The sequence below is a fragment of the Gemmiger formicilis genome, assembly GCF_024462815.1.
In the GTDB taxonomy this organism is placed as follows: domain Bacteria; phylum Bacillota; class Clostridia; order Oscillospirales; family Ruminococcaceae; genus Gemmiger.
This window is the reverse complement of the sequence record NZ_JANGCG010000012.1, coordinates 1-57,671: the sequence shown is the minus strand read 5'-3', so window position 1 is coordinate 57,671 and position 57,671 is coordinate 1. Positions and strand designations below refer to the sequence as shown.

The following is a 57,671-nucleotide window of genomic DNA, read 5'->3' as shown; positions in this document are numbered from 1 at the left end:
TTCGTAAACCTTCCGGGTTGTTCCGGGTGATGCTGTTCAGCGTTTCTATGTCCTCCCTGCTGAGCCGCACCGAAATCTGCCCGGTGCTGCTTTTGGCCTTGTTGCGGTTTGTGGGAATCATCTCCACCCCAAGGCGGTTCAGGGCGTACCGCCTGCAGTCTGCACTCTCCCCTGCCCTGCGCGCAGCCTCACACTGTTCGTGCAGAATTTCGGAAATCAGCGCGGCCACCTTTTTGTCCGACCATGCCGCGTAACGCTCCAGAACCTCGTACAGCTCCGGCAGCAGGCGAATGACTATTTTTTCCCTTGCCATACTCACATCGTACTCTGGATGTTCTGGCGGATGGTATCGGCCAACGCAATCAGCTCATCCAGATTCTGGATATACGCCTGCCGTTCCTCAACGCTGCGGGCGGTAATAATGCTGAGCCCGCCATCCGCGTTCAGTGCCTTTTCCAGCCGCCGCAGCTTTTTGGTGACAGCCGGAACCTGCTCGCCAATCACAACACTGTCTCGGCCATAGCTGGTTTTTTCTTTCTTCTGGGCGTTGGTCGGCTTTTCGCAGAGCTCCTCCACCAGTTTTTTTGTTGCTGAAAGAATGTCGGTTCTCTGGGTCAGGTCATTGCTGTCCAGCACATCGCGCAGGCCTTCTGCAAGCTGCTTTTTGGCCTTTTCGCGCCGGGACTGCGGCTCAATCGTTTCCGCCAGTGCAAAAGTTTCCGCAGCCGATTTCTGCTCGGCGTTCGTAAGGTTCACATAGCTTTCCGCCGCCGTGCGGGTAATGATGCCATCATCCAGCAACGCCTTCAGCTCCGGCACCAGATTTTTTTCAATGGATAAGCCCTTGTCAATCGTTCTGGGCTTCATCGGGCTCAGCTCTTTCAGCTGTTTTTTGGCTTCCTGTTCCGTCATATTAAAAGGTGGCTTCTGCAGGTTTTCAACAAAACGGACGGTTGCCTTTCTCGCAATTTTTTCGTTGCCGAAGCCGCCGCGCACCATCAGGTTTGCGGTGTCCAGATAGACAACTTTTTCCACCTCGCTCAAGCCCTCGAGTTTGATGCAGTAGGGCCGGTTCCAATCCGGCGCATTCTCATCGGTGGAGTGCTCCTGCACCAGATAGCTCAACGCCTTGTAGCGTCTTTCGCCGGAAAGCAGCTCATATTTGCCCTTGTTTTCACCGCTTTCGCATTTGCAGACCACCAGATTGTGCAGAAGGCCGACCATACGGATGTTATCCGCCAGCTTTTTGACCTCCTCCTCGGTATCCTCGGTGCGGTAGAGCTCATTGTCTGGGTTGGTCACAATCATAGCCAGATCCAGACGCTCCGGCTCCACATCGTTCACTTTCTTTACGATGCTCTGCGCGGTAATGCGATTCTGCGCCTCGTCCATTGCCTCTGTGCGCGCCGCCGATTTCTTCTTCAGCTTGTCCAGTCTGCCCATGACGTTCAGTCCTCCTCGCCGATTTTTGCCAGAATTTCATCACACAGGCTCATATACTCGCTCGCTGCCTTGTAAACTCCGGTTTCTCTTTTCTTCTTGCCGCCCGTTGACTTGCGTTTATCCGATACATTAAAGATGGCCGGGCCCATAATCTCGCCTTCCACAATCGCCTGATTGTTGCTGATGGTGCTCTTGAAGAACTTTGTTTCATCAATGCCAAAATGCTTGTAAAGCTCGTTGTCGCGCATTTTTTCGTCAAGGTTATCCTGCAGCCAATCGTTCATGGCTACACGGCTTTTTACCATGCTAAGCACAACGCCCAGCACGTTGATTTCGGTATCCGCCGTCTTTTCCAGCTCAAAGAAAAGGCGCAGCATTTCGCCCAGACCCTGCAGGCTGTAGTAGGTGCTGTGAATCGGAATCAGCACGGCATCGCTTGCATACAGCGCGTTCTGCACAAGCAGCCCCTGGTTCGGCGGAGTGTCAATCAGAATCACATCGTAGTTGTCGGCAATCTCGCACAGACAGAGCGCCAGCATCTCATACTTGTTGATGGTCCCGTTGGAGGCCGTTGCCGACATTTCAATCAGTCCGGGGACCAGCGGCGTGTTGGCGTTTGCCGGGATAATATCAATGTTTTCATACTGCGTGTGGGAGACATAGTTGGCCGCAACCGCAATATCATGCGCGTGAATCATATCATACACGCCTTTTTTGGCGAAATGGCCGGTGGAAACAGAATATTCCGTGGCCGTGCTTGTCAAATCGCCCTGCTGGTCAGTATCCACCACAAGAACCTTTTTGCCTTGCTTTGCCATACAGGCAGCAAGGTTAATGGTCAGCGTGGTTTTGCCGACGCCGCCTTTCTGCATACAAACCGTAATGCAATATGCCATATGTACCCAGCCTTTCCGTGCCGTGTCACTGTCGTTCATTCATCGTTGCCGTTTTTGTCACGTCTCCGATGTTGTTTTGTTGCTTCTATTATACCTTTCCTTTTGTATACTGTCAATAAAAGCAGCACAATTTTGTCGTTCATTCATCGTTGCCACTTTTTATATAAAACAAGCGGCACAGAAAACAGGAAATTCCGTTTTCTGTGCCGCCCTTACTGGCGTTCATTCATCGTTGCCGTTCCGCTGTGTTTACTCATCGTCAAATACGGACATATCCACCCGCATCGCGCTCTTGCCGTCCAGCTGTTCGGCTTTTCGCTGCCCGGCCATCACGGTAGCGGCCGAGTTGTCAATCAGTTCGTTGTAAACCACCACGCGGTAATACTGAGCCGACTTTTTTTCAGTCGCTTTTTGCAGCATATCCTTGAATTTTTCTTCCATACCCAGCACCCAGAGCTTGAGGTCGCCGTTATTTTTGATAATCCGGTTCAGCGCCTCGAGCGATTCTTCCGCCTGAGCTGCCTTTTTCTGGTTTGTCAGCAGCTTGGATGTGTAGGTAAGAATATCCGCAAGGATGTTTTTTTCATCGGAAACCAACTTTTTTTCATAAGAAAAATATTGGATGCGGCTTTCCAGCTCATGCCGCGCCATCACATAGGACATCGTCAGGATTTCGTCGGGAAGCGGCGTAGATACGTTCTCTCCGGCCGTAAAACCGACATTTTTTCTTTTTGTTTTCCTTGGCTTTTTTGCAACCTCTCCATCCGGGCCCGCGTTGGAATCGTGGAACGCCCGCACTTTTTTCATCTCATCCTTCGATTTGTATTTGATGAAGAAATAGAGGTATTCATATTTGCGCGTGCCCTTGATGCGAACCGGAATGTACTCCACCCACAGGTCGGTCATCTCGTTGATTTCTTTTTTCGCCGGCTTTAAAACGTGTTTATCAAAATCGTAGTAGGTGGGGTATTTCTCATCCAGCGTTTTCTCGCGGCTATATTTTGCCGGTTCATCACTGTTTTTCTTTTTGCCGCGGCCGCGCTCCTCCGGCGTGGGAACAGAAAGCAGGCTGCGCAGCTCATCACATTTAAAGCGCTTATATTTGTAACCCTTCAGCTCACTGCGCATATCGGGGAACTTTTTCAGGATTTCTTCCGTCACCGGCTCAAAAACAAGGCCGTTGTTATAGCCGTAGTTGCGGCTTCCGTTGTCATAGGAAAGGATGATTTCGTACACACGCATACTGTACGTTGACTTCATCATCAGCAGATACTCGATGGAATAGGACGTGTAGTTGCTGGTCAGCTGGGCCACCTGCGGCCACAAATCCCGGTTGAATCGGATGCTGATGGTTTTATCGCGGGTGTCCACCACCGTGCCGCGGTCCAGCCAGGACATACTTTTGTACCGCCCATCCGGCAGAACTACCCAGAAGTCGCGGCGTTCCAGACTTTGCACAGTGTCCTTCAAATAGTTGATGTAGCCTGGGTCCATCGCGTTGACGCCTGTCAGCTTGGAAAACTCCGAGAATGTCAGCGTGTATGTTTTTGACGGATCCTTATCCTTTTTCTGGTCAATTTTGGACAGCAGCATAAACAGGATTTTTTGTTCGGTGCGGGGAAGGGAATACTTGGTCTTTTGAATCAAATCGTTAGATTTCGTAACAAAAGAGCCAAAGGAAAGACTTTTGCTGCTTGCCGGGTCAACTGCCAGCGTATGGTCGAGGACTTCGCCGGTTACAACCTCGACCTCCTTGTTGTCATTGTTTTTTGCTGCGTCGTTTTCTTTCATAAATGGTCACGGCCCGAAGCAGTTTCCACTCGGGTTGTCCTTTCCTCAGCACTTTGCGCACAAATCTGCACACTACCACATATAAGTATAATAAAGGGAAGCTATGGCTTTGTCAACTATTTTTCATTTTTATGTTTTCTTCTTTACTTACTTATTCTCTTATAATTTATATTTTTATTTATATATAGAAGAAACCAACTTTTTTTCTTGCCAAAACCGACTTTCTTTCATTGCAAAGCAAACCTATTTTCATTCCGGAACCGACTTTTTCTCATAACAAAACCGACATTTTTTCAGTTTTCTTGGTGGGAATAAAAGTCTGTTTATAGCTGAAAAAAAGTCGGTTTTACTATGCTGCGGCAGGGCCGGGCAGGGGAGAAGCAAATACCGTTTTCTTTCGCAATAGATGAAAAAAGTCGGCTTATAGTGGCGAGGAAAATGAATTTTAATGAAAGAAAGTCGGTTTGTATGGTGGAAGGAAAAGAAAAGGGGAGTATTGATGGGGTTTGAAGGCAAACTGACAGGATTTTTTAAATAAGCGATAACAGACTTTTTTTCTTTGGCAAAAAGAATAAGAAAAGATATAAATATTATACGATAATACGGGAATATATTACAGACGGAGAAAAAACAATGCTGTAGGAAAACCGACTTTCTTTCAGAACATTACAAAATACATATTGGATATTATAAGAAATAAAATACAAAACGTATGCTGAATATGGGCTGGTTTTGAAAGGATTTCTTATTTTGGAAAGCGAGTTTTGTCGGGAAGGGAAGGACACCAACTTTTTTTCATGAAAAAAAGTTGGTGTGTGAGAAAAGAGGTAGGGGAGAGGGGCAGCACTTAAAATAAATGAGTAATTTACATACCATATACGCTACAAACTGTACAATTTAAATATAAAATACAAATAGGATAACATATATGTTGAAATGGCAACGATGTATCAACGGCAAGTATAACTGTGGGTTGGCTGGCCGCTGATGGGTTAGTCTGTCAGTAGGGGCGGGGCTCTGCTCCGCCCGGGTGCTTACCCGCCAAATGCTGCTTACAGAAAACCCGCGGGCCGGGCGTGCCCGGCCCCTACTGCGTGGCGGCGGGCAGTACGGCACATACCAGGTTGGCGTAGAGAAAAAATCACTACCATGTATCAGAATAGCCCGCCCCACTCCTAAACCGACAAATTTTCATCAAAAAAATAATGCCGCGGCGGGGGCCGGGCATTGGGATCATAATAGCTCCATCATACTGATTTGGTCAACCAGCCAGCTTTCCTGCTTGGCTTGGTGTATCACATCTCCGGGCTGACTGTGGCCAATCAAAAACGGAGACTGCGGGTCATGCTGGCGCATATTCTGCGCGACCAGCTCCTCGCTGTAGTTGGCGTAGCAATAGCGGCAAAGGTGGCCGCAGGTGTTGTAAGCGCCAATGTCTGCAGTGAGATAGCACGCGCACTCCTTGCGGGCAGATTTTTGCGGGGGCAATTTCAGGCGGCGGTTCAGCGCAGTCTCAAAGGTTTCGGCGGTCATACAGCCGCGGCAGTCTGCGCCAAAGCGCGCCAAATCGTTGCCCTCGGCACAGGGGCGGATGGTCATACCGTATTTTTGGCCAATCTCTACAAAGGCGCGGCCCAGCCGCTCACGCTCGGCGCGGGGGACAGGGCGCACCTCCGGGAAATTGCGCTGCACCTTTTCATACAAATCAATAAAGCTGATGACGCAGGTTTTCGTGTGCCCGGCCAGTTTCGCGGCCATATATTCAAATGCGGCAAGGTGGCGCTCGACCGTGTAGACATCGGAAAGAAAAATCGGGTCATACCGCCAGCCGATAGAGTTCACGCCGACCATTTCGGAAAGTGTGATAAAATCCCGCAAAACAGCTTCCACAGGGGGCACGTGCGGTTCAATTTCCGGCCCATAGGGGGTGATGGTGACAAACCAATACTGCCCATAGGGACGCAGCAAATCCATATGTGGCAGCATGGGCCAGGGATTTTTGGTGCAGAAGCCTATCAAATCCACCACATCCGGGTTGATTTCATACCGTGTCACAGCCTGTGGATTGTAGGGGTTGCGCACCAGCACAAACCCGGCCTTGAGCCGGTTGACAAACCATGCGCTGTAAAAAGCCGGAATATCGGTGCGGAAGCCGGTCTGCAAAATCATGGCGTATTCACTCTCCTTGTGCGTCTTGTCTATCTATATTATAAGGTAGACGAACCCGCCGTGCAAGCAGTCACCGAAAGGTGCCTGTACGTCCAAAACCGGCTCTTGCGTTTCTGGGCTGTGTGTGGTATACTACCAACGTAAAACTGAATACGACAGTAGGTGCCTTTTTGTACGCGGCTGCGCGCACAGAAAAGGGTAAAAGGGAAACAGGTGCAAATCCTGTACGATCTCGTCACTGTGATAAGGGAATCTGCCGCCAGTGTGCGTATGCGCCGGTCACTGAGCCTGGCTCGGGAAGGCGGCGGCGGGTGTTGATCTTTCAGCCAGGAAACCTGCCCACTGCCGGGTACGGGGGCGAACGGCTCCAAATCACGAGGAATTGGTTGTACCGCAAAGAACCTGCCAAACTACGGGGCTTTTTTGTGTTGCCATTCTGCACACAAAAAGGCCTCGTTTTTATTGGGGGCTTATTTGCGTGTTCTTATGGCAACACAGCGTGAGCGCCGCGGCCGCTGCTGTCCTCTCCCGCACCCATAAAAAAGGAAAGGAAGCAAAACACAATGAGAAGAATCCACTACAAGAAGCCCGCCGCCGTGCTGGCGGCCCTGGCCCTGACCACCGCCCTGCTGGCCGGCTGCGGTAGCACCGCCGCAACCACCGACAGCGTTGCCGAAAGCACCGCCACCGAGAGCGAGGCTGTCAGCGAGGCAACAGCAGAAGAAGGGGATGCAGACGAAGTGGCCGCGAAGAACTGTGCAGACCTGATTGACGCCATCTATGTGCAGGAGCGCAATGATGATACCGACGCCCAGTGCGAGGCCGCCAAGGCCGCATGGGATGCTCTGACCGATGCCCAGAAGGAGCTGGTCGAGGGCGAAAACGCTGACCCCGATTACTTTGGCCGTGACACCGGCGATGCCGCCGAGGATGACCCCCGCAACGCGGATGACATCGGCGAGAATGAGCTGCTGGTTGTCAGCTTCGGCACCTCTTTCAACGGCAGCCGCGCCGCGGACATCAAAGGCATCGAGGATGCCCTGCAGGCCGCGTACCCCGATTGGAGCGTCCGCCGCGCCTTCACCGCGCAGATTATCATTAACCATGTGCAGGCCCGCGATGGCGAGAAGATTGACAATATGCAGCAGGCGCTTGACCGCGCTGTGGCCAACGGTGTCAAGAATCTGGTTGTCCAGCCTACCCACCTGATGCACGGTGCCGAGTATGACGAGATGTGCGAGGCCATTGACCAGTATAAAGACAAGTTCGAGAGCGTTGCCATTGCCGAGCCCCTGCTGGGCGAGGTTGGCAACGATGCCACCGTTATCAACCAGGACAAGGAGGCCGTAGCCTCCGCCATCACGGCAGAGGCCGTCAAGACCGCCGGTTATGAGGATGCCGCTGCTGCCGCTGCGGACGGCACCGCCTTTGTGTTTATGGGCCACGGCACCTCCCACACTGCCAAGGTCAGCTACAGCCAGATGCAGACCACGATGCAGACCCTCGGCTATGACAATGTGTTCATCGGCACCGTGGAGGGCGAGCCGGAGGACACCGCCTGCGAGGCCGTCATTGAGAAGGTCAAGGAGGCCGGCTACACCAAGGTTGTGCTGCGCCCGCTGATGGTGGTTGCCGGTGACCACGCCAACAACGATATGGCCGGTGCGGACGAGGATTCCTGGCTGAGCCAGTTCAACGCCGCAGGCTGCTTTGATAGCGTGGACACCCAGATTGCCGGTCTGGGCGAGATTGCCGACGTTCAGCAGCTGTACGTTGCGCACACCAAGGCCGCTATCGACACCCTGAACGGCTAAGAGCGATACATTCTGCCCGATGGGGAATGTCCCTCTCGGGCAGTTTGTGTTTGTGGAGAAGCCGTGAGCCAGCGGGCGGACAATGCCCGCCGAAACCGCCCGGCTATATCCCATTCCCGGCTTGCCACCTCCCCAAAACGCGCCCTATATATAAAGGAAAGTAGGAACCCCCAATGAAAGCAAAAAACACCAAGCTCATCTCCTTGATTCTGGCGGCGGCGCTGCTGGCAGGGTGCGGTGCTGCGGCATCCACCCCCGCCGAGAGCACCGCAGAAGCCCCCGCCACCGCTGAGTCCGCCCCGGTGGAAACCACCGCCCCCATGGAAACGCCCACCCTGCCAGACGGCGTCTATACGGCGGACTTCAACACCGACAGCAGTATGTTCCACGCCAACGAGGCCTGTGACGGTAAGGGTACGCTGACCGTCGAAAACGGCGTTATGACCTTCCACGTCAGCCTGCAATCCCAGAAAATCGTGAATCTGTACCTCGGTATGGCGGCGGATGCCCCGGCGCATGAGGCCGACTGGCTGCAGCCCACCATCGACACCGTGACCTACAGTGACGGTATGACCGAGGAGGTCTACGGCTTTGACATCCCGGTCGAGGCCGTTGACACGGATTTTCAGCTGGCGCTGCTGGGCACAAAGGGCAGCTGGTATGACCACACGGTCAGCGTCTCGAACGCAGTGCTGTCTGGTGCACAGACCGAAACGCCCGCCGATGGCTGCTATACCTGCGCCGTGACGCTGCAGGGCGGCAGCGGTCGCGCCACCATTGAAAGCCCTGCCGCGCTGACGGTGGCAGACGGCGCCATGACCGCCACCATCGTGTGGAGCAGCCCCAACTATGACTATATGCTGGTGGACGGCGAAAAGTACCTGCCCACCAACACCGAAGGCAACTCCACGTTTGAAATCCCCGTCGCCGCGCTGGACACCGCGCTGGCCGTCACGGCGGACACGGTTGCCATGAGCACCCCGCATGAGATTGACTACACCCTGACCTTTGACAGCGCCACGCTGGCCGCCGCCGAATGAAGCGGCTTTTACTGTGCCTGCCCGCGGTGCTGTTGGCGGGCTGTGCGGCGTCCACACAGGCAAAAACGGACGGACTGACGACAGAAAGAAGCTATCCGCTGGACTATGCGCAGCAGTTCACGGTGGACGAATGTGCAGACGGCTGCACCCTGATTACGATTGCGGAGGACCGCTATCTGGTGGTACCGCAGGGCACGGCTGTGCCGCAGGGACTGGACGCCGACATCACGGTGCTGCAGCAGCCGATTGAAAACATCTACCTTGTCTCCACCTCGGCGATGGACCCTATCCTCAGCATTGACGGGCTGGACGCGGTGGCGCTGTCCGGCACGCAGGCCGAAAGCTGGTATCTGGATGCCGCCAAAGCGGCCATGCAGAACGGTCAGATTGCCTACGCGGGCAAGTACAGCGCGCCTGACTATGAGACCATCCTGACCGCCGACTGCGGCCTTGCGATTGAGAACACGATGATTTACCATACGCCGGAGGTCAAGGAGCAGCTGGAAAAGCTCGGTGTGCCGGTGCTGGTAGAGCGCTCCAGCTATGAAAGCGGCCCGCTGGCGCGGATGGAATGGGTCAAGCTCTACGGTATTTTGTTGGGGAAAACAGACGAAGCAGAGCGCATTTTTTCCGACGCCGAGCAGCGCATTGCCCCGCTGGCGGACAAGGCCCCCACCGGCAAGACGGTGGCGTTTTTCTCCATCACCTCCAACAACCTTGCCACGGTGCGCAAGGGCGGCGACTATGTTGCCAAAATGATTGAGATGGCGGGCGGCAGTTACGTCTTTGCCGACCTGACCGACAGCGGCAACAATCTGGCCACCGTCAATCTCTCGCTGGAGGATTTCTACGCCGGGGCGCAGGACGCCGACGTGCTGATTTACAACAGCACGATTGAGGGCGAAATCACCACGCGGGAGGAGCTGATTGCCAAGTGCCCGCTGCTGGCGGATTTCAAGGCCGTGCAGACCGGCAACATCTGGTGTACATCGCAAAGCCTTTTCCAGCAGAGCATGGAGCTGCCCGACCTGATTCTTGATATGAACCGCGTTTTCACCGAGGGAACCCCCGACAGCAGCGAGCTGAAATTTCTGACCCACATTCAATAAAGGAAGAATCGTATGCACAACCGCAAACGCCTGACAATCGCATATCTGGCCATGGCGGCGGCGCTGCTGGTGCTGCTGGCCCTGAACCTGTTCTGGGGCAGCGTGGCGCTCTCGCCGTCCAGTGTGGCGGCGGCACTGTTGGGCCGCGGGCAGGACGCCCTGACGGCGAACATCCTGTTCCAGCTGCGCCTGCCCCGGGCGGTGATGGCGGTGCTGCTGGGCGCGGCGCTGTCGGTGGCGGGGTATCTTTTACAGACGTTCTTCGCTAACCCCATTGCGGGGCCATTCGTTATGGGCATCTCCAGCGGTGCCAAGCTGGCGGTTGCGCTGACGATGGTGATTTTTCTGAACCGCGGATGGCTGACAACCTCGCTCACGCTGATTCTGGCCGCGTTTGCGGGCGCAATGGCCGCCATGCTGTTTGTGCTGGCTGTGGCGCGCCGCGTGCAACGGATGAGCATTCTTGTCATCTGCGGCGTTATGATTGGGTACATCTGCTCGGCTATCACGGATATTGTGGTGGCCTTCGCGCAGGACTCGAACATTGTCAACCTGCACAACTGGTCGATGGGCAGCTTCTCCGGCATGATGTGGGGCAACGCGGCCACGGCGGCGGTGATTGTGCTGCCCTGCCTTGCGGCGGCGTTTGCGCTCTCCAAGCCGATGGCCGCCTACCAGATGGGCGAAAGCTATGCCGCCAGCGTCGGCGTGCCGGTGCGGGCGTTCTCGGTTGCGCTGGTGCTGCTGTCCAGCCTGCTGGCGGCCTGCGTCACGGCCTTTGCGGGGCCCATCTCGTTTGTCGGCATCGCGGTGCCGCATCTTGTAAAACAGACGCTGGGCAGTGCAAAACCGCTGCACGTCCTGCCTGGCTGTGCGTTGGGCGGCGCGGCGTTCTGCCTGCTGTGCGACCTGATTGCCCGCAGCCTGTTTGCACCCACCGAGCTTTCTATCAGCTCAGTCACGGCGGTGTTCGGCGCGCCGGTGGTCATCTGGCTGTTGGTGCGCCGCCAGCGGGGGGAGGCACAGCGATGAGCTATTGTGAGACACACGCCCTTGCCGTTGGCTATAGCGCGCCGCTTTTGCAGGACATTGCCCTGCAGGCGGAGCGCGGCAAAATTCTGGTGCTCATCGGCCCCAACGGCGCGGGCAAATCCACCGTGCTGAAAACGCTGGCGGGCCAGCTGGCCCCACAGGGCGGCGCGGTGCTGCTGGACGGACAGAGCCTGACCGACTACACCCCCGCGGCCCGCGCCCGCAAGCTGGCGCTAATGCTGCCCCACACCCCGCGCACCGAGCTGACCACCTGCTTTGAGGTGGCCGCAGCCGGGCGCTACCCCTATACCGGGCGGCTGGGCATCCTCACCGCGGCGGATAAGGCCGCCGTGCGCGAGGCGCTGGCACTGGTGCAGGCACAGGAGCTGGCCGACCGCGATTTTACCCGAATCAGTGACGGCCAGCGCCAGCGCGTGCTGCTGGCACGCGCGGTCTGCCAACAACCGGAGCTGCTTCTTCTGGACGAACCAACGTCCTTTCTGGACGTGAAGGGCAAGGCAGAGCTGATGGAAAGCCTGCGAACCTTAGCGCGGGAGCGCAATATTGCCATCATCGTGACGCTGCACGAGCTCGAGCTGGCCCGCAAGCTGGCCGATGCCGTGGTCTGCGTCTCGCCACGTGGCGTTTCCGCCGTGCTGACGCCGCAGGAAGCCTTCGCGGAGGAGAACGTCCGCACGCTGTTCGGCCTTTCGGCCGAGCAATATGCGGCGCTCTTCGGCAAAACCGCGGCAAAACCGAAATTTGAGCATTACATCCGCAGCGGGCAAAAGCTGCTGCGCTGCGGCTACACCACCGGCACCTGTGCGGCGCTGGGTGCGGCGGGTGCGGCGCGGCTGCTGCTGACCGGCCGCGCACCGGAAACGGTCGGCCTGCGCACGCCGAAGGGGCTTGTGGTGGAGGTTGCCCCGCAGTTCTGCCGCCTTACGGCAGCGGGGGCCGAGTGCGCCATCGTCAAGGATGGCGGTGACGATGTGGACGCCACCACCGGCCTGCCGGTCATTGCTGCGGTTGCCCTGCGGCCCGATGCACCGCACACTGTCACGATCGACGGCGGCGTAGGGGTGGGCCGGGTGACCAAGCCCGGCCTTGACCAGCCGGTCGGCGCGGCGGCCATCAACCACGTGCCGCGCCAGATGATTGCCGAGGCTCTGCACCGCGAGGCCGAAGCGGCGGGCTATGACGGCGGCTTTGCGGTGGTAATCTCAGTTGACGGCGGCGAGGAGGCCGCCAAGCGCACCTTCAACCCGCATCTTGGGGTGGAAGGCGGGCTGTCTGTTCTGGGCACCAGCGGCATTGTGGAGCCGATGAGCCAGCAGGCACTGCTCGACTCGCTGCAGCTGGAAATCCATCAGGCCGCCTTGCGCAGCCGCCGCCTGATACTGGCCCCCGGCAACTATGGCCTTGACTATCTGGCGGAAAATCTTAAGGAGCTGCGGGAAATCCCCGTGGTGAAAATTTCAAACTTCATCGGTGATGCGCTGGATATGGCGGCATCCGAGCAGTTTGAGCAGGTGCTGCTGGTCGGCCATGTGGGCAAGCTCGTCAAGCTGGCGGGCGGCATTATGAATACCCATTCCCGACAGGCGGACTGCCGCACCGAGCTGTTCTGCACCCACGCCGCCCTCTGCGGGGCGGATACGGTAACCTGCCGCGCCCTGATGGACGCCGCCACAACAGACGCCTGCCTTGCCGTTCTGGACGGCGCGGGGCTGCGCGGGCCGGTTATGGCCAGCCTGCTGGATGCGATACAGACCCACCTTGACCGCCGCGCAGCAGGGGCGTTCACGGTGGGGGCGGTGGTATTTTCCAACCGGAGCGGCCCGCTGGGCCAGACAAAAAATGCCGATACACTGTTAAAAATGTGGAAGGAAGGCTGACGATGGTACACTTTGTGGGGGCGGGCCCCGGCGCCGAGGAGCTTATCACTCTGCGTGGCGCGGCTCTGCTGCAGGCGGCGGACTGCATCATCTACGCGGGCAGTCTCGTCAACCCGGCACTGCTGGGGCTGGCCGGGGCGGACTGCGCCATCTACAACAGCGCCGAAATGACGCTGGAGCAGGTGATAGCCGTTATGCAAAAGAACGAAGCAGCGCATAAAACAACCGTGCGTCTGCACACGGGTGACCCCTGCCTGTACGGGGCCATCCGGGAGCAGATGGACGCGCTGGACGCCGCGGGCATCCCCTACGACGACACGCCAGGCGTTTCCAGCTTTTGCGGCGCGGCGGCGGCGCTGAACGCCGAGTACACGCTGCCGGGCGTCAGCCAGACCGTTATCATCACCCGGATGGAGGGCCGCACCCCGGTGCCGGAGGGCGAACGGCTGGCCTCGCTGGCTGCGCACGGTGCCACGATGGTGATTTTCCTCTCCATCGGTCTGGTGGATAAGGTGCAGGCGGCGCTGCTGCAGGGGGCCTACACCGCGGCCACGCCCGCCGCCGTGGTCTACAAGGCTACCTGGCCGGAACAGAAAATTGTGCGCTGCACAGTGGGAAATCTGGCCGAAAGCGTCCACGCGGCGGGCATTACCAAAACCGCGCTCATCGTGGTGGGGGACTTTCTGGCCGCGCAGTATGACCGCAGCAAGCTCTATGACCCCGCCTTCACCACCGGGTTCCGCAAGGGGGCGCAGGGATGAGGTGTGCCTACATTGCCTTCACGGCGCGGGGTCTGGCGCTGGCGCAGCGGTTGACCGCAGCCTGCCCCGGCAGCGTGGCCCGATGCGGCGCGGGCGGTGTCACACTGGCAGCGTGGACGCAGGAGCAGTTTGCCGCCGCAGACGCCCTTGTTTTTGTGGGGGCGGTCGGCATCGCAGTGCGGGCCATTGCGCCCTGCTGCCGCAGCAAGGCGGCTGACCCCGCCGTGGTGGTGCTGGACGAGGGCGGACAGTTTGCCATACCACTGCTGTCGGGGCATCTGGGCGGTGCCAACGAGCTGGCGCGGCGGCTGGCGGCGGTCTGCCGCGCTGTGCCGGTCATCACCACGGCAACGGATGGCCGGGGCCTTTTTGCGGTGGACGAGTGGGCCCGCTGCCACCGGTTTGCCGTGGCCGAGCCCGAGCGCATCAAGACCGTCAGCAGCGCGCTGCTGGCCGGGCAGACCGTGCATTATGCGTCAGACTGGGCCATTGCCGGCCCGCCGCCCGCCGGTGTGTGCCCCGCCTGCGATGGCGATGAGGCCGATTTTGCCCTGACGCTGACCCCGGCAGGCCGGGCGCTGCACCTCATCCCGCGCATTGCGGTGCTGGGGGTCGGCTGCAGGCGCGGCATCTCGGAACAAAGGCTTGCGGAGGCGTTCCGCGCGTTCTGCGCCGAGACGCATTTTGCGGCGCAGGGCGTCTGCCGGGTGGCCAGCATCGACCTGAAAAAGAACGAGGCCGGGCTGGCGGCCTTCTGCCTTGCCAACGGCTGGAGGATGGATTTTTATACCGCCGAGCAGCTGCGGGCTGTTTCCGGCAGCTTTACGCCCTCACCCTTTGTGCAGAGCGTTACCGGCGTGGACAATGTCTGTGAGCGTGCGGCGGTGCTGGCCTCGGGCGGGGTGCTGTACCTTCCGAAATGGGCGCGGGACGGCGTGACCTTCGCTGTGGCCGTGCCGTCCTTTGCCCCGGATTGGAGATGGAAAAATGAACCATAACCTTGTCTATGTGGTGGGCCTTGGCCCCGGTGACGCGCAGCTTCTGACCGCGCAGGCCCGCGCCGCGCTGCAAAGCGCCGAGGTGCTGTGCGGCTACACGGTCTATGTGGAGCTGGTGCGGCCGCTTTTCCCGGAAAAGGAGGTCTACGCCACCGGCATGACGCGGGAGATTGACCGCTGCCGCTGGGCGCTGGAAACCGCGCAGCGCGGCAAAACCGTGGCGCTGGTCTGCTCCGGTGATGCGGGGGTCTACGGTATGGCCAGCCCGCTGCTGGAACTGGCCGCGCAGTACCCCGGGGTACAGGTCGAGATTGTGCCCGGCCTGACGGCGGCGCTAAGCGGGGCCGCTGTGCTGGGCGCGCCGCTGGCGCACGATTTTTGTGTGATTTCGCTCTCCGACCGGCTGACGCCGTGGGCCGTCATTGAAAAGCGGCTGGCCTGCGCGGCGGCGGGGGACTTCTGCGTTGCGCTCTACAACCCCTCCTCCAAGGGACGCGCCGACTACCTGAAGAAGGCCGTGCAGATTTTGCTGTCCGGCGGCAAGGCACCGGAAACGGTCTGCGGGCTGGTGCGCAACATCGGCCGGGAGGGCCAGACCGCCCGCCTGCTGACGCTGGCGGAACTGGAAAATACGGCGGTGGATATGTTCACCACGGTTTTTATAGGTAACGATGCAACGAGAAATCTGGGCGGAAAAATGGTGACGCCAAGGGGGTATCACGGCGTATGAGGGCAGTGGTTTTCAGCGGCACAACCGAAGGACGTACCTTCTCCCGTGCACTGGCGGCGCTGGGCGCGGCGGTCACGGTCTGCGTGGCAACCGACCTCGGGGCCGAGGAACAGGGCCGTGCGGACGGCATTACGGTGCGCGCCGGGCGGCTGGATGCCGGTGAGATGGCGGCGGTTCTGCAGGGCGCGGCGCTCTGCGTGGACGCCACCCACCCCTATGCCACCGAGGCCACGCGCAATATCCGTGCGGCGGCCGCGGCGGCGGGGGTGGAATACCACCGCCTGCTGCGCCCTGCCAGCAATCTGCCCGCAGGCAGCGTGGTGCTGCCCGGTGCGGCACAGGCCGCCGCCTATCTGGCCGACAGGCCCGGCAGAATCCTGCTGGCTACCGGTGCCAAGGAGCTGCCCGCTTTTGCCGCGCTGGACCCGCAGCGGCTGTACCCCCGGGTGCTGCCCACGGCGGCGGGCATTGCCGCGTGTGAAACGGCAGGCATCCCGCACCGCAATATCCTTGCGTTACAGGGGCCGTTTACCACGGAACTGAATGTGGCGCTGCTGCGCCAGTTTGCGATTGCCTACCTTGTCACCAAGGACGGCGGCGCGGCGGGCGGCTTTGCCGAGAAGGCAGAAGCCGCCGCACAGTGCGGTGTGCAGCTGGTTGTTTTGCGCCGCCCCGAGGAACAGGGCAAGAGCACCGAAACGATTTTACAACGTTGTAAGGAGCTTTTATGAAACTTACACTTGTGGGTATGGGCAGCGGTGGCAGCGCCGGGCTGACCGCCGCAGGGCAGGCCGCCCTGCAGGGGGCAGAGCTGATTATCGGCGCAAACCGTCTTTTACAGGCTCTGCCGGAGGGCTGCACCCGGAACCGCGCCGCCCTTTACAAAACGGACGAAATTTGCGCACTGCTGCAGCGAACAGATTGCCGCACCGTGGCCGTTGCCTACAGCGGCGATACCGGGTTTTACTCCGGCGCGGCGGCGCTCTGCCGTGCGCTGGATGCAGCGGGCCTGCCCTGCACGGTGGAGCCGGGCATTTCCAGCGTGCAGCTGTTGGCGGCGGCGCTGCACCGCCCATGGCAGGACTGGCAACTGGTCTCCGCACACGGCTGCGCGTGTGACCCGCTGACCGTCTGCACAAGCGGAAAACCGACTTTTTTTCTTACCGGCGGAAAAGAAAATCCTGCCACGCTCTGCGCCCGGCTGGCCGCAGGCGGCTATGGCGCAGTGATGGCAACGGTGGGGGAGAACTTAGCGCTCCCTTCAGAACGCCTTGTGGCGGACACCGTAGCCGCGCTGGCCAAGCAGCAGTTTGCGCCGTTGAGCGTGCTGCTGGTCGAGCCATGCCCGCCCGCCGCCCGCCGCGTGCCGGGCTTGCCGGATGATGCCTTCCTCCGCGGCAAAACGCCGATGACCAAGCAGGAGGTACGCGCCGCGGTGCTGGCCAAGCTGGCCGTGCGCCCCGGAGACATCCTGTGGGACGTGGGCGCGGGAACCGGCAGTGTCAGCGTTGAGCTGGCGCTGGCCGCCCCGGCCGGACAGGTCTATGCCGCCGAGTGCGATGACGAAGCCTGCGGCTTGATACGCGAAAACCGCGCAAAATTTGCTGTGCAAAATCTGCACCTTACACAGGGGCTGGCCCCTGCGGCGCTGGCGGACTGGCCTGCGCCGGATGCCGTGTTCATCGGCGGCAGCAAGGGCAATCTGCCCGCCATTGTGGACGCCGTGCTCACCGCCAACCCCGCGGCGCGGCTCTGCATCAGCGCGATTGCGCTGGAAACCCTGCAGCAGGCTGTCACCGCGCTGACCGCCCACGGGCTGGGGGCGGAGGTCACACAGATTTCCGTCAGCCGCTCCCGGGCGGCGGGCGGGCTGCATCTGCTGCTTGCCAACAACCCGGTATTTCTGATTGTGAGGGAGTAAGGATGCTGCAGCTGGTAGTGACGGCACCGCAGTCCGGAAGCGGAAAAACAACGGCAGTATGTGCTTTGCTGGGCGCAATGGCTGCGCGTGGGCTGACGCCCTGCGCGTTCAAGGCAGGGCCGGACTACATTGACCCGATGTTCCACCGTGCGGTGCTCGGCGTGGAAAGTCACAATCTGGATTTGTTCTTTTCTACCCCGGAGACGGTGCGCAGCCTTTACGCCCGGCACGCGGCAGGGCACGGCGCGGCGGTGGTGGAGGGTGCCATGGGCTACTATGACGGCCTTGGCGGTGTGAGCGACACCGCCAGCGCGTGGCATCTGGCGGACACGCTGAATCTGCCCGCGCTGCTGGTTGTGCGGCCCAAGGGTGCCAGCCTGACGCTGGCGGCAACGCTGCGCGGCCTGCTGAACTTCCGCACGCCGCACCATATCGCAGGGATTTTGCTCAATGACTGCACCGAAAACCTGTACAAAATGCTGCGCCCTATGCTCGAAAGAGAAACCGGCCTGCCGGTGGTGGGGTATCTGCCTTTTTTGCCCGGGGCCGCTATCGAAAGCCGCCATCTGGGCCTGAAAACCGCCGCCGAGATTGCCAATCTGCAGGCAAGGCTCAAACTGCTGGCCGATGCCGCGCAAAGCAGCATCGACTGGCCGCTTCTGCAGCGCCTGTTTGACCGCCCCGCGCCCGCCGCTGCCCCGCCTGCTGCCGTGCCTCCAAGGGTGCGCCTTGCGGTGGCAAGGGATGCCGCGTTCTGCTTCACCTACGCAGAAACGCTCGAGGCTCTGCAGGAAAACGGCGCAGAGCTGTGCTTTTTTAGCCCATTGCAGGATACGGCCCTGCCGCCGGACATTGGTGGGCTGTACCTGCCGGGCGGCTACCCGGAGCTTTACGCCGCCGAGCTTGCCGCCAACGCGCCGATGCGCGCCGCCATAAAGGCCGCGGTCGAAAACGGCCTGCCCACCGCAGCCGAGTGCGGCGGCTTTCTCTACCTCGGCCAGACGCTTGAGGACGCGGACGGCACGCCCCACCTGATGGCGGGCGTCCTGCCGGGGCAGGGGGTAAAAACCGGGCGGCTTGTGCGGTTCGGCTATGCCACGCTGACCGCGCAGGCGGACAGTATGCTGTTTGCAGCGGGGGAGCAGTTCCCCGCGCATGAGTTCCACCACTGGGACTCCACGCAGAATGGCACAGCGCTCACCGCCGCCAAGGCAAACGGTAGGCAGTGGGCCTGCGGCTTTGCAAATGCACATCTCTACGCTGGATTTCCGCATCTCTACTGGGCGGGCACGCCGCTTGCACAGCGGTTTGTGGCCGCCGCCGAACGCTATAAAAGGGAAGAACTATGACCGAACAGGAGCTCAAAAATCTGCTCAAAGCCGTGACCCCCGCTGACGAAGCAGCCCGCGCCGCCGCGCACGCCCACTGGGCGTCGCTGGCAAAGCCGCTGGGCGGGCTGGGCCGGCTGGAAACGATGGTGGAGGACGCCGCCGCCCTGATGGGCAACCCTGCGCCGGACTTCACCCGCCGCGCCGTGCTGGTGCTCTGCGCGGACAACGGCGTGGTGGCGCAGGGCGTCAGCCAGACCGATGCCACCGTGACCCGCGCCGTGCTCGAAAATCTGACGCTGCGCCGCACCAGCGTCTGCCGCATGGCCGCGGCGGCGCACTGCGCGGTTGTCCCGGTGGATATGGGCATTGCGGGTGCCCCGGTGCCCGGTGCGGTGGACTGCCGCGTGGCGCCGGGCACCGCGGATTTTACCCACGGCCCCGCCATGACCCGCGCCGAGGCCCTGCAGGCCATTGCGGCGGGCATTGCGCTGGTGCAGGCGCAAAAGCGCAGCGGCGTGCAGCTGCTGGCCACCGGCGAGATGGGCATTGGCAACACCACAACCTCCAGCGCTGTGGCAAGCGTTCTGCTTCGCCGCCCCCCGGCAGCGCTGACCGGGCGCGGAGCCGGGCTCTCCGATGAGGGTTTGCAGCGCAAAATAGCAGCGATAGAACGCGGAATCGCAGTAAATTCCCCCGATGCGGCGGACCCGCTGGGCGTGCTGGCCGCGCTGGGCGGCTTTGACATAGCCGGGCTGTGCGGCGTCTTTCTGGGCGGCGCGCTTGAAAGCATCCCCATTGTGATGGACGGCTTCATCAGCGGCGTGGCGGCGCTCTGCGCGGTGCGGCTCTGCCCGGCTGCCGCGAAGGCCGTGTTCGCCAGCCACGCCTCCAGTGAGCCCGGTGCGCAGCTTGTGCTGGAGGCTCTTGGCAAAAAAGCACTGATTACCGCTGATTTGCATCTGGGCGAGGGTACCGGCGCGGTGGCCAGCCTGCCGCTGTGGGATATGGCCATGGCCGTCTACAATGGATGCTACTCCTTCACGGAGGGCGGCATTGCGCCGTATACCCCGCAATGCTGACGCTGGTCATCGGCGGGGCGGCCAGCGGCAAAAGCGCCTACGCGGAGTGGCTCTGCCTGCAAAGCCCGCTGCCCAGAACCTACCTTGCCACGATGCAGATCTGGGACGCGGAGTGTGCCGCCCGTGTGGCAAAGCACCGCGCCATGAGGGCTGAAAAGCAGTTTGACACAATCGAGTGCCCGCGGCAGCTTGACCGCGTGCGCCTGCCGCAGCGCGGCACGGTATTGCTCGAAGATTTGGGCAACCTGACCGCCAACGAGCTATACAGTCCCGACGGTGCCGGGGCGCACACGGCGGAGCAGATTCTGGCAGGCATCGAAAAGCTGACGCTGCAATGTGAAAATCTGATACTTGTCTCGAACGAGGTGTTCAGCGGCGGGGCAGACTATCTCGGCGATACCGACCGTTATCTGCGGGTGCTGGCTGCCGTCAACAACGCCGCCGCCGCCCGCGCCGATGCCGTGGTGCGGGTGGTCTGCGGCATCCCGGTCTATTATAAAGGAAGTGAAACACAATGACAGCCCTGCAGACGATTGCGGTGGCGTTTGCCATGTTCTCCGCGGTGCCGGTGCCGCAGTTTGACTGGAACGCAAAAAATATGCGGTATGCCCTCTGTGCCTTTCCGCTGGTTGGGGTGGTGTGCGGGGCGCTATGGTGCCTGTGCGGCGTGCTGCCGCTGCCCGCCGTGGCGCGGGCGGCGGGCTTCTGCCTTGTGCCGGTGTGGGTTACCGGCGGCATCCATTTGGATGGCTACGCCGACACCTGCGATGCACTTTCCAGCTACGGTGATACGGCGAAAAAGCTGGAAATCCTCAAGGACCCCCACTGCGGCGCGTTCGCCGTGATACGGCTGTGCAGCTACTTTGCGGCGTATTTTGCGCTGTGCTGCTGTGTGCAGTTCACGCCGCGCCTTGGCGTGCTGTGGATGCTGGCGCTGGTGGGGGAGCGTGCGCTCTCCGGGCTGGCGGTGGCTGCCTTTCCGCTGGCAAAAAACACCGGCCTTGCCCACACCTTTGCCACGGCGGCGGACCGCACCCGGGTGCGCCGTGTGCTGGCGGTGCTTTGCGCCGTGCTGGCGGCAGCGGTTGCCGCGCTGGGCGGCTGGGCGCTGGTTCTTGTGGCGTGCGCCGTGTTTTTGCGGTATCATCATCTGGCCGTACAGCAGTTCGGCGGCATCACCGGCGATTTGGCCGGGTGGTTTTTGCAAAAATGTGAAATCTGGATGCTGGCGGCGCTGGCCGCCTGCCAATGGTGGGGGATGTTATAAATGCTGTTCATCACAGGGCCGCTTTACAGCGGCAAGCGCACCTTTGCGCAGCGGTTCGGCGGGCGACAGCGCTATGACGTGCAGGCGCTGGCTGTGGCTGCTGCCGACTTGGAAGCGCTGGCCGACGAGCTGGCCGCCTGCGACGTGGTGACCGCCACAGAGGTGGGCGGCGGCGTTGTACCCGCGGACCCGGCCGAGCGCGCAGCGCGGGAGGCGGCGGGCCGCCTTGCCTGCCTGCTGGCGGCGCGGGCGGACTGCGTGGTGCAGATGTTCTGCGGCCTGCCCACCGTGCTGAAAGGAGAATTGCCGGAATGTTGATTTATCTTTTGCGCCACGGCCTGACCGAGTACAACGCCCAGAAGCGCTATCAGGGCCAGCGGGACATCCCGCTTTCGGAGAAAGGGCGAAACCAGCTCTGCCGTGCGGATATCAACCCGCGGGTTGTCTATATATCGACGCTGCAGCGCACAAAACAGACGGCGGAAATTCTATTCCCGGGTGCCAGGCTTGTGCCGGTGGACGGCCTCAAGGAGATGTGCTTCGGCAGCTTTGAGGGCCGCAATTACAAGGAGATGGAGCATGACCCCGACTACCTTGCGTGGGTGGCGGCCAACTGTGAGAGCGCCTGCCCCGATGGTGAGCGCAAGGCGGAATTCTCTGAGCGTATCTGCACAACGTTTGCGGCGCTGGTGGATAAGGCGCTGGCGGACGGCGAGGAAATGCTGGTGATTCTGGCCCACGGCGGCACCCAGATGGCGGCGCTGGAGCGCTACGCCCTGCCGCACAGGGACTATTACGCGTGGTGCGGCCCCAACGCGGGCGGCTTTGTGCTGGACGCCCGCGACTGGCAGAGGGAGCATATTCTGCATCTTGTCAAAACGGTGCAGTACACAAAGGAGAGCCAATGTTGATTTTTTGGGCGGTGCTGGGTGGTTTTTTGCTGGACGCCGTGTTCGGTGACCCGGCGTGGCTGCCCCACCCGGTGGTACTTATGGGCCGTTGTATCACCGCACTGGAAAACCACCTGCGCACAGCTCTGTCCAAAACACCGCAGGGGGAGCTGGTGGGCGGCGGCGTTGTGGTCGCCGTGCTGCCGCTGGGCACGCTGGCGGTGACCGGGTTGGCCTGCCATTTGGCGGCGGCGCTGCACCCGGCGCTGGGGCTGGCACTGCAGATGTTCTGGTGCGCGCAGGCGCTGGCCGCTAAGGGCCTTGTGCAGGAAAGCCGCAACGTGTACAGGGAGCTTGTGAAGGGCGATTTGCCCGCAGCCCGCCGCGCCGTGGCCCGCATTGTGGGGCGTGACACGCAGGCGCTGACCGCCGAGGGCGTGACGAAGGCCGCCGTGGAGACCGTGGCTGAAAACGCAAGCGACGGCGTGATTGCGCCGCTTTTCTATATGCTCATCGGCGGCGCGCCGCTGGCGCTGACCTACAAGGCCATCAACACGATGGACAGTATGCTGGGCTATAAAAACGAGAAATATCTCTATTTTGGGCGTTGTGCCGCCAAATTGGACGATGCCGCCAACTGGCTGCCCAGCCGCCTTGCCGCGCTTTTGTGGGTGGCGGCGGCTGCGCTGACCGGCAACAGCGCCCGCGGGGCGTGGCGTATCTGGCGGCGTGACCGGCACAACCACGCCAGCCCCAACAGCGCCCAGACCGAGAGCGCCTGCGCCGGGGCACTGGGCGTGCAGCTGGCCGGGCCGGCCTGCTATTTTGGCGAATACTACGATAAGCCGACCATCGGTGACCCGCTGCGGCCCATCGAGCCGCAGGATATTCTGCGGGCCAACCGTATGATGTACGCCGAAAGCGTGCTGGCGCTGGTCATCGGGCTGGCGGTGCGGTTGCTGTTGGCAGGGTAAGGAGGCAGAAAAATGAAGCTGGTACATGGCGGTGACTGGGCGGGCTACCGCGCAGAATTTGGCCGGGATGCGTTGGATTTTTCGGCAAATGTCAGCCCACTGGGGCTGCCCGCGGGCGTGGCGGCGGCTATAACAAACGCGCTGCCCACAGCCGACCGCTACCCTGACCCCCTGTGCCGGGAGCTGCGTGCGGCGCTGGCCGGGGCCGAGGGTGTCCCCGCAGACTGGATTCTCTGCGGAAACGGCGCGGCGGATTTGATTTTCCGGCTGGCGCTGGCGGTGCGCCCGCGCCGCGCCCTGCTGCCCGCACCGACCTTTGCCGAGTACGAGGCCGCACTGCAAACTGTGGGCTGTGCGGTGCAGCGTGTTTTCCTGCGGGAGGAAAACGAGTTTGCCGTGACAGAGGAATTTATTGACGCTGTTACGCCGGAAACAGACATTGTGTTTCTCTGCCAGCCAAACAACCCCACCGGGCAGGTGACGCCGCCCGCACTGGTGGAGCGCCTTGTGCGCCGCTGTGCCGAGTGCGGCGCGGTGCTGGTGGTGGACGAGTGCTTCCTCGACTTCCTGCCAGACCGTGATGCATGGACCGCCAAGCAGCTTTTGCGCGATGCGCCGCAGCTTATCATCCTGAAGGCTTTCACCAAGCTCTATGCCATGGCGGGCGTGCGGCTGGGGTATGCGCTCTGCGGTGATGCAACGTTGCTTGAAAAAATGCGCGGTGCGGGCCAGCCGTGGGCCGTGTCCAGCCTTGCGCAGGCCGCGGGGCTGGCGGCCTTGCAGGAGACCGCCTACGCGGGCGCGGTGCGCGCCCTTATCGCAGAGCAGCGCCCCCGCATGGCTGCGGGCCTGCGGGCGTTGGGTCTGCGGGTGATGGATGGGCAGGCTAACTATCTTTTGTTCCGTGCAACGCCGGATTTCGGGGAGAAGCTACGCCGCCGCGGTGCGGTGGTGCGCAGCTGCGCCAACTATCCCGGGCTGGATGCCGCGTGGTACCGCACGGCGGTGCGCACGGCGGAGGAAAACACCCGGCTGCTGCAGATAATGGGGGAGATACTGGCATGAAAAAAGCAAGGTGCATTATGGTGCAGGGCACGATGAGCGGCGCGGGCAAAAGCCTGCTCTGCGCCGCGCTCTGCCGCATTTTTGCGCAGGACGGCTACCGGGCCGCACCCTTCAAAAGCCAGAATATGGCGCTGAACAGCTTTGTCACCCGGGATGGGCTGGAGATGGGCCGCGCACAGGTGGTGCAGGCACAGGCCGCGGGCGTGGAGCCGGATGTGCGGATGAACCCGATCCTGCTCAAGCCCAGCAGCGATGTGGGCAGCCAGGTCATCGTCAACGGTGAGGTGCGCGGCGATATGCCTGCGCGGGAATATTTCCGCCACAAGAAGGCGCTTATCCCGGATATTCTGCGTGCCTACGATAGTCTTGCCGATGAATTTGACATTATCGTCATCGAGGGCGCGGGCAGCCCTGCGGAAATCAACCTCAAGGCTGACGACATTGTGAATATGGGGCTGGCCAAGCTGGTGGATGCCCCGGTGCTGCTGGCGGGGGACATTGACCGCGGCGGTGTGTTTGCCCAGCTGTACGGCACCGTGGCGCTGCTGGAAGCGGACGAGCGTGCGCGCATCTGCGGGCTTATCATCAATAAATTCCGTGGAGACGTGGAAATTCTGCGCCCGGGCCTTGCCATGCTGGAAGAAAAGACCCGCCTGCCGGTGGTGGGCGTGGTGCCGTATCTGCAGGTGGACGTGGAGGACGAGGACTCTCTGGCACCGCGCCTGCAGAACAAAGCCGCCGTAAAGCCGCTGGATGTGGCCATTGTGCGGCTGCCGCACATCTCCAACTTTACGGATTTTATGCCGTTGGAGCAGCACCCGCTGCTGGGTGTGCGGTATGTAGCCGGCACGCGGGAGCTGGGCGCGCCCGATTTGCTCATTCTGCCCGGCACAAAAAATACGGTCCATGATTTGCTCTGGCTGCGCCAGTCGGGGCTGGAAGCTGCGGTGCTTAAATATGCCCGCGGCGGCACACCGGTGCTCGGCGTCTGCGGCGGCTACCAGATGCTGGGCGAGACGCTGGACGATACCCATGGCACTGAGGGTGGCCGCCCGCAGACCCTGCGCGGGTTGGGGCTGCTGCCGACCCGGACGGTTTTTACCGCCGAAAAGCGCCGCACACAGGTCACGGCCACCGCCACGCCGCCCTTTGCCGGGGCCGCGCTGACCGGGTACGAAATCCATACCGGTCGCACCGCCGTGCAGGGCGCACCGTTCTGCCGCTATGCGGACGGCACGCCGGAGGGCTGCGTGCAGGGCAATGTGTTCGGCACGTATCTGCATGGTCTGTTTGACAGCGGCGAGCTGACCGCAAGGCTGGCGGATTACCTGTGTGCGCGGCGGGGTCTTGCGGCAGAGACGGCCGCCCCCCTCACGATGGCTGCCTACCGCGAGCAGCAGTTTGATTTGTTGGCGGACGGCGTGCGCAAGGCGCTGGATATGGACGCCGTCTATGCCGCCATGGGGCTTGCCAACCCCCGAAGGGAAGTGTAAAAAATGACGCCACAGCATCATTTACCGGCCGATATTGAGCGTACCAGCATGGGTATTATCACCGCGGAGCTGGCCGCACGCGGGCTGGAAATCCCGCCGGAGAACGCCGCCGTTGTCAAGCGGGTCATCCACACTACGGCGGACTTTGACTATGCCGAGAATCTGCGCTTCACGCCCGGCGCGGTGGCGGCGGGGCTGGCCGCCGTGCGCGGCGGGACCATCATCACCGACACCAATATGGCGCTGGCTGGCATCACAAAGCCCGGCCTTGCCCGGCTGGGTGGGCAGGCGCTCTGCTTTATGGCCGACCCCACAGTGGCCGCCGCCGCAAAGGCGGATGGCACCACCCGCGCCGTGGCCGCCATGCACAAGGCCGCGCGGGAATACCCCGGTGCGGTGCTGGCGGTGGGCAACGCCCCCACGGCCCTGCTGACGATTGCCGAGGAAATTGAGCAGGGCCTGCGCCCGGCGCTGGTCATCGGCGTGCCGGTCGGCTTTGTGAACGTGGTGGAAAGCAAGGAGCGCCTGTATGCCACCTGTGCACAATACGGCGTGCCCGCCATTGTGGCGATGGGCCGCAAGGGCGGCAGCAACGTGGCCGCCGCCATCTGCAACGCCCTGCTCTACGCCGCCGCCGAGATGCTGGACCCGAAGGCAAGGGGCTGGAGTTGATATACGAAAAAACGCCTGCGAACGGTTTTTTGCCGTTCGCAGGCGCTTTTTATCTTTGTGTATAACAGTTACCGGGCGGGCTCGTCCTCAATGCGCACAAGGAACTGCAGCGTATAGTCCGAATCCAGCTTATAGCGGTACTCCGGCATAACGCCCGGGCCGCAGGCACCGGTGCCGATGCCCTGCTGGAAGGCCTGCACCGTCACATAGGTGCCTGTGCGGACCTCGTCCTCGCGGTGCTTCATCGCCAGCAGCTCGCGGTCGGTGTAGGGCTTGATGCCCAGCTCAAAGGGGCGGCCCACGGCCTCAAAGACCACGCGAATCTTGCCATCGCTGACGGCGGCCACGGTGCAGTCTGTGCGGTTGCCGCTTTCCTGCGGGCGCAGGTTCGGCTCCACCATATCGGCCACGGTGCAGTCCACGGCGCGGATGGGGAACTGGTCTTTCATATCGCAGTAGCTCTCGCCGCAGCGGCCCAGATAGTGCACCGCGTCAAACGCGGCGTCCAGTCGGAAGCACTTGCCGAAGCGCGGCACCTCCCGCCCGCCGGAAACACGGTGCAGCACGCTGGTCACCAGCACGCCGCGTTCAGTGCCCTGATAGGTATCGGTCACGGTATAGCTGCCGCATTTGTTGCGCAGCTTCGTAATAATTTTCCAACCGTTCGCCGTTTTCCCGGAAAAGACGACCTCCTCGGTCTGGTGGGTGTAGGGGGCCATCAGGTTGTGGAACATCGCATCCACATCGTTGTCGGTAGGGGCGCGGTAGAGCAGGGTGCTTTCCTCTGCGCCGGTCACGGCCACCTTGCCGCCGCAGCGGCAGACAAGGCGTCCGTTTTCCACGGTCGCCTCTGCGGGCAGAGCCGTCACAGCGGGCGCGGCAGAAACCTCCTGCGCCAGCACCAGCTGCTCCTCGGACACAACGCGGCTGTCGGTCAGGTCGGTTGCCGTGATGGTGACGGCCTGCAGGCCGTCCACCGCCTTGCCCAGCGGCACGGTGACGGTCTCCTTCGTCAGCGGCGCGGTCTGCGGGGTGAGCACCGTCTCGCTGCCGTCATTCCAGCGGAAGGTCAGCTGATACCGCCCTACCGAGAAGGCGGTGGTGTTGAACACTTCAAACTGCTCACCGCCGATATGGCGCACCCGGATGGGCCGGTAGATGTACCGCATAATCCGTGCGCCGGTGGAGGGGCTGCGGTCGGGGTAGAACAGGCCATCCACGCAGAAGTTGCGGTCGTGCTCCCACTCACCGTGGTCGCCGCCGTAGGTGTAGCTGCCGTCCTTGTGCAGCACGGCGTGGTCCACCATCTCCCAGACGCAGCCGCCCATCAGGCTGTCATAGCTGTAAATTTCCTGCCAGTAGGCCTCGGTGTTGCCGGGGCCCACGCCCATCGCGTGGGCGTACTCGCACATAAAGTAGGGGCGGTCATTCAGCCGGGCCTGCTTGCGGCACTTTTCGCCCACATCGTGCACCATCTTCACACTGGGGTACATCTCGCTGCCCACATCGTAGGCCTGCCGCTTGCAGTGGATGGCGCTCTCGTAGTGGACCGGTAGGGCAGAGTGGAGCTTGAGGTAGTCATACATCGCGTCGGTGTTGTGGTAGCCGCCGGCCTCGTTGCCAAGGCTCCACACAATAACGGACGTATTGCCGTGGATTTTATCGCGCTGATAGAGCCGCTGGATGCGGTCCAGATAGTGGCTTTCCCATTTGGGGTCATTGCTGATGGAGTTGTAGGTCGGCGGAATCTGCATGGCAAATGTGCCGTGGGTTTCCAAATCGTTCTCGTCCACAAGGTAGATGCCCAGCTCGTCCGCCAGCTCCAGCAGCAGCGGGTCGGGGGGATAGTGGGAGGTGCGCACCGTGTCAATGTTGAACTGCTTGCAGACCAGCAAATCGCGCTCAATGTCATCGGGGCTCATCGTGTAGCCGTTGGCGGCGTCGGTATCGTGGTGGTTGACGCCCTTGAGCTTGAGCTTGCGGCCATTCAGCAGGAACACGTCCCCCTTGATTTCAACGGTGCGGAAGCCGATTTTCTCCTTCACGCAGCCGGTGGCGGTTTCAAAGTAGATGTCATACAGGGTCGGGGCCTCGGCGTTCCACTCGGTCACGTCCAGCGCCGTGAACACCGCCTGCGCGGTGCCGTGCTCGGCGTGTGCGGTGGAGGTGCGCGTCAGGCCGTGCCCCTGCAGGGTAAAGGTCACATCGGTATCACCCAGGGTCTGCGCCGTCAGCGTCAGGGTGTAGCCGTCCGCCGTTTTCTCGGTTTTGGCATCCATGTCCCACAAATCGCTCGGCTCCTCGGTGCGCAGCAGCACATCGCGGAAAATGCCGTTGTTGCGGAACATATCCTGGTCCTCCAGATAGGTTCCGTTGCACCAGCGGTGCACCACCACCACAAGCTCGTTCTGCCCGTTGTGCAGCTTGCCGGTCAGGTCAAACTCTGCCGTGTTGTGTGCGCCCTCGGAATAGCCGACAAAGGCACCGTTGACGTACAAATCCATGCAGCTGGCAACGCCCAGAAACGAGATAATGTGCCGCTTGTGGGCATTGTCGATATTCAGAAAACGGCGGTAGACGCCGACAAAGTTGTACTCCTCGCCGGGGGCCTTCCACTGCAGGCGGATGCCGGTATCGCAGCCCAGCCACGAAAAGACGCGGCCCGCCTTGCCGGTGGTGGGAATCACAGGCGGCTTGTAGGGGAACTGGTAGCGGATGTTGACATAGAACGGCCGGTCATAGCCGCGGAACTGCCAGCAGGAGGGCACGTCGATCTGGTCAAAGGCGACCGCATCGGTGTCCAGCTGGGTGGGCAGCTCGGCCGGGCGCGGGTAGAATTTGAAATCCCACTGGCCGTTCAGGCACTGCACCTTGGGGGAGCTGTAGCGCTTCTGCTTGGGGGTCACAGCGTCCGCCGCGGCGCGGTCGGGGTAGGGGATAAAGTAAGAGCGCGGCGGCAGCTTATTCACCGCGAAGGTGGCAAAATTATGATAGTTGGTTGTGTTGAGTTGATAGTGCATCGTCTCATCCCTTTTCTTGTCTGCCGGTATCACACGGCCAATACACCCATTATAGCATAGGTCACTATAGAAAGTATACATTTTTCAGAAATACCCCGCCGGTTGTCCCGCAAGCAGCCGTTCCCCGTTTGCCTGCCATTTCCACAAATATTTACCCCTCAACACGAATTTTTGCGTTTCCGGATTCCGGGTATTCCTATATAATAAAGGTATACACCCCAAAAGGAGAAAAACCGGAATGAAAGCTGTACATTTACAAACCAACCATCTGACAGCGCCCCTCGGCATGGACGCCGGGCCGCTGTTTTTGTCCTGGCAGTGCGCGGACGGCGTGCGCCAGACGGCCTATGAAATTGAGCTGACCGCGGGTGGCCAGCCCCTCTGGCAAAGCGGCAAGACCGCGGGCAGCACCATGCACGCCGAGGCCCCGGCTGTCGCGGGCTCGCGCCTGCGCGGCACGTGGAAGGTGCGCTTGTGGGACGAGAATGACCAGCCCGGCGCATGGAGCGAGGCTGCCTTTGAAACTGGCCTTGCCCCCGCCGACTGGCTGGGCGCGTGGGCTGACCCCGAAACGCAGGAGCCGGACATCCCCGGTGACGATGCCATCAACGCCTTTGCCCGCCCGAACTGGGAGCGCAAGCAGGCCGAGAAGGAGGCCGCGGGCAAGGGCGCGGCAGAGCCGTACAAGCCTCACCGCCCGGCCAGTTTCCTGCGCCGCCGCTTCACCGCGCCCAAGGGGGACGCCCGGCTGTACATCACGGCCAAGGGTCTGTACGTGGCCTACCTCAACGGCCAGCGCGTGGGGGCACAGGTGCTGACCCCCGGCAGCTTTACCGGCAACAAGCATCTGGGTGCACAGACCTACGATGTAACGCCGCTTTTGCAGGCGGGCGAGAACGAGCTGCTGATTGCCCTTGGTGACGGCTGGCACCGCAGCACCAGCGGCGTGGACGGTGACCGCGACCTCTTCGGCGATACGCTGGCCGTGCTGTTTCAGCTCGAGGTCGACGGCAAGGCGGTCTGCGTCTCGGATGACGAGCTGCAGGCCACCCAATGCGGGCCCATCCGCCAGAACGATATGCAGCAGGGAGAGGTCTACGATGCCCGGCTGGAGGGCGCGCTCACCGGCTGGCACGGCGTGCGCACCTACCGTGACGAACTGCCGGTCAGCGGTAGCAACACCGTGCCGGTGCTCGAGCACGAGGCCTTTACCGGCAAGCTGCTGCAAACGCCCAACGGCGAGACGGTGATTGACTTCGGCCAGAACCTTGCGGGCTATGTGGAAATCACCCTCACGGCCCACGCGGGCCAGCGCCTGCTTCTGACCTGCGGCGAGACGCTGGACGAGAACGGCAACTTTACCCAAGAAAACTTCCAGGACCGCGCCCGCCACAAGGAGGGCGGCACGGCCCAGATGCTGGAGCTTGTCTGTAAAGAGGGGAAAAACCACTTTAAGCCCAGCTTCACCATCATGGGCTTCCGCTACGCCAAGGTCGAAACCGACGCCGATTTGTCCGACGCCGTGTTTACCGCCCACGCCGTCTACTCTGACATGGCGGTGACGGGCGCGTTTACCTGCGGAAATGACGCGGTGAATCAGCTTGTCAAGAACAGCATCTGGAGCCAGAAGGGCAACTTCTGCGATATTCCCACCGACTGCCCGACCCGCGAACGCGCAGGCTGGACAGGGGATATGGGCGTGTTTATTGAAACCGGCCTGACCCTGATGGACTGCTACCCCGTGGCGGAAAAATGGCTGGCGGAGTGCCGCCTGAACCAGTACCCGGACGGGCGCATGGCGAACATTGCCCCGCCGAACGCCCGCCCCGGCTATATGACCCCGATGCTCTGCATGTCGGCAGGGTGGGGCGATGCGGCGATTCTGGTGCCGTATGCCCTGTACAAGCGCACGGGTGACCGCAAGATTCTGGCGGACAACTATGAGATGATGCAGCGCTGGTACGGCTTTTTGCTTGGACGTGCGCAGCAGACGACTGCCGAGCAGCAGGGCGGCGATTACGCCAAGTTCACCGTTTTAAACGGCATGGACTACGGCGAATGGTGCGAGCCGGGTATCACTCCCATGCAGGCGATGATGAACCCGCGCAAGAGCGTGGGTACGGCGCATCTGGCCTACTCCGGGCGCTTGCTGGCGGAAGTAGCGGATGCACTGGGCAAGGCGGACGATGCCGCCAACTACCGCGACACCGCTGTTAATGCTGTAAAAGCCTACCGCGCGGCGTTTACCGAGAACGGCGTTATCAAGTCTGACCGCCAGTGCGAGTATGTCCGCGCCATTGCCTTTGCCCTGCTGGGCGAGGACGAAAGCAAAGCTGCCGCCGAAACGCTGAACCAGATGGTCATCGAGAACGGTTATCATCTGAACACGGGCTTTTTGTCCACGCCGTTTTTGTGCGATGTGCTGGCAAAATACGGCTATGCGGACACTGCCTACAAGCTGCTTTTGCAGCCCGACGCCCCCGGCTGGCTGTATGAGGTCGGCAAGGGCGCCACGACCGTTTGGGAAACCTGGACGGGCATTGACGAAAACGGCAAGCCGCACGATTCGTTGAACCATTACAGCTACGGTGCGATTTGCGGCTGGCTGTTCGGCGGTGTGTGCGGCATCCGGTACACGGACGGCGCACTGACGATTGCACCTACGCCCGACAAATCGCTGGGCTGGGCGAAAGCTGCCTACGATTCCCCGGCAGGCCGCATCGTAAGCGGTTGGCAGTATGACGGCGACGCGGTGACCTATGAGTTTGAAATCCCCGCCAACCTGACCGCCGATGTCACCCTGCCCGATGGGCGTAAGTTTACCCTTGCCCCCGGAAAGCACACAGTATAAACAGTATAAGAGGAAAGCGCCTGCCCTGCCGTAAAACTTACGGCAGGGCAGGCGCTGTTTTTGATAAACTGGAAGTTGGTTATTTTATTTTATTCTTTCTTTTTTGCCATCGTTCAAACTCATGTTCAGTCATAATATCAGAAAATGCCTCATATGAATTCAATACTCCGTTCTTTTTTTGTACGAAATAAGTGATTCCTATAGCGACACCAACGATAGCAAAGAGAACAGCAACAATTATCAGCATTGTAAAAAGTCCCTCAGCAACACCACTGACAATACTCTCTACAATACCTCTCGATAAACAAGTGAACAGTAGGTTGATTCCCAAGCAAATCAAAGCTGTTCTGTTTAACTTTTGCCCAGCTAAATCTGTTTGCCATAAAATAGAAAGCACCAGAAAAAAAGAGAGTATAATCCATATAAATATCACAAGCGACAAATTACGTACACCAACAGGAAAGCCGGAAGATCTGATCATGATGTCTAGAGCTGGATTATCTGAAATTTTCATTCCATAATTGATTCCACCAAATATACAAAAATATAAATAACCAACTATATACAAAGTTGAAAATATTATCAATCGTTTCTTATTCTTTACTTTCAAATTTTATTCCTCCCAAAATTCCGATTTTCTGCCCTAAGTATATCACACAAAAAACTGAGTTTCAACGCAGGAAAAGCAAATCCCCTGTCCTTTCGGGCAGGGGATTGCGGTTTAAGTATACTGTTTCAGATATTCGGCGCTGACCTGCAAACTTTTGACGGGGGAGTTATCCACCCAGTTGCGGTGGCTTTCCAGAATCACGGCGTCTACGCCGACAGAAAGCGCCTGTGCCATCAGGCTGTCGAGGTCCATATTGCCGGTACCCAGCTCCATGCTGTCGGTCTTGAGTATCGGCGTTACGGCGGGGCCGGTCAGGCGGGTGCCGCGGTCATTGATGTGCCACAGCTTCATGCGGGTGCCAAGGCGCTGCATCCACGCAAGGGCATTCGCGCCGCCCTCGGTGAACCAGTAGCTGTCAAACTCAAAATTGACGTACTGTGGGTCGGTTTCCTCCAACAAAATGTCGTAGGCACGCTTTTCGGCGTTCACATGGCGCAGCTCGCAGTTGTGGTTGTGGTAAAGCAGCTCCACGCCCTCGGCCTTCAGCGCCGCACCGGCCTTGTTCAGCCGTGCGGCCAGCTCGTGCATGGTGGCCTCGTCACCGTAGTCAAAGCGGTACATTCCGGTAATAACAACATACTTGGTGCCAAAGCTCTTGGCCTCGTCGGCCACGGCCTTGGCATCGCGTTCCAGACTGCCCAAATCGGTGTGCAGGCTGACGACTTGCAGCCCGGCCTCCTTGACCAGCCTGTGCCAGTCAAGGTTGCCGCCCTTGCCGACCGGCATACCGGCCGCTTTGGTCAGCAGCCGCACCATAAAGCCGATGGGATGAATCATAAACCCGCACAGCTCAATGCCGTCGTAGCCTGCGGCTTTCATGGCGGCCAGGGTCTGCCGTGCCTGATTTTCATTTCCCAAAACGGTTCCCAGCATAAACTGCTGGACGGCTTTGATAGCCATACAAACACCTCGTTTACTGTTCCAGATAGGCAAGCAGCTGCTTTTCCAGCTCCGGGCCCCACCAGTCGCGGTAGCCAGACTTGTAGGGATGGATGTTGTCCTTCATGTACAGGGCGCGCTGCTCCTCGCTGATGCTGTTGAAGGCATCGTCGCTCCACAAATCCAGCACACCAACGTCCTCTTTTTCGGCAATTTCATACAGGCGGCTGACCATGGCAGGGTAGGCGTCGCTGTCATAGCGGGCGTTCGTGTAGAACACAACCGGGCAGTGCCACGTCTCCTTGGCGTAGCGGATAATATACTCGATAGCGCCGGTGATGGTGGCGGTATCATCGCCGAAATCCCCCAGCGGCATCCCCTTGGAGGCATCGTTGGTGGAGAGCTGGCAGACCACCAAATCAATCTGCTGGTCGGGGTCCACGTTATTCAGCATACGCTGGATGTAGGAGCTCTTGCCGGTGTCGCACAGCGTGGTGCCGTCCACGGCCTCCTTGATGGCGGTGCAGCCCATCCGTGCGGCAAAATATTCCGGGATGGACTGGTGCAGCGCGGCGGCACCGTTCGTGACCGAGGAGCCGAGGAACAGAACCGTTTTGCCCTGCAGGGGGCTGTTCTCCATCGGCTCAATTTTGGAAAAGTCATAGTCATCGCTGTTGCCGGGCATACCCTTCAAACGAATCTCCCCCAAAGCCTTGAACGGCCCGAAATTGAACTTCCAGCCGATGAAGCACCATTCCGCCAAAAGGAACGCTGCAACGCCAATCAGGACGCGCACCACAATTTTTTTCACGTTCCGTTTTTTCTTTTCTGCTGCCATGGCTTACCCCTCCATCTTGACAACATCGCCCTCGGTGATGCCGTTCTCGTTGAAGCTGTCCACGCAGATATAATAGGTCTGTCCGGCCATCAGGGTCGAGAGGGTCACCTCGTCCGCGTCATAGACCAGCCAGCTATGGTAGAGCTTGTCGGGCGCGGTGCCGTAGCGCACGTTGCAGCCCTGCGCGTTGTCAAGGTGCTGCCAGCTGATTTTGCCGTCCAGCGCGTCCACACGCACGGCAGCGGCCTTGGCGGCGGCGGGGCGTGCGCCCGCACCGTTGCCGAACACCCGCAGCCCGCTGATGCGCAGCGTCTGGCCGTAGGGCAGGGCCCCGCCCATCACGCGGATGTACCGTGCGCGGATGCCGTCCGCATACGCATAGTAGCCGTTCGAGCACTCGCGGGCCACATCCTCGCGCAGCGTCCATGTCTCGCCGTCCAGACTGGTTTCCATCCGGTAGTGGCTGAGCTGGGGCCGCGTCTCGATGCGGCGGGTCTTGCGGTCATCGCCGTAGCTGTCGGCGGGGAAGTCCACCACCAGCTTTTCATCGGCCATATTGACCTGAATTGCGCGCACATCGCTCTCTGCGCCCAAGTCCACGCAGAGCCATTCGCCGGGCTTGTCGCTGCCTGCGCTCCACCAGTCGCGGCAGGTTTCATTTACCGCGTTGGCGGGGGCGCTGCCCTCGGCGGTGGAGGACGCCGTCACGGCCTTGCGGTAGCTCAACAGCATCCAGCACGGCTGCACAGCGGCGGCGTCAAACTTACCGGCGGGAATCTCGTGCGGGTAGTCGGCAAAATTCTGGTTGCAGAACAGCACGCCGTCCGCATCAAACCCGGCAGGGAAAAGCCCCACCCGGCGCTCAAAATCGTGGTTGACCGAAATGCGCATCGTGGCGGCGTGCCAGTAGTTGCCGTACTTGTCGGCAATCGTGCTGCCGTGGCCCGCGCCGGTCATAAAGCCGCCCGGCACGGCGGAGAAGGGATTGGACGTTTGCAGCGTGAAGGGCCCCAGCGGATCCTTGGCGGTGTACACGCCGTCCGCGTAGGTGTTGTACTGGGTGCCGGGGCAGGCGTACTGCAGATAGTACGTACCATCGTGCTTGGTCATAAACGCGCCCTCGATGTAGGGCTTGCCGATGGCGTTGTACATGGCGGTCAGCACCTCGGCGTTCAGGCCGGGCACCTGTGCCATCTGGGGCGGCAGCTCCAATTTGCCGGTGGCCTCGTTGTAGAACTGGTGCACGGATTTGTACAGCACGCTGGCCTCGCGGTCGACAATGCCGTTGTCGCCGGGGCGCTCATAGCCCAGCGCCTCCTCGCAGCCGGAAATCAGCGGCCGCTTCTCGCCAATCGGCTCCATCGTGGCGGGGTCAAGCTCCACGCCCCAGATGGGGGTGGTGTTGGAGCAGCCCCAGTAGAAGTAGACCCGGCCATCGTCATCGCAGAAGATATCGGGGTCCCAGAAATCAAACGAGCAGCTGACCTCGGTAAAGGGCTCGGTCAGCGGGTCGGCGGTGCGCAGAATCGGGCAGTTGCGGCCCTTGCGGCTGGCGCAGAAGTAGAGGTACTCGCCCACCTGGCGCACATCGGGTGCATAGTCATAAATCAGCAGATCCGGGTCGGCATGGAAATCCCAGTGCAGCAGATCGTCAGAGTACCAGAACCCCGCCGACATCGACACAAACAGGTAATATTTGCCCTTGAAGTACACCAGTGTCGGGTCAGCGCCCTCGCGGAAGCCGGCGATGCGCTCGCCCTCCTTCATATGCTGGTAGCGGTAGCCCAGATCCAGCGGGTTGCAGTAGGTTTTCATTGCGGATCCTCCTTCTGGATGCCCTGCAGAACGCGGTTCAGCTGCTTTATGCTCTCGACATCGGCACCGGCCTGCTTGAGCATACTCTCAATCGTCATGCGCTGCATGGCGCGCTGCATCATGGCAACCAGCGCGGGGTTGTCCTTGACGGCGGCGGCCACATCACCGCGGGCAGCAACGTTTTTCTCGTTCATCTTGTTCAGGATCGGCCCGACCGTGGCATCGGCCATCGCGGCGGCCATATTGTCCTTGATGCTCCAGCAGCTCTCGTCAATGTCGCCGTCAAACCAGTTGTTGACGATCTGGCGGTTCGGCATCGAGTAGTCCGGGTTCGGCTCGGCCACGCGGTTGACAAGAATCACGCTGCAATGGCCGTCGGCGCGGGCCTCAAAGGTGTGCTTGCCGGTGATGGGTGCCTTGAAAACAAACACCTTATCGCCCTTTTGCGTTTCCACCAGATGGCCGTCCTTGTAGAGGGACACCTCCGGCAGATTGGAGTAGACCTTGATTTCGGTCACGTCCTCGGCGCGGTCGACATAGCGGCTGCCGCAGATGTGGACAAACGGCTCCTTGCTCCAATAGGCCTTGTAGAGGTAGAAGGCGTCCTTCTTGATTTTGCGGTCAAAGGTCACAAGTCCCTTCTGGTTCTCGCCGTGCTTGCCGCCCTCGTCGCGGCCATCGGCGGCAAAGTCAAACATATTCCACACGTGGGTGGCCCACAGCCACGGGCGGTCGGCAATCATTTTTGCCATATGCTCGTGGTAGACACACTGATAGCTCTCGGTGTAGTCGCCCTTCTCGGGGGTGCTCGACTGGTAGGCCGGGTTGGCGTCCGCGCCGTACTCACTGAAGCCGATGCAGCGGTCGGGGTACTTGGCGTGGTACTCGTCAAAGAAATCATCGTTCTGGTCAAGGTCGCCCAGATACCAGCCGAAATAGAGGTTGTAGCTGTTCACATCAGGAATTTCCAGGATCGGGCTGGTGATTTCCAGCATAAAGACGTTTGCCATCGTGGTAAGGCGGGTCGGGTCCAGCCGGTGGGCCAGCTCGTTCAAGGCGCGGTGGTTCTCCAGCAGCTCCTCATTCACGGCGCTGGCGGCGGTAATCTCGTTGGAGAGCCCCCAGACCGCAATGCAGGGGTGGTTGTAGTTCTGGACGATCAGCTCCTCCATCTGGGTCAGCGTGTTGGCGCGGCCGTTCGTCATATGCATTGTGATGTAGGGGATCTCGGCCCAGATGACCACGCCCTTCTCGTCGCACAGGTCATAGAACGCCTGCGCGTGCTGGTAGTGGGCCAGGCGAATCGTGTTCGCGCCCATCTCCAGAATCAGCGCCATATCTTCTTCCATCATCTCGCGGGTGATGGCATTGCCCGCGCCCTTGCGGTCCTGATGGCGGGAGACGCCGCGCAGGGGATAGGGGCGGCCGTTCAAAATAAAGCCCTTCTGCGGGTCGATCTCAAACTTGCGGCAGCCGAAGCGTGCAGTCTCGCTCTCGCCGTTTTCCAGCTGTGCGGTGACGGTGTAGAGGTAGGGGTCGTCGAGGCCGTCCCACAGGCGGGCGTGCTCCAGCGTGAACACGGCCTTGGCGGTGCCGTTCTCCACCGCGGCGGTGGTCTGCTGGCCGTCCAGCGTGAAGGTCACGCTTTCGGCACCTACCACAGCGGCCTCCACCGTGACCTCACAGCGGCGGGCGGCAAGGTCGGTGACGATGGGCGTCACCTTGACGGGCACAGCGCCGTTTGCGGCAAGGGCAAAGTGGGCGGCGGGCACAATATGCAGCGTTACATCGCGGTAAATGCCGCCGTAGAAGGTGAAATCCGCCTTCTGCGGGTAGACCGTGTCATTGTCGCTGTTGTCCACCGTGACGGTCAGTATATTGTTGCTGGGGCGCAGGGCGTCGGTAATGTCCACGCGGAAGGTGGAGTAGCCGCCCTTGTGCTCGGCCAGCTTCTCTCCGTTCAGGCTGACCACGGCGGTCATGGCCGCGCCGTCAAACTGCAGCACGGCGCGCCCGCCGGCCGGAACCTCCGGCGCGGTGAGGGTCTTGGTGTAGTGGCAGGTGCCGCGGTAGTAATCGTTGCCGCCGTCCTGCCCATCCACGGCGTTCCAGGTGTGGGGCAGGGTGACGGTCTCGTCGTGACCGTCTTTAGAAAAAATCCAATCCTGATTCAGTAAAATGGTCTTGCTCATAAAATGACTCCTTGTGTGGTTTTAACCGCAAAGAGCCGAAAGGGTTTGCAGCCCTTTCGGCTTTTGTGGGGTGGGCTTACTGAAGCTGTTCTTTAAAGAATTCAGACTGGGCAGCAGCCTTCTTCTCGGCAATGCGCTTCTGGACGTTGACCATCTCCTCCTTGGTCAGCGGGCAGCTGCGCATGGCAATCAGCGTAATGATCCAGCCGATGATAGGCAGACCAAACTTGAGAACCATAGCCATCCAGAAGATAGCGGGGGTGCAAGGGTCGGTGGGCTGGGGCATCGTGGCGGTGTAGCCCAGCAGCGCAACAGCACCGGTGGCGATCACGGCGGCAAAAGAGGTGATGAGTTTATCGACCAGGCTGTAGGTGCCGGAGACAACGGCGGGAATGTAGCGGCCGCTGCGGTCCAGCTCAAAGTCGATGGCATCGGCCATGTACGAGGTGTTGGAGGTGGTGATGCACATATTGGAGCCGTTCTGCAGCAGAGACAGAAGGACATAGATAATCATGGCGGGGCTGCCCATGACACCGATCTGTTTGGGGTCAATGACAATGAAGAACACGACCATAACAGCGGTGATGACCATGCTGATGCAGGTGAAATTGACAATGCCCTTTTTGCTGCCGTGCTTGCCGACATACTTGGCACCGAAAGCGGCGAAGAAGATGGACGGCACCATGCTGATGACCGTCAGGATCGTGCCAAGAGCTATATTGCCGATGATAATGCCGCCGAGAATTGTGTTGATGATGGCCTGGCTGCCGACCTGCTGAGCCAGCTTGTCGGATGCGTTGGACGCAATGTAGCACTGCAGCGGCTTGTTGTGCTTGAGGACCTCGACAATATCGGCCATCTTCAGCGGTTCGGTTTTCTTGGTGCCGACAAAGGTTTCTGGCTTATCATAGCTGGAAACGCCGAGGCATACCAGCAGGGTGCCGATGGCGGCCACGATCAGGGTGATATTGCAGGCAGAGGTCAGAAATGCCTGATTATAGGTGCCGCCGCACTTGGGCAGCAGGACGACGTTGAGCACCATGGACATAACCATCGGCACCAGATAGTTGAATGCGGTCGTCCAGACGCCGAGGGTCGGGCGCTGGCGCGGGTCATTCGTCATAATGGCGGGAATCGTCTGCGCCGTCATATTGGTGGTGGTGTAGCCGATGACGTAGACCACGTACAGCAGCGTGAACGTGACCAGCCCCATCCCCTTGGAGGAGAAGCCGGTGAACATTCCGTACAGGGCGAGCGCTTCAATCAGGTAGCCAGCGATCAGCAGCACACGCAGCTTGCCGAACTTGGTGTTGACGCGGTCATACACAAAGGCCAGCAGCGGGTCGGTGATGCCGTCCAGAATACGGGTGCAGGTCAGGATGATGCCAACCGCGGCGGTGGTAATGCCGTAGCCGATGCTGGCCGAATAGCTGGCCATACCGATGAGCGAGTAGACGCTCATACCGACCAGCGCGTTGCAGGCGTAGCAGATGATTTGCCATGTTTTGGCGCGGCGGTATTGCACGCCGTCAACTTCTGAGGCAGTGGGTTTCTTTTTGAACATATTGTTTTCCTCCTGTAAAAATCCGCAGTGGGCTTTCGTACTGACTTTACTATACCAGCTTCCGCAGGATTGTACAGGGTAAAAACCAATAACCGCGTACAAAAATTCGTGGCATTTTACCTCTGTAATGAATTTTTACCCTCTTTTGTGAATTTGTGCGCTTACAAACTGCCCCCGCTGTGCTATGCTGTAAGCACAGAAACCAGAGCCCTGCGCCCGCCGGACGATACCGGCCCGCATGGCTCTTGCAGCAGCAAACCGCGTATTTTATAAGAAGGAGAACCACCATGCAGAAATTTGAAAAAGGCTTTTTTGTCGGTGCGGCCACGGCCGCCCATCAGGTGGAAGGCAACAACCTCCACAGCGATTACTGGGCGCAGGAGCAGCTGCCCCACTCGAGCTTCGCCGAGCCCAGCGGCCTTGCCTGTGACCATTATAATCGGTACGAGGAGGACATTCAACTGCTGGCCGATGCCGGTCTGAACGCCTACCGCTTCTCCATCGAGTGGGCGCGCATCGAGCCGGAGGAGGGAAAGTTTGACCCCACCGAAATCGAGCATTACCGCAAGGTGATCGCCTGCTGTAAGGCGCACGGCGTTGAGCCGGTGGTGACGCTGCTCCACTTCACCAGCCCCAAGTGGCTGATTTGCAAGGGCGGCTGGGAGGCCGAGAGCACGGTTGCCTACTTTAAAAGGTACGTCACCTACGTGATGGAGCAGCTGGGCAGTGCGCTGCACTATGTCTGCACCATCAACGAGGCCAATATGGGCCTGCAGCTGGCCGCTATCTCCAAGCGGTTCCGCCTGATGGCCGAGCAGGCCGCCAAGGCCGCCGCTGCCAGCGGCAAGTCTGCCGAGGGCAGTGTACAGGTGGGTATGAACTTCCAGAAGATGATGGAGAATATGAAGTTTGCCGCCGCCGAGAACGCCGCAGTGTTCGGTGACCCGCAGCCGAAAATCTTCGTCAGCGAGCGCACGCCCGAGGGCGATTTGCTGGTGATGCGCGCCCACAGGGCGGCCAAGGAGGCCATCAAGGCGGTCTGCCCCGATGTGAAGGTCGGCCTGACGCTCTCCCTGCACGATTTGCAGGCCCAGCCGGGCGGCGAGGCATTTGCCGCCGCCGCGTGGGAGGAGGAGTTTACCCACTATCTGCCGTACATTCAGGATGACGATTTCCTCGGTGTGCAGAACTACACCCGCACGCTCTACGGCCCCACCGGCCAGCTGCCCGCGCCCGAGGGTGCCGAGCTGACCCAGATGAACTACGAAGTTTACCCGCAGGCGCTGGAAAACGTGATCCGCAAGGTGGCGCAAGCGTTCCACGGTGATTTGATGGTGACCGAGAACGGCATTGCCACGGCGGACGATACCCGCCGCGTGGCCTTTATCGAGCAGGCGCTGGCAGGCGTGCAGCGCTGCATTGCCGACGGCCTGCCGGTGAAGGGCTACTTCCATTGGAGCCTGATGGACAACTTTGAGTGGCAGAAGGGCTTTGCCATGAACTTTGGCCTGATTGCCGTTGACCGCACCACCATGGCCCGCACCCCCAAACCCAGCCTGGCCGTCCTTGGCAGCGCCGCGCAATAAGAAGGCCTACCCAAACAATGCAGCGCCGTAGGGGCCGGGCATACCCGGCCCGGCCGTTACCGGGTCAACCACCCACCCAACATATTTATTATTTATTATTTATTATCTATTATTTGCGCAAACCGTATGCTATACTATCCCTGACGGAGGTGCACAAATGGAACCCTACGGCATGGATATTCTCAAAAACTCAACGCTCTTTTCCGAGCTCATCCAGTGCGGCGGCAGCGTCTACACCTGGTGCTATAACGCCGACGGTACCCTGCTGAAAAGCAACTGCCCCGATGAGGCGTTCCTCTCGGGCGCGTTCTCGGTGTTCGGCTGCGTGCAGCGGATGGTGGAATACGGCAGGGAACACGCCACGCCCATCACGCTGGGCACGGCGCTGGGTATGATGTGGGCTGCCGCCTTTGAAAAGGACGGTGATACGTTAAAGCACGCGTGGGTCATCGGCCCGGTGTTCTATCAGGATGTCTCGATGCGCGGCATTGAACAGGGGCTGGCCTACTACAGCCAGATGGAAATCAGTGTGGCGTGGACGATGCAGTTTTACGAAATCATCAAGAAGGTGCCGGCGCTGCAGAACACGATCCTCGACCGCTACACCCTGATGCTGCACTACTGCCTGACCGGCGAGCATCTGGCTGTCAGCGACATCAACAGCGAGTGTATGCCCCAGATACCCAACACGGTGCACAGCCCCGGGCATGACCGCCACAAGGTGTATATGGCGGAACAGGGCCTGCTGCAGATGGTGCGCACCGGGGATCTGAACTACCGGCAGGCGCTTTCGGCCAGTATGGGCATCAGCGCGGGCGTGCCGGTGCGCAGTGACGATGCCCTGCGCCAGAGCAAGACCAGCATCATCGTGTTCACCTCGCTGGTCTGCCGCGCCGCCATCGAGGGTGGGCTCTCGCCGGAGGAGGCCTACGCGCTGGGCGACAACTACATCCAGACCGCGGAATCCGCCCACACGCTGGACGAGCTGAACCCGCTTTCCCATATGATGTACGATGATTTCATCCGGCGCGTCCATAAATGCCGCACCAACCCCAAGCTCAGCCAACAGGTGCAGAAGTGCGTGGACTACATCGAGATGCACCTCGATGAGAAGATCCGCGCCGCGGACCTTGCCGCGCTGGTGGGCTACACCGAGTATTACCTGACCCACAAGTTCAAGGAGGAAACCGGCCTGAGCGTGACCGACTACGCCAAGTTTGCCAAAATAGAACGTGCCAAGGTGCTTTTAAAGAGCACCGACCAGAGCATACAGGACATCGCCGCCGCGCTGTCCTTCAGCACGCGCAACTATTTCAGCCGCGTCTTTCAGGACGTCACCGGCCAGACCCCCATGGAATACCGCGAAAGATCCTGACCCAACGGTACAAGCCGCTGGCCCTATAACCGTGAATCCGACGCCCTGCCGGGCAGATAGCCCCGGCAGGACGCTTTTTTATTCGTCAAACCGCCGAAATTCACACGCCCCGTTTGGATAAAACAGAGAATCCACACAAACCCCCTTGCAGATTCCCGGCTTCCGGATTAGAATGGAAACCGGAAAGTAAGATTTGGTTTCCAAGGCATATGCCGTTTCCCATCCGCCACGCCGTCGGGGACGCCGCCCCTACGGTCCCAACCAAAGAGGTGCAAAAAATGGACGAAACACCTTCACAAACCGCCCTGCGTGAACGATTGCGGGCGGTCGGGATGGAGCTCTTCCGGCGCGAGGGACTGCGCTTCACGATGCAGGAAGCGGCACGCGCCATCCACATCAGCAAAAAAACCATCTACGCGGTCTACCCCTCCAAGGAGGCGCTGCTGCTCGATATGGTGGACGATGCCTTTGCGCATATCCACGCCCGCAAACAGGCCATTCTGGACGGCCCCGGCACGCTGACCGACAAGCTCCGCGCCGTCATCATCGCCCTGCCGGAGGAATACACCGCGCTGGATTTGCAGCAGATGGATTTGCTGGATGAAAAATACCCCCGCGTGGCCGCCCGCGTGCGCCAGCATCTGGAAACCGGCTGGGAGCCCACCCTCGCGCTGCTGCAGCAGGCGATGGAACAGAGCGTCATCCGCACCGTCTCGCTGCCGGTGCTGCAGCGGATGATTGCGGCCTCGATTGAGAGCTTCCTCGCCGACCGCACACTGGAGCAGCAGGGCATCCCCTACGCGAGGGCGCTGGACGAAATGATGGGTATACTGCTGGATGGGCTTCTGATTCGATGAACGCCGCCGGCTGACAAAGGGAGAATACATCATGGAACTGACAACCAGGCAAAAGGCCGCTTTTGGCATCGGCGCCGTGGGCAAGGATATGGTCTACGCCCTCTCGGCGTCTTACGTTATGTACTACTATCAGGACGTGCTCGGGCTTTCGGCCACCTTCGTGGGGCTGATTCTGATGATAGCACGTGTTTTTGACGCCTTCAATGACCCCTTTATGGGGGTGATTGTCGCCAAGACGCGCACCCGCTGGGGCCGCTTCCGGCCATGGATTTTCTCCGGCACGGTGCTCAACGCCGTGGTGCTCTACGCGCTGTTTGCCGCGCCGGTGCTTGCGGGCGCGGGGATGATGGTCTATTTCAGCGTCATCTACATCCTGTGGGGCGTCACCTACACGATGATGGACATTCCCTACTGGTCGATGATTCCCGCCGTGACCCGCACCCCCGCCGACCGCGAGAAGCTGTCGGTCATCGGCCGCACCTGCGCGGGCGTCGGCTCGGCGCTGATTGCCATGTTCACGATGCTGCTCGTCGGCGCGTTCGGCGGCGAGAGTGAGCGCGCAGGCTTCCGCTGGGTGGCGCTGCTCGTGGCCGTGATTTTCGTTGTGACCGAGACCCTCTGCTGCGCCAGCGTGCGCGAGACCAGCGGCAGCGAGATGAAAACCGCGACTGTGCGTGAAATGTTCAAGGCACTGTTCTCCAACGACCAGGCGCTTGTGGTGGTGGGCAGCATCGTTCTGATCAACTCGGCGCTCTACCTGACCTCCAACTTCGTGATTTACTTCTTTAAATATGACTTTGGCGGCGTGGGCTGGAAGGCCAGCTACACGCTGTTCTCGACGATTGGCGGCGCGGCGCAGATTCTGGGTATGATGGTGCTCTACCCGCTGCTGCGCAAAAAGCTCAACAATACGCAAGTTTTTACCGCCAGCCTTGTGGCCGCGCTGGGCGGCTATGCCGTGCTGCTGGTGATGTGCCTGACCGGCTTCTCCGGCAGTCTGGCGCTGCTCTGCATCCCCGGCGTGGTGGTGTTTGCCTGCAATGGTATGCTCAGCGTGCTGACCACGCTGTTTTTGTCCAACAGCGTGGATTATGGCCAGCGCAAGACCGGCCGGCGCGAGGAGAGCGTGATTTTCTCGATGCAGACCTTCGTGGTCAAGGCCGCGTCCGGCGTGGCCGTGTTCCTGACCGGCATCGGGCTGGATTTGATTGGTCTGGCGGGCAACACCGACGAGACCGGCCCCATTGCCGCGCAGAGCGCCTCGACCCTGCTGGGCCTGCGGCTGATGATGACCGTGCTGCCGATGGTGGTGCTGGCCGCCGCGCTGGTGCTCTTCCGCCGCAAGTTCACCCTGACCGATGCGCGCGCCGCTGAAATCAGCGCCGAGCTGCACGCCAAGACAGAAAAGGAGAAAACCTACCATGGCTGAGCTGCACTGGCACGCCGCCACAACGGCGGGTAATTATGACGATAAAGCGACGATTCCGGCAGGGCAGGGGGCTTTGCACCTGACTGCAGCGCTGCCAGCCGGTACGCTTGAAAACGCCGCCGCCACCCTGCCGTGGGCGATGGCGGAGGGCGAAAAGCTGTTTATGAACGGCTACCAGACATGGACAGAGTGCCCCGAATTGTCAAAATGGGACAAACAGCGCGGCACCGACCGCATCCCCAAGCTCCTGTTGGACAAGTACGCCTTTGACCGCTACGGCGACTACCATTTTGTGCGCTACAGCAAGCAAAAGGGCTGCAGCCACGGCTTTTCCTACTGCTATTTCCGGCGCGGGGCGCACTACCGCCTTGTGGCCAGCCTTGATGAGACACCCGGCTACACGATTTTCTACTATGACGCCAAGGCCGCGGTGCTGCGCATCGAGCGCGACTGCGCCGGGGTGCGCCACAACGGCGGCGCGTTTGCCGCGTTTGACCTCTTTTTTGCCGAGGGCACCGAGGACGAGGTCTTTGACGCGTGGTTTGCGGCGCTGGGCTGCCGGGCGCGCACCGGCAAGAAGCTGGCGGGCTATTCCAGCTGGTACAACCGCTATCAGAACATTGACGAGGCGGGCATCCGGCAGGATTTGGACGGCTGTAAGTCACTTTTTAAGCCGGGGGATTTGTTCCAGATTGACGATGGCTGGGAGCCGAAGGTCGGCGACTGGCTCGAAACCGACCCCGCCAAGTTCCCGCACGGCCTGCGCGGGCTGGCGGATGCCGCCCACGCGGACGGCTTTCTGGCCGGGCTCTGGCTGGCACCGTTCGTCTGCGAGAAGGAGTCGGCGCTCTACCGCGACCACCCTGACTGGCTGCTGCAGGTCAACGGCGCGCCGTGGTGCTGCGGCGGCGGCTGGAGCAGCTCCTACGCGCTGGACATTGACAACCCCGCGGTGCTGGACTACCTGAAGCGGGTGTTCGACCGCGTGCTGAACGAGTGGGGCTTTGACCTTGTCAAGCTGGACTTTTTGTACGGCGCAGCGCCGTTTGGCAACGAGCGCGAGTCCCGCGCCGCCCGGATGCAGCGGGCGATGGCGCTGCTGCGCGACTGGTGCGGCGACAAGCTGATACTGGGCTGCGGCGTGCCGGTTATGCCCGCGTTCGGCGTGGTGGACTACTGCCGCATCGGCTGCGATGTGGGGCTGGACTGGGACGATGTGTGGTATATGCGGCTCTTCCACCGGGAGCGTATCTCGACCCGGCAGAGCATCGGCAACACGATTTTCCGCCGCCAGCTCAACGGCCGCGCCTACGGCAGCGACCCGGATGTGTTTTTCCTGCGCGCGGAGAACTGCAAGCTGACCGCCGCGCAGAAAACCGCCCTTGCCACGGTGAACGCGCTGTTCAGCGGCATCCTGCTGACCTCCGACGACCCCGGCCGCTACACCCCCGCCATGCGCCAACAGTACGCCGCCGTGCGCGATATAGCCGAGAATGCACAGGATGTACAGGTCAACGCGGATGCCGGGAATGGCGCGGTTGAGATTGGGTATACCCTCAACGGACAGCGGCACAGTATCCGGGTCGGTTGACCCCGCCCCTACGGTTTGCGGGATGGTACAAAAGTTGGACGCAATAAATTCCCCTATTATATATGTATTTTTTTCGTTCAACTTTTTGCACAAAAAAACACATAGAATTTTGGTTAAAAAATTGAACGAAAAAAATTATAATGATAATAGAGAGTTTTTTTCATCCAACTTTTATCTGCTGTGTGGAAGTGCCCGGCAATAACCACCAATCTTTTCGTGTGGCACCGCCGCCTGTTTGCATATGCTTCAACCCCAGCTGCCTTGCCGCATACTGCAACGTGCGCATCTGATACCCCTTCTCCTCGCACAGCTGCCTCACCTCATCGGCGGTGACCCAGCCGCGGGGGTGCAGCAGCGCCAACAAATCCTCGGCAGCGCGGCTGCCGGTGGGCCGCCCGACACTGCGGGCCGTGGCGCGGATGATTTCATTCGCGGTCAAATCACAGGTGTCCAGCAGCTGCACGCCGCTGTCACCCACACGGTAGCGGCGGCTTGCGCCCGGCTCACCCAAAGAGTTCTTGGCGTGGGCAAACACACGCACCTCGGGGTCATCGGGGTCGCGGCCCACAATCACAATACTGCGCGCCGCATTGCGAAAATCACTTGAGCCCAGCAGCCTGTCCAGCGCATCCGCGTTGGTGGCGCTGGGCTTTGCCATATGGCTGACCAGCACCACCGCGCAGTTGTACCGCTGCGCAAACCGGCCCAGCCAGTCCAGCACGGGGCGCACCTCGTTGGCCTTGTTCATCTCCACCCCCGCGCCTAGGTAGCTCTGTATCGGGTCAAAAATCACCAACTTGGGCGGCACCAGCAGCGCCGCCGACTCAATGCGGGCATCGTCCAGCGTCAGGCCGGACGCTCTCTCGTCAAAGCGCTGGATGGCCACCCGCGTCTGGTCGGCGCCCAGCGCCTCCAACCGGGGCTGCAGCACGATGGCGGGGTCGTTCTCCTGCGTGAAGTAGTAGACCGCGCCGGGCTCCTCCGGCATAAAACTGTGGCTGACCCGCGCCGCCCAGTGCAGCGCCAGCCACGTTTTACCCACGCCCGACACGCCGCCCAGCACGGTCAGCATCCCCTTGGGCAGATAGGGCGGGATGAGGTACTCGGCCTTTTTGGGCTTCACGTCCGAGACGAATTGCAGCACGGTCATAGCGGCCTTCTCGCGGCGCTCGTAGGCGTAGACGGCCTCGGCAAAGAGCGCGGGGTCAGATTCATACATACCACCGTTGGTTTTGTGCCAGCTGGCGATTTCCTCGGCAGTTTTGCCGGCGCGCTGGCTGATGCTTTCCACCATGCCGAACCGCTGGCAGACCTCGTCCGGGCCGCAGCCGTCCACGCAGAACAGGTACGCCTTGGGCGTCAGCAGCCAGCCGGGCTCCTGCAGAACCAGCCATTTTTCAAATTTTTCCAGCGAAATCCGGGGCTTTGGGGTTTGGTTTTGTTCGCTCATAGAACCTCCTTGTTGTAATTTGACGTTATATAACCACTTAAGGTTGTATCTAATTGTACACGAAAGCTCTGTGAAATACAATGAAATTTTGCGAAATGTTTGGGAAATTTACTGAAAAAATAATAGATAATAAATAGTTTGGGTGGGTGGCGAACCGGGGGAAGGAGGCGGCGTGAGGTTGCGGCGGGATGGGGTCATCCCGCCCTACAGTCTCCTGGAATAGTGCGGTAGGGGCGGGGATGAAGTCACCTTCAAAAAATTCCAAATTTCGTGCAAAAATTTACACACATTTACGGCGAAATGTGGTTTAATATAGGTATACGAAGCCGTTTCAGTGAAAGGATGCGCATTATGGTTCGTTCGACTCTGCGGGCGGCAGCATTTTCCGCGGTGCTGCTGTCGGTCTCTGTGTTCGCCCCGGCTGCTTTTGCGGACAGCGACGCCGGGTATACCTATACCATCGGCGCGGATGGTACCGCCGTTATCACCGGCTATGACGGCGCTGACACCGCGCTGGTACTGCCCGAAAAGCTGGGCGGCGCGGCGGTGACCAAAATCGGCGAGAGCGCCTTTGCCCAAAACCAGAGCCTGACCGCCGTCACCATCCCGGACGGCGTGACCGAAATCGGCGATTTCGCCTTCAACGACTGCACCGGCCTGACCACGGTCAGCCTGCCGGGCAGCCTTGTCACGGTGGGCGAGGGCGCGTTCTTCAGCTGCGCCCGGCTGGAGACGGTGGAACTGCCGGACAGCGTAAAAAGCCTTGGCGACAGCGCCTTCTACTGCTGCCGCGCGCTCACCTCCATCACCATCCCCGACAGCGTGACCCAAATGGGCATCCACGCCTTCTCGGAGTGTGCGGCGCTGACCAGCGCCACCATCGGCAAGGGGCTGACCACGCTGCCCGCGCAGACCTTTTACGGCTGCACCGAGCTTGCAAGCGTCACCCTGCCCGACACGATGACCGCCATCGGCGACCGCGCCTTTGTGAACTGCGGGATGAAAACCATCGCGCTGCCCAGCAAGCTCACCAGCATCGGCGACTATGCGTTCCTGCACAGCAGCCTGAACAAGGCCGAGCTGCGCTGCGCCGCCATTGGCGAGGGCGCGTTTGCGGAGAGCGGCCTGACGGAGGTCACGCTCGGCGAGGGCGTTACAACGATTGGCAAGCGGGCGTTTGCGGGGCTGACGCTGGACGAGCTGAACATCCCGGCATCGGTCACGAAAATCGGCTTGCCGCTGAATGACGTGAGCACGATGGGCGGCGGCCTTGCGGCCTACACCGTGGCCGCGGGCAACACGGCCTACACCGCCGTGGACGGCGCGCTGTACACGAAGGATGGAACTGCGCTGCTGAGCGTCCCGGCGATGTGGGGCGCACCCGCGGGCGAACCGGAAACGCCTGCAGCGCTTGACGAGGACGGCGGCTCCAGCGCGGACCCGGTGGTGTTTACCGTGCCGGAAGGCGTGACAAAAATTGCCGATAATGCGTTCTTTGAAGCAAGCTATATTACGGAAATTCAGCTGCCGGACAGCGTGAAGGAAATCGGCAGCCGGGCCTTTGCCATGTGCAGCGGCCTGCAAAGCATCAACATTCCGCAGGGCGTGACCGTGCTCAAAGCCGGGACGTTCCGGGGCTGCCGGGCGCTTTCCACTGTGGCCCTGACCGAGGGCCTGCGCACGATTAAGGACGGCGCGTTTGCCTCCTGCAGTGCGCTGGAAACGCTGGCGCTGCCGGACACCGTGACCAGCCTTACCGCTGCGGCCTTTGCCGGGTGCGGGCAGGGCATCACGCTGACGCTGAAGCCCACCAACCCGCACTACACCTGGGCGGACGGCGCGCTGTACGCCGACGATGACAAGACGCTGGTGGCGTATCTGGGCGGGGCGGAGGCCTTCACCGTGCCGAGCGGCGTGACCAAAATCGGCCCGCACGCCATCGTCAACACCGCTACCAAAACGGTGACGCTGCCCGACAGCGTGACCACGCTGGGCAAGCGTGCGGTGGGCTATGGCGATGATATGGGCGAGGAAAAGCACACCGAGGGGTTCTCGCTCCGTGCGGGGGCCGACAACACGGCCGTGCTGGACTACGCGCTGCAGAACGAGGTGGCCTGCTTTACCGGCGAGCCGCAGGCCAGCGCGGCGGCGTTCCGCCTGCAGGCGGGGGAGAGCGCCGATTTTACCGTGGCCAACGCCCCGGCAAAGCTGGTGCAGTATGCGTCCTCTGACAACACGGTGGCAACCGTGAGCGGCAGCGGCACCATCACCGCCGTGGCCAACGGCACCGCCGAGATTTATGCCGTGGTCGGGCAGCGGTATTTTGTTGCCACGGTCACAGTCAGCGGCGGCAGCGCGCCCAAAGCGCCGTACGCCGACTACCGCACCTTTGCCGACAACGCCGCGATTGACACGTGGCTGCCGCTGTATCAGGCGTTCAACAGCGGGTTCTCGCTGGTGGCGGAGGACAACCCCAACATTGTGAACTATTCCGCGCACAATTATGCGTACATACTGGCCTGCCAGAACGAGAACAGCCGCTATAAACAGCGTGCCATCGCGGAATATGGCGTGGGCGGCTATGACCAGTTCAAGACCGTGGGCGAGAACCTGCACTGGGAGGCCGCCCGCTACACCCTGAGCGAGAACGTGGTTGGCTACAGCGGCACAAGCGACATCAGCGGCATTACCGGCGGCGGCAGCACGCTGGCAGATTTGCTGGGCTGTGTCGGCAACGAGGTCACGACCAAGGAATTTACGAGCACCGCGCTGCTGCACAGCTCGGCGGATGAGTTTGCAACCGGCGAGCACCCGATTATACTGGAATTTTATCTGCCGAAGGACTACCCGGGGGCTGCGTACATTGGCGGGATTTCAATCTACCCGAGCGAGACGGAGCTCTTTTTAAATGACGGTGTAACGTATAAAGTGGTGGATGCAGGCGTGCGCAGCTGCGAGCGGAAGGCCACGCCGGAGTGGTACCTGAAGCTGGAGGTGCAGGAAGTACCCGCGCCCACGGCAACCCCGACCCCGGCACCCACGGCCACGCCGACCCCGGCACCCACGGTTGCGCCGACGGCAACCCCTGTGCCGACGGCCACACCGGCCCCGACTGCGACGCCCGCGCCCACGCCGGATGACAGCATATACTACACCTGCAAGCAGTGCGGCTACCACAACTGGACTGCCGTGGCAGACGGCTACCGCTGCGACCACTGCGGGGCGGTCACCACCGTGCAGCTCAGCGGCTACCCGAACGTCAAGGGCTACACCGACACCGCCGCGCTGGCCGCCACGCCCGCGCCTGCGGCTGGCTCTGCGGGCAGCACGGCAAGCCGCCCCACGGCCACCCCGCAGGCCACGCCGACCGCAGCCCCCACCGAAACACCCGCACCGACACCGACCGTGACCCCGGCACCGACCGCGACGCCCGCCGTTGAGCCGACCAAACCGGCCCGCACCGGGCTGCCGGTCTGGGGCATTGTGGCGATAGTTGCCGCCGCCTGCGGCATTGGCGGGCTGGTGGTTGTGAGGGTTGTTCTGCCACGGCGCAGGGAGAACAAGCATTATTATAGGCGGTAAGAGGGTGGCTGGCCGGTGAACGGCAGCCGCCCCCGGGGTATGCCCGGCCCGGGCTGCCCTAATTTCCGGGTATACCACCTGATTTATCTATCATTTGTTTTTTGACAAAATGACAAATTCTTGTTGTTATGGGGCAAAATTTGTGCTATACTGTCGAAAAGGGAGGCCCTGCGCCCTGAACCGCGGACCGACCGCAAAATAAAGAGGAGCGTGAATTCTATGTACGATTATCAGGCAATCATGGGTCTTTTCAGCACCTTCTGGCTGCTGGGCGTCATCTGGGTGGTGCTCAAGGTTGTTGCGGGGTGGCGGATTTTCGCCAAGGCGGGGCAGCCCGGCTGGGCATCCATTGTGCCGTTCTACAACAGCTACATTGAGTTCAAAATTTATTGGGGCAATGGCTGGCTTTTCCTTGTGCCGCTGGTGCTGAGCGTGGCCGCCGCCGGTATCCCGGTTTTTAGCACGCTGTTTACGCTTCTGGCCGCTATCATCGCCATTATCACAAAGTACCGCCAGTCGGTCGCCTTCGGGCAGGGCATCGGCTTCGCCATCGGCCTTGTCCTGCTGGACCCCATCTTCAATATGATTCTGGGCTTTGGCAGCTATGAGTATCTGGGCATCCCGAAGGATGGCTATTCCTATGATGAGCTGGTGGACAAGTACAACAACTACCGTGCCGCCCACCCGAAGCAGGAGATCACCTACGAGCAGCCCGCGCCGAGCAAGGACCACCCCAACGTGAGCTACGAGCAGCCGGATGCCCAGCCGCACGAGGGCCCGATTTACGCGCAGACCACCCAGCCGGAGGAGACCCCGACCACGGACAATAGCGATACTACGCCGCAGGCGTAAGCTGTGCGATAGCCGCAAGGTTCTCTCCCCCAGCCGCTGCGGCGGCAGCCCCCTCGCAGAGGTGGCCAAGGGGTGCGCGGCAGCTATTCTACTTCTGCACGATGGACAACAAAAAAGCTGTGCAGTACCAAAAACGGCGCTGCACAGCTTTTTTATGGAAGACAGGAAGAGAATGGTAAGGGAATTACTCGCCAAAAACCTTGCTATAGTCGGCCTTGAACTTCTCAATGCCGGCATCGGTCAGCGGGTGGTGGACCATCTGCTCGATGACCTTGTAGGGGACGGTGGCGATGTCCGCACCGGCCAGTGCGCAGTCCTGCACGTGGATGGGGTTGCGCACGCTGGCGGCGATAATCTGGGTTTCGATGTCAGGATAATTCAGGAAGATATCGTGGATGTTCTGAACCAGCTCGATGCCGGGCTGGGAGATGTCGTCAAGACGCCCTAAGAAGGGGCTGACGTAGGTGGCACCGGCGCGGGCGGCCAGCAGGGCCTGATTGGCGCTGAAAATCAGCGTGCAGTTGGTGGGGATGCCCTTGGCGGACAGCGCCTTGATGGCTTTGAGGCCCTCAACAGTCATAGGAATCTTGACAACCATATGCTTGGGGTCGAGCGCGTAGATGGCCTCGCCCTCCTTGACCATCGTCTCGGCGTCGGTGGTGGTGGCTTTGACCTCGCCGCTGATGGGGCCGTCCACGATGGTGGCGATTTCGGCCAGCGTCTCGGCGTAGTCGCGGCCTTCCTTGGCAATCAGGCTGGGGTTGGTGGTGACACCGGCAATCACGCCCATATCATTGGCCTTGCGGATTTCGGCAACGTTGGCAGTATCAATAAAGAATTTCATTGTATATCGTCCTTTCTTGAATGAATAGCAGCCGTTATTTCTGGCCGTAGTAGGCGTTGGGGCCATGCTTGCGCAAGTAGTGCTTGTCCTGCAGATACTGCGGGGCGGCAGCGGCGTTGGGGGCAATCTGCCGTGTCAGCAGGGCCATCTTGGCGACCTCCTCCAGCACAACCGCGTGGTAGACGGCCTGCGCGGCATCCTTGCCCCAGGTGAAGGGGCCGTGGCTGTGGCAGATGACCCCCGGCACGGCCACCGGGTCAATGCCGCGGCCGGTAAAGGTCTCTATAATGACCTTGCCGGTGTTTTTCTCGTAATCCTCGTCCAGCTCTTCTTTGGTCAGGTGGCGGGCGCAGGGGATGGGGCCGTAGAAGTAATCCGCGTGGGTGGTGCCGTAGCAGGGGATGTCCGCCCCGGCCTGCGCCCACGCCACCGCGTAGGGGCTGTGGGTGTGCACAATGCCGCCCAGCGTGGGGAACGCCTTGTAGAGCTCCAGATGGGTTTTGGTATCGCTGGAAGGGTTGAGCTCCCCCTCCACACGCTCGCCGTCAAGGCTCATCACAACGAGCTTTTCCGGCGTCAGTTCGTCATATTCCACACCGGACGGCTTGATGACCACGAGGCCCTTTTCGCGGTCGATGCCCGACACATTGCCCCAGGTAAAGGTCACAAGGCCGCGGCGGGGCAGCTCCATATTGGCCGCGTAGACCTGTTGTTTCAGTTCTTCCAGCATAGGGTGCCTCACTTCAGCTTCCACGCAAGGTCGGCCAGGAACAAATCGTGCTCCAGCGCCTCGGGGGTGGTGTCCTTGCCAATGTGGACAAACTCAATGTCCATCATGTTGGCCCAGTCGTGCATCTGCTCGGCGGTCACGTCATAGCTCAGCACCGTGTGGTGCGCGCCGCCCGCGGTGATCCAGCACTCCACGCCGGTGGTCAGGCTGGGCAGTGCCTTCCACATCACGCGGGCCACCGGCAGATTGGGCATGGGCAGGATGGGCTTGACGCACTCAATATCCTGGCAAATCAGGCGCAGGCGGCCGCCCATATCGATCAGGCTGACCACAATGGCCTTGCCGGGCTTGCCCTCAAACACAAGGCGGGCGGGGTCCTTCTCGTTCATACCGATGCCCAGCGGGTGGGTCTCGATGCGGGGACGCTCGGCCGCGCAGCAGGGGCAGACCTCCAGCATATGGGCACCCAGGCTGTACTCCGCGCCGGGCACCAGATTGTAGGTGTAGTCCTCCATAAAGAGCGAGCAGCCGTTGCCGCCCTCGCCCATGGCCTTCAGGATGGCGGTCATGGCGGCGACCTTCCAGTCGCCCTCGCCGCCGTAGCCGTAGCCCTGCGCCATCAGGTGCTGGCTGGCCAGACCGGGCAGCTGCTCCATACCGTACAAATCCTGGAAGGTGTTGCTGAACGCCTTGCAGCCCTCGCTGTCCAGCATCTTCTTAATGGCGATCTCCTCCCGCGCCTGATAGCGCACCGCGTCAAGGTTGTCGGTGGCAAAGTCATAGCTGGCGCGGTAGACCTCCATCAGGGCGTCGATCTCGGCGTCGGTGACCTCGTGCATCACCTTGACAAGGTCGCCCACGGCCCAGGTGTTGACCTGCCAGCCCAGCTTGGTCTGCACCTCGACCTTGTCGCCCTCGGTGACGGCAACCTCGCGCATATTGTCGCCGAAGCGCATCACTTTCAGCTCGCGGGAGACGGCCACGCCGACCGCGGTGCGCATCCAGCGGCCCAGACGCTTCTGGACGTCCGCATCCTGCCAGTAGCCGGCAATGATCTTGCGGGGCATACGCAGCCGGGCGGCGATGAACCCATGCTCGCGGTCGCCGTGCGCGGCCTGATTCAGGTTCATAAAGTCCATGTCGATCTCCTCGTTGGGGATTGCACGGTTGTACTGGGTGGCAAAATGGCAGTACGGCTTTTGCAGGCTGGCAAAGCCGTTGATCCACATCTTGGAAGGGCTGAAGGTGTGGCACCAGGTGATGATACCGGCGCAGTGGGGGTCATAGTTGGCCTCGCGCACCACATCGGCGATTTCCTTGTTGGTCTTGGCGGTGACCTTGTAGACCAGCTTGCAGGGCAGATTGCCGGAGGCGTTCAGCGCCCCGACCATCTCCGCCGCACGGTTGGCCACGGTTTCCAGCACCTCGGGGCCGTACAGCGACTGACTGCCAACCACAAACCAGAATTCATAGCTTTGCATTTCCATGGTTGCATCCTCCTACGTATGCCTTATTGCATCGCGTCCGCGGCGGCACGCTCCACCGCAAGACACCGGGTATACTGCTGTAAAAATGCGGCAAAACCGCGGCTGTCCGCTGCGTCAGGCTGCACGGTGCTGCCCTCGGCGTTGGCAAAGATGGCGTCGCGCAGATATTCCTCCAGCGTCTGCCCGGCCTGACGGTGCAGCCGGTAGCCGGCCAGCAGGGCCATACCCCACGGGCCGCCCTCACCGGCGGTCTGCATCACCGAGACCGGCACACCCAGCGCCCCGGCCAGCAGCTTCTGGCCCACCACAGGTACTTTGAACAGCCCGCCGTGGCCCAGCAGATCGTCCACCGTGACCCGCTCCTGCCCGAACAGAATGTCGAGGCCGATTTTCAGGGTGGCCATACAGGCGTAGAGCTGGGCGCGGGCAAAGTTGGCCAGCGTGAAGTCGGCATCGGGGCGGCGCACAAACAGGGGACGCCCCTCGGTCAGGCCGGTGACCGGCTCGCCGGAGAAGTAGTTGAAGCTGACAAGCCCGCCGCAGTCGGGGGCCCCGGCAAGGGCCTTCTGGTAGAACAGGGTGTACAGCTGGGTTTTGGTCAGCGTCACGCCCGCGGCCGCGGTCATCTCGCCCAGAAGGCTGACCCAGCCGTCCAAATCGGAGGTACAGGTGTTGCAGTGCACCATGGCCACCGGGCGGCCGTCCGGCGTGGTGACCATATCGATCTCGGGGTGCACCTGCTGCAGCGGGCGCTCCAGCACGACCATCGCAAACACGCTGGTGCCCGCGCTGACGTTGCCGGTGCGGGCAGCCACGCTGTTGGTGGCGGCCATACCGGTACCGGCGTCCCCCTCGGGCGGGCAGACCGGGATACCGGCGGGCAAATCGCCGGTGGGGTCCAGCAGCCGGGCACCCGCCTCGGTCAGGGAACCGGCTTCCTGCCCGGCGCAGAGCACCGTGGGCAGCAAATCGCGCAGATGATAGGGCAGGCCGTTCTGGGCAAGAAGCTCGTCAAAGGAGGCCAGCATGGCCGCGTCATAGTCGCAGCGGGCGCTGTCGATGGGAAAGACGCCGGAGGCATCGCCGATGCCCAGCACCTTCTTGCCGGTGAGCTGCCAGTGGACATAGCCCGCCAACGTGGTCAGGAAGGCAACGTCCCGGACGTGCTCCTCGCCGTTGAGGATGGCCTGATAGAGGTGGGCAATGCTCCACCGCTGCGGGATGTTGAAGTGGAAGCGCTCGGTCAGCGCCGTGGCGGCGGGCAGGGTGGTGGTGTTGCGCCATGTGCGGAACGCCGCCAGCTGGTGCCCGGCCTTGTCAAACGGCAGATAGCCGTGCATCATGGCCGAAACGCCCAGCGCGCCCACGGTCTGCAGCGGCTGGCCGTACCGGCTGCGGTAGTCGGCCTTCAGCTGGGCGTAGGCGTCCTGGATCCCGGCCCAGACATCGTCAAGGTGGTAGGTCCAGTAGCCGCCCTCCAGCCGGTTCTGCCAGTCATGGGCACCGCTGGCCAGCACGGTACCGTCCGGCGCGGCCAGCACCGCCTTGATGCGGGTGGAGCCGAGCTCAATGCCCAGTGAATTGGATTTTTGTTCAAATGTGTTCATTATGCCACCGCCTTTAGTAGGTAAGGCAATACCGCATAATTCTAAGTGCCGATACGGCGAGCGAGAAGTGCAAGCTGCT

The 57,671-nt window shown here is 60.9% G+C and carries 45 protein-coding genes and 1 riboswitch (1 of these 46 running past the window's edge); of the genes, 28 read left to right on the top strand and 17 right to left on the bottom strand.

Features of this window, described 5'->3' with window-relative positions; genetic code table 11:
- The 5 genes from NE623_RS10685 to NE623_RS10665 form a co-directional block, all read right to left on the bottom strand.
- Positions 1-313 carry the 5' portion of a hypothetical protein gene (locus tag NE623_RS10685; protein ID WP_256272434.1) on the bottom strand. 92 nt of this gene lie to the left of the window's left edge, so only the first 313 of its 405 coding nucleotides appear in the window; its start codon is at positions 311-313; its stop codon lies off the left edge, out of view.
- 2 nt (positions 314-315) lie between these two features.
- Positions 316-1,443 (bottom strand): ParB/RepB/Spo0J family partition protein, encoded by a 1,128-nt coding sequence (locus NE623_RS10680; protein WP_256272433.1) that lies wholly within the window; start codon positions 1,441-1,443, stop codon positions 316-318.
- 5 nt (positions 1,444-1,448) lie between these two features.
- Positions 1,449-2,339, bottom strand: a complete 891-nt coding sequence (locus NE623_RS10675; RefSeq protein WP_256272432.1) for a ParA family protein — start codon at positions 2,337-2,339, stop codon at positions 1,449-1,451.
- A 249-nt stretch (positions 2,340-2,588) separates the two neighbouring features.
- The gene (locus tag NE623_RS10670; protein ID WP_256272431.1) at positions 2,589-4,130 is read right to left on the bottom strand and encodes a replication initiation protein; all 1,542 of its coding nucleotides are present in this window, start codon (positions 4,128-4,130) and stop codon (positions 2,589-2,591) included.
- A 1,233-nt stretch (positions 4,131-5,363) separates the two neighbouring features.
- The gene (locus tag NE623_RS10665; RefSeq protein ID WP_256272430.1) at positions 5,364-6,299 is read right to left on the bottom strand and encodes a DUF1848 domain-containing protein; all 936 of its coding nucleotides are present in this window, start codon (positions 6,297-6,299) and stop codon (positions 5,364-5,366) included.
- Between the two features lie 143 nt (positions 6,300-6,442).
- Positions 6,443-6,656, top strand: a riboswitch (cobalamin riboswitch).
- A gap of 206 nt (positions 6,657-6,862) precedes the next feature.
- Between NE623_RS10665 and NE623_RS10660 the strand changes: the two genes are divergently transcribed.
- From NE623_RS10660 to NE623_RS10565, 20 genes are all read left to right on the top strand, one after another.
- Positions 6,863-8,113 carry a sirohydrochlorin cobaltochelatase gene (locus NE623_RS10660; RefSeq protein WP_256272429.1) on the top strand — a complete coding sequence of 417 codons (1,251 nt, stop codon included), beginning with the start codon at positions 6,863-6,865 and terminating at the stop codon, positions 8,111-8,113.
- 173 nt (positions 8,114-8,286) lie between these two features.
- Entirely contained in the window at positions 8,287-9,153 is an 867-nt protein-coding gene (locus tag NE623_RS10655) for an iron transporter (RefSeq protein ID WP_256272428.1), read from the top strand.
- A complete protein-coding gene (locus NE623_RS10650) occupies positions 9,150-10,262 on the top strand; it encodes an ABC transporter substrate-binding protein (protein ID WP_256272427.1) in 1,113 nt (370 codons plus the stop codon). The genes NE623_RS10655 and NE623_RS10650 overlap by 4 nt, the downstream gene beginning before the upstream one ends.
- Before the next feature lie 12 nt (positions 10,263-10,274).
- Positions 10,275-11,294 carry a FecCD family ABC transporter permease gene (locus NE623_RS10645; RefSeq protein WP_256272426.1) on the top strand — a complete coding sequence of 340 codons (1,020 nt, stop codon included), beginning with the start codon at positions 10,275-10,277 and terminating at the stop codon, positions 11,292-11,294.
- The gene (gene cbiD, locus NE623_RS10640; protein ID WP_256272425.1) at positions 11,291-13,192 is read left to right on the top strand and encodes a cobalt-precorrin-5B (C(1))-methyltransferase CbiD; all 1,902 of its coding nucleotides are present in this window, start codon (positions 11,291-11,293) and stop codon (positions 13,190-13,192) included. Before NE623_RS10645 ends, cbiD begins: the two co-directional genes overlap by 4 nt.
- 2 nt (positions 13,193-13,194) lie before the next feature.
- Positions 13,195-13,953 (top strand): precorrin-4 C(11)-methyltransferase, encoded by a 759-nt coding sequence (cobM, locus tag NE623_RS10635; protein WP_256272424.1) that lies wholly within the window; start codon positions 13,195-13,197, stop codon positions 13,951-13,953.
- Positions 13,950-14,951 carry a cobalt-precorrin 5A hydrolase gene (locus tag NE623_RS10630; RefSeq protein ID WP_256272423.1) on the top strand — a complete coding sequence of 334 codons (1,002 nt, stop codon included), beginning with the start codon at positions 13,950-13,952 and terminating at the stop codon, positions 14,949-14,951. Before cobM ends, NE623_RS10630 begins: the two co-directional genes overlap by 4 nt.
- Entirely contained in the window at positions 14,941-15,681 is a 741-nt protein-coding gene (cobJ, locus tag NE623_RS10625) for a precorrin-3B C(17)-methyltransferase (RefSeq protein ID WP_256272422.1), read from the top strand. The genes NE623_RS10630 and cobJ overlap by 11 nt, the downstream gene beginning before the upstream one ends.
- Positions 15,678-16,412 carry a precorrin-6A reductase gene (gene cobK / locus NE623_RS10620; RefSeq protein WP_256272421.1) on the top strand — a complete coding sequence of 245 codons (735 nt, stop codon included), beginning with the start codon at positions 15,678-15,680 and terminating at the stop codon, positions 16,410-16,412. Before cobJ ends, cobK begins: the two co-directional genes overlap by 4 nt.
- Entirely contained in the window at positions 16,409-17,602 is a 1,194-nt protein-coding gene (gene cbiE, locus NE623_RS10615; RefSeq protein ID WP_256272420.1) for a precorrin-6y C5,15-methyltransferase (decarboxylating) subunit CbiE, read from the top strand. The genes cobK and cbiE overlap by 4 nt, the downstream gene beginning before the upstream one ends.
- A 2-nt stretch (positions 17,603-17,604) precedes the next feature.
- Positions 17,605-18,951: a cobyrinate a,c-diamide synthase gene (locus tag NE623_RS10610; protein ID WP_256272419.1), complete on the top strand. Its 1,347-nt coding sequence runs from the start codon at positions 17,605-17,607 to the stop codon at positions 18,949-18,951.
- Complete coding sequence (cobT, locus tag NE623_RS10605) at positions 18,948-20,012, top strand: nicotinate-nucleotide--dimethylbenzimidazole phosphoribosyltransferase (protein ID WP_256272418.1); 1,065 nt, start codon at positions 18,948-18,950, stop codon at positions 20,010-20,012. The genes NE623_RS10610 and cobT overlap by 4 nt, the downstream gene beginning before the upstream one ends.
- Entirely contained in the window at positions 20,006-20,530 is a 525-nt protein-coding gene (locus NE623_RS10600; protein ID WP_256272417.1) for a bifunctional adenosylcobinamide kinase/adenosylcobinamide-phosphate guanylyltransferase, read from the top strand. The genes cobT and NE623_RS10600 overlap by 7 nt, the downstream gene beginning before the upstream one ends.
- On the top strand, positions 20,527-21,279 hold the full coding sequence (locus NE623_RS10595; RefSeq protein WP_256272416.1) for an adenosylcobinamide-GDP ribazoletransferase: 753 nt from the start codon (positions 20,527-20,529) through the stop codon (positions 21,277-21,279). Before NE623_RS10600 ends, NE623_RS10595 begins: the two co-directional genes overlap by 4 nt.
- Complete coding sequence (locus NE623_RS10590) at positions 21,280-21,597, top strand: bifunctional adenosylcobinamide kinase/adenosylcobinamide-phosphate guanylyltransferase (protein ID WP_256272415.1); 318 nt, start codon at positions 21,280-21,282, stop codon at positions 21,595-21,597.
- On the top strand, positions 21,591-22,190 hold the full coding sequence (locus NE623_RS10585; protein ID WP_256272414.1) for a histidine phosphatase family protein: 600 nt from the start codon (positions 21,591-21,593) through the stop codon (positions 22,188-22,190). Before NE623_RS10590 ends, NE623_RS10585 begins: the two co-directional genes overlap by 7 nt.
- Positions 22,187-23,143 (top strand): adenosylcobinamide-phosphate synthase CbiB, encoded by a 957-nt coding sequence (cbiB, locus tag NE623_RS10580; RefSeq protein ID WP_256272454.1) that lies wholly within the window; start codon positions 22,187-22,189, stop codon positions 23,141-23,143. Before NE623_RS10585 ends, cbiB begins: the two co-directional genes overlap by 4 nt.
- Before the next feature lie 12 nt (positions 23,144-23,155).
- Positions 23,156-24,208: a threonine-phosphate decarboxylase CobD gene (gene cobD / locus NE623_RS10575; RefSeq protein ID WP_256272412.1), complete on the top strand. Its 1,053-nt coding sequence runs from the start codon at positions 23,156-23,158 to the stop codon at positions 24,206-24,208.
- Positions 24,205-25,701 carry a cobyric acid synthase gene (locus NE623_RS10570; protein WP_256272410.1) on the top strand — a complete coding sequence of 499 codons (1,497 nt, stop codon included), beginning with the start codon at positions 24,205-24,207 and terminating at the stop codon, positions 25,699-25,701. Before cobD ends, NE623_RS10570 begins: the two co-directional genes overlap by 4 nt.
- Before the next feature lie 3 nt (positions 25,702-25,704).
- Positions 25,705-26,373, top strand: a complete 669-nt coding sequence (locus tag NE623_RS10565; protein ID WP_256272409.1) for a precorrin-8X methylmutase — start codon at positions 25,705-25,707, stop codon at positions 26,371-26,373.
- 68 nt (positions 26,374-26,441) lie between these two features.
- Here NE623_RS10565 and NE623_RS10560 read toward each other — a convergent pair whose 3' ends face one another.
- On the bottom strand, positions 26,442-29,393 hold the full coding sequence (locus tag NE623_RS10560; protein ID WP_256272408.1) for a glycoside hydrolase family 2 TIM barrel-domain containing protein: 2,952 nt from the start codon (positions 29,391-29,393) through the stop codon (positions 26,442-26,444).
- Between the two features lie 238 nt (positions 29,394-29,631).
- Here NE623_RS10560 and NE623_RS10555 point away from each other — a divergent pair, with 238 nt between their 5' ends.
- Positions 29,632-32,244: a family 78 glycoside hydrolase catalytic domain gene (locus NE623_RS10555; protein WP_256272407.1), complete on the top strand. Its 2,613-nt coding sequence runs from the start codon at positions 29,632-29,634 to the stop codon at positions 32,242-32,244.
- 79 nt (positions 32,245-32,323) lie between these two features.
- Here NE623_RS10555 and NE623_RS10550 read toward each other — a convergent pair whose 3' ends face one another.
- The 6 genes from NE623_RS10550 to NE623_RS10525 form a co-directional block, all read right to left on the bottom strand.
- A complete protein-coding gene (locus NE623_RS10550) occupies positions 32,324-32,854 on the bottom strand; it encodes a hypothetical protein (RefSeq protein WP_256272406.1) in 531 nt (176 codons plus the stop codon).
- Positions 32,855-32,965: 111 nt separating this feature from the next.
- On the bottom strand, positions 32,966-33,814 hold the full coding sequence (locus NE623_RS10545) for a sugar phosphate isomerase/epimerase family protein (RefSeq protein WP_256272405.1): 849 nt from the start codon (positions 33,812-33,814) through the stop codon (positions 32,966-32,968).
- A 13-nt stretch (positions 33,815-33,827) separates the two neighbouring features.
- Positions 33,828-34,631 carry an SGNH/GDSL hydrolase family protein gene (locus NE623_RS10540; RefSeq protein WP_256272404.1) on the bottom strand — a complete coding sequence of 268 codons (804 nt, stop codon included), beginning with the start codon at positions 34,629-34,631 and terminating at the stop codon, positions 33,828-33,830.
- A gap of 3 nt (positions 34,632-34,634) precedes the next feature.
- Entirely contained in the window at positions 34,635-36,446 is a 1,812-nt protein-coding gene (locus NE623_RS10535) for a family 43 glycosylhydrolase (RefSeq protein ID WP_256272403.1), read from the bottom strand.
- On the bottom strand, positions 36,443-38,638 hold the full coding sequence (locus NE623_RS10530) for a glycoside hydrolase family 2 protein (RefSeq protein ID WP_256272402.1): 2,196 nt from the start codon (positions 38,636-38,638) through the stop codon (positions 36,443-36,445). Before NE623_RS10530 ends, NE623_RS10535 begins: the two co-directional genes overlap by 4 nt.
- 76 nt (positions 38,639-38,714) lie before the next feature.
- Positions 38,715-40,202 carry an MFS transporter gene (locus tag NE623_RS10525; RefSeq protein ID WP_256272401.1) on the bottom strand — a complete coding sequence of 496 codons (1,488 nt, stop codon included), beginning with the start codon at positions 40,200-40,202 and terminating at the stop codon, positions 38,715-38,717.
- Between the two features lie 287 nt (positions 40,203-40,489).
- Here NE623_RS10525 and NE623_RS10520 point away from each other — a divergent pair, with 287 nt between their 5' ends.
- From NE623_RS10520 to NE623_RS10500, 5 genes are all read left to right on the top strand, one after another.
- Positions 40,490-41,788 (top strand): glycoside hydrolase family 1 protein, encoded by a 1,299-nt coding sequence (locus tag NE623_RS10520; RefSeq protein ID WP_256272400.1) that lies wholly within the window; start codon positions 40,490-40,492, stop codon positions 41,786-41,788.
- A gap of 157 nt (positions 41,789-41,945) precedes the next feature.
- On the top strand, positions 41,946-43,163 hold the full coding sequence (locus tag NE623_RS10515; RefSeq protein WP_256272399.1) for a helix-turn-helix domain-containing protein: 1,218 nt from the start codon (positions 41,946-41,948) through the stop codon (positions 43,161-43,163).
- A 278-nt stretch (positions 43,164-43,441) separates the two neighbouring features.
- The gene (locus tag NE623_RS10510) at positions 43,442-44,020 is read left to right on the top strand and encodes a TetR/AcrR family transcriptional regulator (protein WP_256272398.1); all 579 of its coding nucleotides are present in this window, start codon (positions 43,442-43,444) and stop codon (positions 44,018-44,020) included.
- 31 nt (positions 44,021-44,051) lie between these two features.
- Positions 44,052-45,449, top strand: a complete 1,398-nt coding sequence (locus NE623_RS10505) for a glycoside-pentoside-hexuronide (GPH):cation symporter (protein ID WP_256272397.1) — start codon at positions 44,052-44,054, stop codon at positions 45,447-45,449.
- Positions 45,442-47,040, top strand: a complete 1,599-nt coding sequence (locus tag NE623_RS10500; RefSeq protein ID WP_256272396.1) for a glycoside hydrolase family 36 protein — start codon at positions 45,442-45,444, stop codon at positions 47,038-47,040. The genes NE623_RS10505 and NE623_RS10500 overlap by 8 nt, the downstream gene beginning before the upstream one ends.
- 160 nt (positions 47,041-47,200) lie before the next feature.
- Here the strand turns inward: NE623_RS10500 and NE623_RS10495 are convergent, their stop codons facing one another.
- Positions 47,201-48,490 carry an AAA family ATPase gene (locus tag NE623_RS10495; RefSeq protein WP_256272395.1) on the bottom strand — a complete coding sequence of 430 codons (1,290 nt, stop codon included), beginning with the start codon at positions 48,488-48,490 and terminating at the stop codon, positions 47,201-47,203.
- A gap of 351 nt (positions 48,491-48,841) precedes the next feature.
- Here NE623_RS10495 and NE623_RS10490 point away from each other — a divergent pair, with 351 nt between their 5' ends.
- Together NE623_RS10490 and NE623_RS10485 are read left to right on the top strand one after the other, a co-directional pair.
- Positions 48,842-52,072, top strand: coding sequence for a leucine-rich repeat protein (locus tag NE623_RS10490; RefSeq protein WP_256272394.1), 3,231 nt, complete (start codon positions 48,842-48,844; stop codon positions 52,070-52,072).
- Positions 52,073-52,291: 219 nt separating this feature from the next.
- A complete protein-coding gene (locus NE623_RS10485) occupies positions 52,292-52,924 on the top strand; it encodes a DUF5684 domain-containing protein (protein WP_256272393.1) in 633 nt (210 codons plus the stop codon).
- A gap of 184 nt (positions 52,925-53,108) precedes the next feature.
- Here NE623_RS10485 and fsa read toward each other — a convergent pair whose 3' ends face one another.
- The 4 genes from fsa to NE623_RS10465 are packed head-to-tail and all read right to left on the bottom strand — an operon-like array spanning position 53,109 to position 57,592.
- Complete coding sequence (gene fsa, locus NE623_RS10480; protein WP_256272392.1) at positions 53,109-53,768, bottom strand: fructose-6-phosphate aldolase; 660 nt, start codon at positions 53,766-53,768, stop codon at positions 53,109-53,111.
- A gap of 34 nt (positions 53,769-53,802) precedes the next feature.
- On the bottom strand, positions 53,803-54,498 hold the full coding sequence (locus NE623_RS10475) for an L-ribulose-5-phosphate 4-epimerase (RefSeq protein WP_256272391.1): 696 nt from the start codon (positions 54,496-54,498) through the stop codon (positions 53,803-53,805).
- An 8-nt stretch (positions 54,499-54,506) separates the two neighbouring features.
- Positions 54,507-55,985: an L-arabinose isomerase gene (araA, locus tag NE623_RS10470; RefSeq protein ID WP_256272390.1), complete on the bottom strand. Its 1,479-nt coding sequence runs from the start codon at positions 55,983-55,985 to the stop codon at positions 54,507-54,509.
- 23 nt (positions 55,986-56,008) lie between these two features.
- Entirely contained in the window at positions 56,009-57,592 is a 1,584-nt protein-coding gene (locus tag NE623_RS10465; protein WP_256272389.1) for a xylulokinase, read from the bottom strand.
- Between the last annotated feature and the right edge of the window lie 79 nt (positions 57,593-57,671).

Excerpts from the sequence above, each read along its gene's own strand:
- NE623_RS10680 (WP_256272433.1), bottom strand. The coding sequence starts at position 1,443 with ATGGGCAGACTGGACAAGCTGAAGAAGAAATCGGCGGCGCGCACAGAG.
- NE623_RS10675 (WP_256272432.1), bottom strand. The coding sequence starts at position 2,339 with ATGGCATATTGCATTACGGTTTGTATGCAGAAAGGCGGCGTCGGCAAA.
- NE623_RS10670 (WP_256272431.1), bottom strand. The coding sequence starts at position 4,130 with ATGAAAGAAAACGACGCAGCAAAAAACAATGACAACAAGGAGGTCGAG.
- NE623_RS10665 (WP_256272430.1), bottom strand. The coding sequence starts at position 6,299 with ATGATTTTGCAGACCGGCTTCCGCACCGATATTCCGGCTTTTTACAGC.
- NE623_RS10660 (WP_256272429.1), top strand. The coding sequence starts at position 6,863 with ATGAGAAGAATCCACTACAAGAAGCCCGCCGCCGTGCTGGCGGCCCTG.
- NE623_RS10655 (WP_256272428.1), top strand. The coding sequence starts at position 8,287 with ATGAAAGCAAAAAACACCAAGCTCATCTCCTTGATTCTGGCGGCGGCG.
- NE623_RS10650 (WP_256272427.1), top strand. The coding sequence starts at position 9,150 with ATGAAGCGGCTTTTACTGTGCCTGCCCGCGGTGCTGTTGGCGGGCTGT.
- NE623_RS10645 (WP_256272426.1), top strand. The coding sequence starts at position 10,275 with ATGCACAACCGCAAACGCCTGACAATCGCATATCTGGCCATGGCGGCG.
- cbiD (WP_256272425.1), top strand. The coding sequence starts at position 11,291 with ATGAGCTATTGTGAGACACACGCCCTTGCCGTTGGCTATAGCGCGCCG.
- cobM (WP_256272424.1), top strand. The coding sequence starts at position 13,195 with ATGGTACACTTTGTGGGGGCGGGCCCCGGCGCCGAGGAGCTTATCACT.
- NE623_RS10630 (WP_256272423.1), top strand. The coding sequence starts at position 13,950 with ATGAGGTGTGCCTACATTGCCTTCACGGCGCGGGGTCTGGCGCTGGCG.
- cobJ (WP_256272422.1), top strand. The coding sequence starts at position 14,941 with ATGAACCATAACCTTGTCTATGTGGTGGGCCTTGGCCCCGGTGACGCG.
- cobK (WP_256272421.1), top strand. The coding sequence starts at position 15,678 with ATGAGGGCAGTGGTTTTCAGCGGCACAACCGAAGGACGTACCTTCTCC.
- cbiE (WP_256272420.1), top strand. The coding sequence starts at position 16,409 with ATGAAACTTACACTTGTGGGTATGGGCAGCGGTGGCAGCGCCGGGCTG.
- NE623_RS10610 (WP_256272419.1), top strand. The coding sequence starts at position 17,605 with ATGCTGCAGCTGGTAGTGACGGCACCGCAGTCCGGAAGCGGAAAAACA.
- cobT (WP_256272418.1), top strand. The coding sequence starts at position 18,948 with ATGACCGAACAGGAGCTCAAAAATCTGCTCAAAGCCGTGACCCCCGCT.
- NE623_RS10600 (WP_256272417.1), top strand. The coding sequence starts at position 20,006 with ATGCTGACGCTGGTCATCGGCGGGGCGGCCAGCGGCAAAAGCGCCTAC.
- NE623_RS10595 (WP_256272416.1), top strand. The coding sequence starts at position 20,527 with ATGACAGCCCTGCAGACGATTGCGGTGGCGTTTGCCATGTTCTCCGCG.
- NE623_RS10590 (WP_256272415.1), top strand. The coding sequence starts at position 21,280 with ATGCTGTTCATCACAGGGCCGCTTTACAGCGGCAAGCGCACCTTTGCG.
- NE623_RS10585 (WP_256272414.1), top strand. The coding sequence starts at position 21,591 with ATGTTGATTTATCTTTTGCGCCACGGCCTGACCGAGTACAACGCCCAG.
- cobD (WP_256272412.1), top strand. The coding sequence starts at position 23,156 with ATGAAGCTGGTACATGGCGGTGACTGGGCGGGCTACCGCGCAGAATTT.
- NE623_RS10570 (WP_256272410.1), top strand. The coding sequence starts at position 24,205 with ATGAAAAAAGCAAGGTGCATTATGGTGCAGGGCACGATGAGCGGCGCG.
- NE623_RS10565 (WP_256272409.1), top strand. The coding sequence starts at position 25,705 with ATGACGCCACAGCATCATTTACCGGCCGATATTGAGCGTACCAGCATG.
- NE623_RS10560 (WP_256272408.1), bottom strand. The coding sequence starts at position 29,393 with ATGCACTATCAACTCAACACAACCAACTATCATAATTTTGCCACCTTC.
- NE623_RS10555 (WP_256272407.1), top strand. The coding sequence starts at position 29,632 with ATGAAAGCTGTACATTTACAAACCAACCATCTGACAGCGCCCCTCGGC.
- NE623_RS10545 (WP_256272405.1), bottom strand. The coding sequence starts at position 33,814 with ATGGCTATCAAAGCCGTCCAGCAGTTTATGCTGGGAACCGTTTTGGGA.
- NE623_RS10540 (WP_256272404.1), bottom strand. The coding sequence starts at position 34,631 with ATGGCAGCAGAAAAGAAAAAACGGAACGTGAAAAAAATTGTGGTGCGC.
- NE623_RS10535 (WP_256272403.1), bottom strand. The coding sequence starts at position 36,446 with ATGAAAACCTACTGCAACCCGCTGGATCTGGGCTACCGCTACCAGCAT.
- NE623_RS10530 (WP_256272402.1), bottom strand. The coding sequence starts at position 38,638 with ATGAGCAAGACCATTTTACTGAATCAGGATTGGATTTTTTCTAAAGAC.
- NE623_RS10525 (WP_256272401.1), bottom strand. The coding sequence starts at position 40,202 with ATGTTCAAAAAGAAACCCACTGCCTCAGAAGTTGACGGCGTGCAATAC.
- NE623_RS10520 (WP_256272400.1), top strand. The coding sequence starts at position 40,490 with ATGCAGAAATTTGAAAAAGGCTTTTTTGTCGGTGCGGCCACGGCCGCC.
- NE623_RS10515 (WP_256272399.1), top strand. The coding sequence starts at position 41,946 with ATGGAACCCTACGGCATGGATATTCTCAAAAACTCAACGCTCTTTTCC.
- NE623_RS10510 (WP_256272398.1), top strand. The coding sequence starts at position 43,442 with ATGGACGAAACACCTTCACAAACCGCCCTGCGTGAACGATTGCGGGCG.
- NE623_RS10505 (WP_256272397.1), top strand. The coding sequence starts at position 44,052 with ATGGAACTGACAACCAGGCAAAAGGCCGCTTTTGGCATCGGCGCCGTG.
- NE623_RS10500 (WP_256272396.1), top strand. The coding sequence starts at position 45,442 with ATGGCTGAGCTGCACTGGCACGCCGCCACAACGGCGGGTAATTATGAC.
- NE623_RS10495 (WP_256272395.1), bottom strand. The coding sequence starts at position 48,490 with ATGAGCGAACAAAACCAAACCCCAAAGCCCCGGATTTCGCTGGAAAAA.
- NE623_RS10490 (WP_256272394.1), top strand. The coding sequence starts at position 48,842 with ATGGTTCGTTCGACTCTGCGGGCGGCAGCATTTTCCGCGGTGCTGCTG.
- NE623_RS10485 (WP_256272393.1), top strand. The coding sequence starts at position 52,292 with ATGTACGATTATCAGGCAATCATGGGTCTTTTCAGCACCTTCTGGCTG.
- fsa (WP_256272392.1), bottom strand. The coding sequence starts at position 53,768 with ATGAAATTCTTTATTGATACTGCCAACGTTGCCGAAATCCGCAAGGCC.
- NE623_RS10475 (WP_256272391.1), bottom strand. The coding sequence starts at position 54,498 with ATGCTGGAAGAACTGAAACAACAGGTCTACGCGGCCAATATGGAGCTG.
- araA (WP_256272390.1), bottom strand. The coding sequence starts at position 55,985 with ATGGAAATGCAAAGCTATGAATTCTGGTTTGTGGTTGGCAGTCAGTCG.
- NE623_RS10465 (WP_256272389.1), bottom strand. The coding sequence starts at position 57,592 with ATGAACACATTTGAACAAAAATCCAATTCACTGGGCATTGAGCTCGGC.